53 protein-coding genes are annotated in these 55,099 nt (G+C 73.6%); 32 read left to right on the forward strand and 21 right to left on the reverse strand.

Annotated elements, in window-relative coordinates; genetic code table 11:
- The first annotated feature begins 104 nt into the window (after positions 1–104).
- Entirely contained in the window at positions 105–2,138 is a 2,034-nt protein-coding gene (locus ACZ6ZR_RS29215; RefSeq protein WP_465647332.1) for an acyl carrier protein, read from the forward strand.
- A gap of 98 nt (positions 2,139–2,236) precedes the next feature.
- Here ACZ6ZR_RS29215 and ACZ6ZR_RS29220 read toward each other — a convergent pair whose 3' ends face one another.
- Entirely contained in the window at positions 2,237–2,803 is a 567-nt protein-coding gene (locus ACZ6ZR_RS29220) for a GlcG/HbpS family heme-binding protein (protein WP_465647334.1), read from the reverse strand.
- A 281-nt stretch (positions 2,804–3,084) separates the two neighbouring features.
- Between ACZ6ZR_RS29220 and ACZ6ZR_RS29225 the strand changes: the two genes are divergently transcribed.
- From ACZ6ZR_RS29225 to ACZ6ZR_RS29235, 3 genes are all read left to right on the forward strand, one after another.
- Positions 3,085–3,318, forward strand: a complete 234-nt coding sequence (locus tag ACZ6ZR_RS29225; protein ID WP_465647336.1) for a hypothetical protein — start codon at positions 3,085–3,087, stop codon at positions 3,316–3,318.
- Between the two features lie 131 nt (positions 3,319–3,449).
- Positions 3,450–3,728: a hypothetical protein gene (locus ACZ6ZR_RS29230; RefSeq protein WP_465647337.1), complete on the forward strand. Its 279-nt coding sequence runs from the start codon at positions 3,450–3,452 to the stop codon at positions 3,726–3,728.
- Positions 3,729–3,847: 119 nt separating this feature from the next.
- Positions 3,848–4,336 carry an NUDIX domain-containing protein gene (locus tag ACZ6ZR_RS29235; RefSeq protein ID WP_465647339.1) on the forward strand — a complete coding sequence of 163 codons (489 nt, stop codon included), beginning with the start codon at positions 3,848–3,850 and terminating at the stop codon, positions 4,334–4,336.
- Positions 4,337–4,357: 21 nt separating this feature from the next.
- Here ACZ6ZR_RS29235 and ACZ6ZR_RS29240 read toward each other — a convergent pair whose 3' ends face one another.
- Positions 4,358–5,053 carry a class I SAM-dependent DNA methyltransferase gene (locus ACZ6ZR_RS29240; RefSeq protein ID WP_465647341.1) on the reverse strand — a complete coding sequence of 232 codons (696 nt, stop codon included), beginning with the start codon at positions 5,051–5,053 and terminating at the stop codon, positions 4,358–4,360.
- Between the two features lie 102 nt (positions 5,054–5,155).
- On the reverse strand, positions 5,156–5,848 hold the full coding sequence (locus ACZ6ZR_RS29245; RefSeq protein ID WP_465647343.1) for a hypothetical protein: 693 nt from the start codon (positions 5,846–5,848) through the stop codon (positions 5,156–5,158).
- A 244-nt stretch (positions 5,849–6,092) separates the two neighbouring features.
- On the opposite strand from ACZ6ZR_RS29245, the gene ACZ6ZR_RS29250 reads away from it, so the two are divergent.
- From ACZ6ZR_RS29250 to ACZ6ZR_RS29270, 5 genes are all read left to right on the forward strand, one after another.
- Complete coding sequence (locus tag ACZ6ZR_RS29250; protein WP_465647345.1) at positions 6,093–6,911, forward strand: RNA polymerase sigma factor; 819 nt, start codon at positions 6,093–6,095, stop codon at positions 6,909–6,911.
- Positions 6,908–7,912: a hypothetical protein gene (locus tag ACZ6ZR_RS29255; RefSeq protein WP_465647347.1), complete on the forward strand. Its 1,005-nt coding sequence runs from the start codon at positions 6,908–6,910 to the stop codon at positions 7,910–7,912. The genes ACZ6ZR_RS29250 and ACZ6ZR_RS29255 overlap by 4 nt, the downstream gene beginning before the upstream one ends.
- A gap of 82 nt (positions 7,913–7,994) precedes the next feature.
- Positions 7,995–8,540: a hypothetical protein gene (locus tag ACZ6ZR_RS29260; protein ID WP_465647349.1), complete on the forward strand. Its 546-nt coding sequence runs from the start codon at positions 7,995–7,997 to the stop codon at positions 8,538–8,540.
- Positions 8,537–10,732 carry a bifunctional polysaccharide deacetylase/glycosyltransferase family 2 protein gene (locus tag ACZ6ZR_RS29265; protein WP_465647351.1) on the forward strand — a complete coding sequence of 732 codons (2,196 nt, stop codon included), beginning with the start codon at positions 8,537–8,539 and terminating at the stop codon, positions 10,730–10,732. The genes ACZ6ZR_RS29260 and ACZ6ZR_RS29265 overlap by 4 nt, the downstream gene beginning before the upstream one ends.
- A gap of 84 nt (positions 10,733–10,816) precedes the next feature.
- Positions 10,817–12,349 (forward strand): protein kinase domain-containing protein, encoded by a 1,533-nt coding sequence (locus tag ACZ6ZR_RS29270; RefSeq protein ID WP_465647353.1) that lies wholly within the window; start codon positions 10,817–10,819, stop codon positions 12,347–12,349.
- A 7-nt stretch (positions 12,350–12,356) separates the two neighbouring features.
- Here the strand turns inward: ACZ6ZR_RS29270 and ACZ6ZR_RS29275 are convergent, their stop codons facing one another.
- The 4 genes from ACZ6ZR_RS29275 to ACZ6ZR_RS29290 form a co-directional block, all read right to left on the reverse strand.
- A complete protein-coding gene (locus ACZ6ZR_RS29275) occupies positions 12,357–12,893 on the reverse strand; it encodes a potassium channel family protein (protein WP_465647354.1) in 537 nt (178 codons plus the stop codon).
- Positions 12,890–14,164: a hypothetical protein gene (locus ACZ6ZR_RS29280; RefSeq protein WP_465647356.1), complete on the reverse strand. Its 1,275-nt coding sequence runs from the start codon at positions 14,162–14,164 to the stop codon at positions 12,890–12,892. The genes ACZ6ZR_RS29275 and ACZ6ZR_RS29280 overlap by 4 nt, the downstream gene beginning before the upstream one ends.
- 158 nt (positions 14,165–14,322) lie before the next feature.
- Entirely contained in the window at positions 14,323–14,616 is a 294-nt protein-coding gene (gene tatA / locus ACZ6ZR_RS29285; RefSeq protein ID WP_465647358.1) for a Sec-independent protein translocase subunit TatA, read from the reverse strand.
- Between the two features lie 160 nt (positions 14,617–14,776).
- On the reverse strand, positions 14,777–16,342 hold the full coding sequence (locus ACZ6ZR_RS29290; RefSeq protein ID WP_465647360.1) for an MFS transporter: 1,566 nt from the start codon (positions 16,340–16,342) through the stop codon (positions 14,777–14,779).
- A gap of 85 nt (positions 16,343–16,427) precedes the next feature.
- On the opposite strand from ACZ6ZR_RS29290, the gene ACZ6ZR_RS29295 reads away from it, so the two are divergent.
- Together ACZ6ZR_RS29295 and ACZ6ZR_RS29300 are read left to right on the forward strand one after the other, a co-directional pair.
- Positions 16,428–16,997: a TetR/AcrR family transcriptional regulator gene (locus tag ACZ6ZR_RS29295; protein WP_465647362.1), complete on the forward strand. Its 570-nt coding sequence runs from the start codon at positions 16,428–16,430 to the stop codon at positions 16,995–16,997.
- Positions 16,998–17,229: 232 nt separating this feature from the next.
- The gene (locus tag ACZ6ZR_RS29300; RefSeq protein WP_465647364.1) at positions 17,230–17,505 is read left to right on the forward strand and encodes a hypothetical protein; all 276 of its coding nucleotides are present in this window, start codon (positions 17,230–17,232) and stop codon (positions 17,503–17,505) included.
- 106 nt (positions 17,506–17,611) lie between these two features.
- Here ACZ6ZR_RS29300 and ACZ6ZR_RS29305 read toward each other — a convergent pair whose 3' ends face one another.
- Positions 17,612–18,769 (reverse strand): acyl-CoA dehydrogenase family protein, encoded by a 1,158-nt coding sequence (locus tag ACZ6ZR_RS29305; RefSeq protein WP_465647366.1) that lies wholly within the window; start codon positions 18,767–18,769, stop codon positions 17,612–17,614.
- A 194-nt stretch (positions 18,770–18,963) separates the two neighbouring features.
- Between ACZ6ZR_RS29305 and ACZ6ZR_RS29310 the strand changes: the two genes are divergently transcribed.
- Positions 18,964–20,199, forward strand: a complete 1,236-nt coding sequence (locus ACZ6ZR_RS29310) for a TetR/AcrR family transcriptional regulator (protein WP_465647368.1) — start codon at positions 18,964–18,966, stop codon at positions 20,197–20,199.
- Here ACZ6ZR_RS29310 and ACZ6ZR_RS29315 read toward each other — a convergent pair.
- Entirely contained in the window at positions 20,178–20,495 is a 318-nt protein-coding gene (locus ACZ6ZR_RS29315; protein WP_465647370.1) for a hypothetical protein, read from the reverse strand. The genes ACZ6ZR_RS29310 and ACZ6ZR_RS29315 overlap by 22 nt on opposite strands.
- 317 nt (positions 20,496–20,812) lie before the next feature.
- On the opposite strand from ACZ6ZR_RS29315, the gene ACZ6ZR_RS29320 reads away from it, so the two are divergent.
- Complete coding sequence (locus ACZ6ZR_RS29320; RefSeq protein ID WP_465647372.1) at positions 20,813–22,735, forward strand: ATP-binding protein; 1,923 nt, start codon at positions 20,813–20,815, stop codon at positions 22,733–22,735.
- Positions 22,732–25,068 carry a hypothetical protein gene (locus ACZ6ZR_RS29325; RefSeq protein WP_465647374.1) on the forward strand — a complete coding sequence of 779 codons (2,337 nt, stop codon included), beginning with the start codon at positions 22,732–22,734 and terminating at the stop codon, positions 25,066–25,068. The genes ACZ6ZR_RS29320 and ACZ6ZR_RS29325 overlap by 4 nt, the downstream gene beginning before the upstream one ends.
- A gap of 7 nt (positions 25,069–25,075) precedes the next feature.
- On the opposite strand, the gene ACZ6ZR_RS29330 is transcribed toward ACZ6ZR_RS29325, so the two are convergent.
- On the reverse strand, positions 25,076–26,047 hold the full coding sequence (locus tag ACZ6ZR_RS29330) for a cation diffusion facilitator family transporter (protein WP_465647376.1): 972 nt from the start codon (positions 26,045–26,047) through the stop codon (positions 25,076–25,078).
- 123 nt (positions 26,048–26,170) lie between these two features.
- Here ACZ6ZR_RS29330 and ACZ6ZR_RS29335 point away from each other — a divergent pair, with 123 nt between their 5' ends.
- From ACZ6ZR_RS29335 to ACZ6ZR_RS29355, 5 genes are all read left to right on the forward strand, one after another.
- A complete protein-coding gene (locus tag ACZ6ZR_RS29335; protein ID WP_465647378.1) occupies positions 26,171–26,809 on the forward strand; it encodes a DedA family protein in 639 nt (212 codons plus the stop codon).
- Between the two features lie 170 nt (positions 26,810–26,979).
- Positions 26,980–28,788 carry a threonine/serine exporter family protein gene (locus ACZ6ZR_RS29340; protein WP_465647380.1) on the forward strand — a complete coding sequence of 603 codons (1,809 nt, stop codon included), beginning with the start codon at positions 26,980–26,982 and terminating at the stop codon, positions 28,786–28,788.
- Positions 28,789–28,841: 53 nt separating this feature from the next.
- On the forward strand, positions 28,842–29,819 hold the full coding sequence (locus ACZ6ZR_RS29345; protein WP_465647382.1) for a hypothetical protein: 978 nt from the start codon (positions 28,842–28,844) through the stop codon (positions 29,817–29,819).
- Between the two features lie 238 nt (positions 29,820–30,057).
- Complete coding sequence (locus ACZ6ZR_RS29350) at positions 30,058–31,305, forward strand: C40 family peptidase (RefSeq protein ID WP_465647384.1); 1,248 nt, start codon at positions 30,058–30,060, stop codon at positions 31,303–31,305.
- A 55-nt stretch (positions 31,306–31,360) separates the two neighbouring features.
- The gene (locus ACZ6ZR_RS29355; RefSeq protein ID WP_465647386.1) at positions 31,361–31,765 is read left to right on the forward strand and encodes a hypothetical protein; all 405 of its coding nucleotides are present in this window, start codon (positions 31,361–31,363) and stop codon (positions 31,763–31,765) included.
- 146 nt (positions 31,766–31,911) lie between these two features.
- Here the strand turns inward: ACZ6ZR_RS29355 and ACZ6ZR_RS29360 are convergent, their stop codons facing one another.
- Entirely contained in the window at positions 31,912–33,441 is a 1,530-nt protein-coding gene (locus ACZ6ZR_RS29360) for a helix-turn-helix domain-containing protein (RefSeq protein ID WP_465647388.1), read from the reverse strand.
- Positions 33,442–33,561: 120 nt separating this feature from the next.
- Between ACZ6ZR_RS29360 and ACZ6ZR_RS29365 the strand changes: the two genes are divergently transcribed.
- Entirely contained in the window at positions 33,562–34,830 is a 1,269-nt protein-coding gene (locus ACZ6ZR_RS29365) for a GNAT family N-acetyltransferase (protein ID WP_465647390.1), read from the forward strand.
- A 25-nt stretch (positions 34,831–34,855) separates the two neighbouring features.
- On the opposite strand, the gene ACZ6ZR_RS29370 is transcribed toward ACZ6ZR_RS29365, so the two are convergent.
- From ACZ6ZR_RS29370 to ACZ6ZR_RS29380, 3 genes are read right to left on the reverse strand one after another with little or no spacing between them, the layout of a single operon-like run.
- Positions 34,856–35,626, reverse strand: a complete 771-nt coding sequence (locus tag ACZ6ZR_RS29370; RefSeq protein ID WP_465647392.1) for a TetR/AcrR family transcriptional regulator — start codon at positions 35,624–35,626, stop codon at positions 34,856–34,858.
- A gap of 11 nt (positions 35,627–35,637) precedes the next feature.
- Positions 35,638–35,928 carry a hypothetical protein gene (locus ACZ6ZR_RS29375; protein ID WP_465647394.1) on the reverse strand — a complete coding sequence of 97 codons (291 nt, stop codon included), beginning with the start codon at positions 35,926–35,928 and terminating at the stop codon, positions 35,638–35,640.
- A 24-nt stretch (positions 35,929–35,952) separates the two neighbouring features.
- A complete protein-coding gene (locus tag ACZ6ZR_RS29380; RefSeq protein ID WP_465647396.1) occupies positions 35,953–36,357 on the reverse strand; it encodes a hypothetical protein in 405 nt (134 codons plus the stop codon).
- Between the two features lie 105 nt (positions 36,358–36,462).
- On the opposite strand from ACZ6ZR_RS29380, the gene ACZ6ZR_RS29385 reads away from it, so the two are divergent.
- On the forward strand, positions 36,463–36,969 hold the full coding sequence (locus tag ACZ6ZR_RS29385; RefSeq protein WP_465647398.1) for a GNAT family N-acetyltransferase: 507 nt from the start codon (positions 36,463–36,465) through the stop codon (positions 36,967–36,969).
- Positions 36,970–37,004: 35 nt separating this feature from the next.
- Here the strand turns inward: ACZ6ZR_RS29385 and ACZ6ZR_RS29390 are convergent, their stop codons facing one another.
- Positions 37,005–38,255 (reverse strand): MFS transporter, encoded by a 1,251-nt coding sequence (locus ACZ6ZR_RS29390; RefSeq protein ID WP_465647400.1) that lies wholly within the window; start codon positions 38,253–38,255, stop codon positions 37,005–37,007.
- A gap of 125 nt (positions 38,256–38,380) precedes the next feature.
- Between ACZ6ZR_RS29390 and ACZ6ZR_RS29395 the strand changes: the two genes are divergently transcribed.
- Entirely contained in the window at positions 38,381–39,370 is a 990-nt protein-coding gene (locus tag ACZ6ZR_RS29395; RefSeq protein ID WP_465647402.1) for a LysR family transcriptional regulator, read from the forward strand.
- On the opposite strand, the gene ACZ6ZR_RS29400 is transcribed toward ACZ6ZR_RS29395, so the two are convergent.
- Positions 39,357–39,971, reverse strand: a complete 615-nt coding sequence (locus ACZ6ZR_RS29400) for a YceI family protein (RefSeq protein WP_465647404.1) — start codon at positions 39,969–39,971, stop codon at positions 39,357–39,359. The two genes, ACZ6ZR_RS29395 and ACZ6ZR_RS29400, sit on opposite strands and share 14 nt — an antisense overlap.
- Positions 39,972–40,342: 371 nt before the next feature.
- On the opposite strand from ACZ6ZR_RS29400, the gene ACZ6ZR_RS29405 reads away from it, so the two are divergent.
- From ACZ6ZR_RS29405 to ACZ6ZR_RS29415, 3 genes are all read left to right on the forward strand, one after another.
- Positions 40,343–43,498 (forward strand): DEAD/DEAH box helicase, encoded by a 3,156-nt coding sequence (locus ACZ6ZR_RS29405; protein ID WP_465647406.1) that lies wholly within the window; start codon positions 40,343–40,345, stop codon positions 43,496–43,498.
- Entirely contained in the window at positions 43,495–43,698 is a 204-nt protein-coding gene (locus tag ACZ6ZR_RS29410) for a hypothetical protein (protein WP_465647408.1), read from the forward strand. The genes ACZ6ZR_RS29405 and ACZ6ZR_RS29410 overlap by 4 nt, the downstream gene beginning before the upstream one ends.
- A gap of 153 nt (positions 43,699–43,851) precedes the next feature.
- Entirely contained in the window at positions 43,852–44,616 is a 765-nt protein-coding gene (locus ACZ6ZR_RS29415) for a putative protein N(5)-glutamine methyltransferase (RefSeq protein WP_465647410.1), read from the forward strand.
- A 49-nt stretch (positions 44,617–44,665) separates the two neighbouring features.
- Here the strand turns inward: ACZ6ZR_RS29415 and ACZ6ZR_RS29420 are convergent, their stop codons facing one another.
- Positions 44,666–45,496: an alpha/beta fold hydrolase gene (locus ACZ6ZR_RS29420; protein WP_465647412.1), complete on the reverse strand. Its 831-nt coding sequence runs from the start codon at positions 45,494–45,496 to the stop codon at positions 44,666–44,668.
- Between the two features lie 114 nt (positions 45,497–45,610).
- On the opposite strand from ACZ6ZR_RS29420, the gene ACZ6ZR_RS29425 reads away from it, so the two are divergent.
- The gene (locus ACZ6ZR_RS29425) at positions 45,611–46,078 is read left to right on the forward strand and encodes a MarR family transcriptional regulator (RefSeq protein WP_465647413.1); all 468 of its coding nucleotides are present in this window, start codon (positions 45,611–45,613) and stop codon (positions 46,076–46,078) included.
- Between the two features lie 24 nt (positions 46,079–46,102).
- On the opposite strand, the gene ACZ6ZR_RS29430 is transcribed toward ACZ6ZR_RS29425, so the two are convergent.
- The gene (locus ACZ6ZR_RS29430) at positions 46,103–46,678 is read right to left on the reverse strand and encodes a TetR/AcrR family transcriptional regulator (RefSeq protein WP_465647415.1); all 576 of its coding nucleotides are present in this window, start codon (positions 46,676–46,678) and stop codon (positions 46,103–46,105) included.
- A gap of 80 nt (positions 46,679–46,758) precedes the next feature.
- Here ACZ6ZR_RS29430 and ACZ6ZR_RS29435 point away from each other — a divergent pair, with 80 nt between their 5' ends.
- Both ACZ6ZR_RS29435 and ACZ6ZR_RS29440 read left to right on the forward strand, forming a co-directional pair.
- Positions 46,759–47,244, forward strand: a complete 486-nt coding sequence (locus ACZ6ZR_RS29435; RefSeq protein WP_465647417.1) for an FBP domain-containing protein — start codon at positions 46,759–46,761, stop codon at positions 47,242–47,244.
- Between the two features lie 195 nt (positions 47,245–47,439).
- Complete coding sequence (locus tag ACZ6ZR_RS29440) at positions 47,440–49,221, forward strand: serine/threonine-protein kinase (protein WP_465647419.1); 1,782 nt, start codon at positions 47,440–47,442, stop codon at positions 49,219–49,221.
- A 456-nt stretch (positions 49,222–49,677) separates the two neighbouring features.
- Here the strand turns inward: ACZ6ZR_RS29440 and ACZ6ZR_RS29445 are convergent, their stop codons facing one another.
- A complete protein-coding gene (locus ACZ6ZR_RS29445; protein ID WP_465647421.1) occupies positions 49,678–50,235 on the reverse strand; it encodes a DUF5677 domain-containing protein in 558 nt (185 codons plus the stop codon).
- 124 nt (positions 50,236–50,359) lie between these two features.
- On the opposite strand from ACZ6ZR_RS29445, the gene ACZ6ZR_RS29450 reads away from it, so the two are divergent.
- The 3 genes from ACZ6ZR_RS29450 (at position 50,360) to ACZ6ZR_RS29460 (ending at position 51,835) form a co-directional block, all read left to right on the forward strand.
- On the forward strand, positions 50,360–50,779 hold the full coding sequence (locus ACZ6ZR_RS29450) for a helix-turn-helix domain-containing protein (protein ID WP_465647423.1): 420 nt from the start codon (positions 50,360–50,362) through the stop codon (positions 50,777–50,779).
- 14 nt (positions 50,780–50,793) lie between these two features.
- Positions 50,794–51,345, forward strand: a complete 552-nt coding sequence (locus ACZ6ZR_RS29455) for a hypothetical protein (RefSeq protein WP_465647425.1) — start codon at positions 50,794–50,796, stop codon at positions 51,343–51,345.
- A 160-nt stretch (positions 51,346–51,505) separates the two neighbouring features.
- Positions 51,506–51,835, forward strand: coding sequence for a DUF2516 family protein (locus tag ACZ6ZR_RS29460; RefSeq protein ID WP_465647436.1), 330 nt, complete (start codon positions 51,506–51,508; stop codon positions 51,833–51,835).
- An 88-nt stretch (positions 51,836–51,923) separates the two neighbouring features.
- Here the strand turns inward: ACZ6ZR_RS29460 and ACZ6ZR_RS29465 are convergent, their stop codons facing one another.
- Complete coding sequence (locus tag ACZ6ZR_RS29465) at positions 51,924–53,294, reverse strand: PP2C family protein-serine/threonine phosphatase (RefSeq protein WP_465647426.1); 1,371 nt, start codon at positions 53,292–53,294, stop codon at positions 51,924–51,926.
- A gap of 190 nt (positions 53,295–53,484) precedes the next feature.
- Between ACZ6ZR_RS29465 and ACZ6ZR_RS29470 the strand changes: the two genes are divergently transcribed.
- Positions 53,485–54,063 carry an O-acetyl-ADP-ribose deacetylase gene (locus tag ACZ6ZR_RS29470; RefSeq protein WP_465647428.1) on the forward strand — a complete coding sequence of 193 codons (579 nt, stop codon included), beginning with the start codon at positions 53,485–53,487 and terminating at the stop codon, positions 54,061–54,063.
- A gap of 70 nt (positions 54,064–54,133) precedes the next feature.
- Here ACZ6ZR_RS29470 and ACZ6ZR_RS29475 read toward each other — a convergent pair whose 3' ends face one another.
- Positions 54,134–54,964 carry a class I SAM-dependent methyltransferase gene (locus ACZ6ZR_RS29475; RefSeq protein WP_465647430.1) on the reverse strand — a complete coding sequence of 277 codons (831 nt, stop codon included), beginning with the start codon at positions 54,962–54,964 and terminating at the stop codon, positions 54,134–54,136.
- Positions 54,965–55,099 lie beyond the last annotated feature (135 nt).

Genomic DNA, 55,099 nt, shown 5'->3' on the forward strand with positions numbered 1-55,099 from the left:
GAGGCCGCGGCCGGCCGCGGCCAGGCCCGGCGCGACCGCCTCGCCGCCGCCCGGGCCCGTACCGGCACCCGCACGAACGCAGACCACCCGAAGGGACACCAGGAATGACCACCGACGCATCGACCGTGGCGATCGTGGGGATGGCCGGCCGCTTCCCCGGCGCCCGCGACCTCACCGAGTACTGGGCCAACCTGCTGGGCGGGATCTGCTCCATCACCGACTTCGACCCGGCCCGGCTGCGCGCCGCCGGAGTCCCGGAGGAGGAGCTGGCCCACCCCGACTACGTCCCGGCCAAGGGCTTCCTGGCGGACGCCGACCGCTTCGACGCCGAGCTGTTCGGCTTCAACCGCACCGAGGCCGCCGTCCTGGACCCGCAGCACCGGCTGCTGCTGGAGACGGCCTGGAACGCCCTGGAGGACGCCGGCTACGACCCGCTCCGTCCGCCCGCCCGCACCGGCGTCTACGTCGGCGGCGGCGCGACCGAGCACCACCTGGCCGTCCAGACCGACCGGAAGCTCGCGGCCGAGCTCGGCGGCCTCCAGCTGCGGATCCTGACCGACCGTGAGTTCCTGGCCCCCTGGATCTCCTACCGGCTCGGCCTGGACGGCCCCAGCCTGAACGTGCAGACCGCCTGCTCCACCTCGCTGACCGCCGTCCACCTCGCGGTGCAGGCGCTACTGCTCGGCGAGTGCGACGCGGCCCTGGCCGGCGGGGTCTCGGTGGACACCGTCGAACCGCGCGGCTACCGCCACCGGGAGGGCGACGTCTTCTCGCCCGACGGCCGTTGCCGCCCCTTCGACGAGCGCTCCGCCGGTACGGTCACCGGCAACGGCGTCGGCCTGGTGCTGCTCAGGCGCCTCGAGGACGCGCTCGCCGACGGTGATCCCGTGCACGCCGTGATCCGGGGCAGCGCCGTCACCAACGACGGATCGGCCAAGGTCGGCTTCACCGCCCCGAGCGTGGACCGGCAGAGCGCCGCCATGGTCGAGGCCTGGGCGGCGGCCGGCCTGGAGCCCTCGGACGCCGGCTACCTGGAGATGCACGGCACCGCCACCGAACTCGGTGACCGGATCGAACTCGCCGCCGCCACCGCCGCGTTCGGCAAGGCCGCGGACGACAGCGGCACCGGCGCGGTTTGCGGCATCGGCTCGGTGAAGTCCAACCTGGGCCACCTGGACGCGGCAGCCGGCGTGGCCGGTCTGATCAAGGTCGCGCTGATGCTCCGTCACCGCACCCTGGTCCCCACCGTCAACGTCTCCCGCCCGCACCCCGCCCTGCTCGAAACCCCGTTCTCGCTGGTCATGGCGCCCGGCGCCTGGGACGCCCCGGCCGAGGGCCCCCGGCTGGCCGGTCTGAACGGCACCGGCATCGGCGGCACCAACGTCCACCTGGTGCTCGCCGAGGCCCCCGAGGCCCCGCCGCAGCCCGCGCCCACGGGCGCCGTGGTACTGCCGGTCTCCGCCCGTACCCCCGCCCAACTGGCGGAACTGGCAGGCCGGTTGGCCGTCGTGGTGGGCGGTCTCCCACTGGCCGGGGTGGCGCGGACGCTGCGCACCGGCCGGGCCGCCCTGGACGTCCGGGCCCACGTGGTGGCCGCTGACGGAGCGGAGGCGGCCGAGGCGCTCGCCGCCCTGGCCGAGGGGCGGGCCGTCACCACCGACCCGTCCGGCGAGGAGTGGGCCGGCGGTGGCCGGGCCGACTGGCCGGCCCTGCCGCCGGGCACCCGCCGGGTGCACCTGCCGGCCCTGCCGTTCGCGGGCGAGCCGCGCGGTGCCCGCTCACTGTCGGCCCCGTCCGGGGACGGGAGCACCGGAGGGCCCGGCGTCGTGCCCGTCCCGGAGGCTCCCGCCGCGGCGGGAGAGGAGCAGGTGGCCGCCCTGCTGGTCGGCGCGCTGGGCCTCGACGGCCCTGGGGAGTTGGCGGCACAGACCTACTTCGGCGCGGGCGGGGACTCGCTCACCGCGGTCCAGCTGCTCGCCCGCTTCCGGGAGGAGCTCGGCCTCGACGTCCCGCTGGAGCTCTTCCTGGAGCAGCTGACGCTCCGCGAGCTCGTCACCCGGATCGTGGCCGGCCCCGGCGAGGACGACCAGGACGCCCTGCTCGGCTCCCTCCTCGACGAGTTCGAGGCGGGGAACTGAGCAGGGCGTCCTGAGCGGGAGGTGGTCACCGGCGCGCGGGGGTCTCCGCCGGTGACCACCGGTCCGAAGGGGTGCCAGGTGCCCGGCACCCCGCCGGGTCACTTGCCGAGCGCGGCGACGCCGGCCTGGGCGAACTTCTCGTCCAGGTCGCCGGAGGGCGCGCCGGCCACGCCGATGCCCGCGATCGGGGCGCCCTTGTCGGCGACGGGGGCGCCGCCGCCGAGGAAGAGGGTGCCCGGGATGTCCTTCAGGTTCGGGGCCTGGGCGAGCCGCTTGACCAGCTCGGAGGTCGGGGCGTTCCAGGAGACGGCGGTGAAGGCCTTGCGCTCGGCCGACTCGTAGGACTGCGGGCCGGCGCCGTCGCCGCGCAGGGTGACCACGGTGTTCCCGTTGCGGTCGACCACCGCGACGGAGACCCGCTGGTTCTCCTTCTTCGCGGCGTCCAGCGCGGCCTGGGCGGCCTTGGTGGCGGCCTCGACGGTCAGGTGGGTGCTGGTGAAGGTGTCGTTCTTCTTCACGTCGGCGGCCTGCACGGCCTGGGTGGTCCCGGCGGTGTCGTTCTTCGGCGCGGCGGTCGCGGAGAGCGCGCCGAAGGTGCCGGCCCCGGCCACCGCGAGGACGGCGGCACCGGTCAGGACACGGACCCGAACAGTCTTCTTCTGCATGCCAGTTGCTCCACTCAGGATCTGGGGGGAACCACCGGCTCCCGCTCTCTGTACCGATCCTCGCCCCGAAGTCACCCGCTTCCCGTCGACGCCCCGGCCGACCCGGGGGTCATCCGATCGGCTGACCCCCCACCACCCACCCGGTCGGCCGCGGACGCGCCGCCGGACACGCCGCCGGGCGGGCGAGGGCACGCACCGCACCCGCACGGGGCGGATACTGCGAGAGACAAGCCCCAGGCCCTTGGGCCCGAGCGGCCCTTCGAACCAGCAGGGACGGAGCCATGCGCGAGAACCCCGAGAATCCCGAGTTCCCCGAGGACTACGACGACTTCGAGGCGGAGGCGGCGCCGGCCGTCCAGGAGGCGGTGGACGCCGAGCGCGACGCCGCCGACCACGTGGGGGACGACTACGAGCAGCTGCGGGAGCGCCGGGCGCTCGGCCACGAGGACGTGAACGACGCGGACGCGGCGGAGCAGAGCCGGGTGGTCGACCTGGACGAGGAGGAGTACCGCTGACGGTGGAGGCGGCGCCGGTTCCCGACCGGTCGCCATAACGGGTCAGAAGGTTAGAATCCGGGCATAACTGCCTGGCGTACCGATCGCCGCGCACACCGGCGCGGTGACCGTCCGCCGAACGGAGGTCGACGATGACCAAGCGATCCACGGGCACGATGACCAAGCTCCGGGCCGGCATGCAGGAGATGCTCCAGCGCCGCTCCATGACCGCCGATCCCGGCATGCGGCCGCCGATGACGGGCGGGGGCGGGACGGGCGGCGGCGCCTCCGCCCCGCACTTCGGGGACACCGCCTTCAGCCACGGCGGCCGCCGCTCCTTCGCCGCCCCGGCGATGGCCTCCGGCCCGGCCCACCACGCCGAGCTGCCCGGCCACCGGCACCGGGGAGCGGAGAAGCACTCGGCCCACTGAACCGGCCCCGAGGGGCGGCGCCCGGCATCCGCCGGGTGCCGCCCCTCGTGACGTCCCTCCGCACCGCCCTCTCCGGGGGGCGGTAGGGTCCGAGCGGACCCAACGACTGAAGGAGCGTCATGCCGGAGGAGCTCAAGCCCCGCGAGGAGTGGCTGGCCTCGCTGCCCAGGGCCTACACGGGGGCGGGCTGCCTGCTCACCGACCCGGACGGGCGGGTGCTGATCGTCAAGGCCGGCTACCGGGAGCACTGGCAGTTCCCCGGCGGCACCATCGACCTCGGCGAGGACGGCGCCCGGTGCGCCGCACGTGAGTTGGAGGAGGAGACCGGCATCGTCCGGGAGGCCGGCGCGCTGCTGGCGGTGGCCTGGACCCACCCCTCCGAGGAGCTCGACCACCCGGCCGTGCACTTCCTCTTCGACCTGGGCACCATCGCGGCCGACACCCCGGTCGTGCTGCCCGAGGGCGAGCTGGACGACTGGAAGTGGGCCCCGGCCGAGGAGGCCCTCGAACTGCTCGGCCCCAGCCGCTCGGTGCGGCTGGCCGGCGCCCTGGCGGCCCGTGCGGACGGCCGCACGCGCATCCTGACCAGCCCCAACTCCGGCTTCTGACCGGCGGGTTGGTATAGCCGGCTACTTGCGGAACACGTACGCCGCCGAGACCGGGACGCCGAGGTGCTTGGCCCACTTGGGCTTGAGGGCGGTCCACCGCCCGTCCACCACGGCCTCCCGCATCTCGGCCAGCTGCCAGCCCTCGCCCAGTGCGGCGGTCAGGTGGTCGCTGACCAGGTGCAGGTGGGTGTCGATGGCCAGGTCGGTGCCCTCGGCGGTGGTGAAGTGGGTGGGCATCCCGGCACTCATGATGAACTGCGGGTGCAGGCCGACCAGGACGCAGAGCCCGCCCGGCGCGGCCAGCCGGTACGCCTCCCGGTAGAGCGGGGCCAGCTCCGGCAGGTGCTCGTCCACCAGCGAGGAGATCACCAGTCCGTACTGGCCCCCGGGCAGTCCGGTCCTCGCCAAGTCGCCTTCCAGCAGCGCCCGGTGGGCACCCCGGGCCCGCGCCCTGGCCAGCATCTCGGGGGTCAGGTCCACCCCGTCGACGGCGCCCACCCCGTGGGCCCGCAGCCACGCCCCGGTCCGCCCCGTCCCGCAGCCGAGGTCGGCGGCCTGCTCCAGCGCCGCCCACCGGGGGACGGAGAGCGCCTCCAGCACCGCGAGGTCCATCAGGTCCTTGACGGTGTCCTCGTAGCTCGTGACCCACTGGCCGTAGCCGGTCCGGACGTCCACGGTCGGGTAGTGACGGGTGTCAAAGTCCGCGAATTGCACCATACTTCGCAGTGTTCACGAACCGGTGGCCGAGCTGCCAGCCATTTTCCCGGAGGCCGACGGTGCCGCCGCGAGCCGCCCGGCGCACCGCCGGCTGACCCGCCGTCAGAACAGCCACAGCTCCCGGCCGAGCGTGTCGGTGCAGCGGACCTGGCCGAAGCGCTCGTCCCCGGCGGCCAGGAAGCCCCCGGCCACCCCGGCCAGCACCTCGCGGGCCACCGGGTCGGAGCGGCTCCAGGCGCCGGTCAGGACCAGGGTCTTGCCGTCCAGCTCGGCGCGCTGGATGCGGGCCACGGCGGCGGTCAGCAGTGCCGCGTTGACCTCGTCCAGCTCGGCGGCGGAGAGGTAGGTCTCGCCCGTCCCGGGCCCGCCCTCGGCGGCGGCCAGCCGGCGGCGCAGCTCGGGCAGCCCGTAGCGGCGGACGGCCGCGATCGAGTCCTCCACCGCGACCAGCCAGCGCGGCCCGGGGCTGATCTCCCAGCAGATCTCGTCGTCCACCGGCATCAGCTCGCCGATCCGGGCGTGCCAGAGCTCCGAGCCGTCCGGCGCCCACGGGTCCGGCGGCGCGACCGGCAGCGGGCGGTCCCGTCCGGCCTCCGGCTTGGCGCTCAGGGCCAGGTGGACGGTGTAGCGCAGCGCGTACTCGTCGGCGTCGACCACCCGGACGCCCAGGACGGCCCAGTGCAGCGGGGCCGGGAGGACGAACACCTGCCGCTGGTCCGTCAGGCCCATCGCCCGCAGGGCCGGCGCGAGGTGGTAGCGCATCCCTTCGGCGAAGAGGTCACGGGCAGGCGTCATCGCAGGTCCTTGCAGGTGGGGGAGTGTGGTTCGTGCACCGTCAACGCTAGGTCGGCACCCCGCCCCGCAGCTGCGGGCGAACGGCGCCGGCCGCCGGGCCCTAAGTCCCGCGACCACGGGCCTTTGCGCCCGGTGGGCACCACGCCGCCGTCACGCCGCCCGCGCACCCGCCGTCCGGGGCCGGGCAGGACCGGAGCACCCGAACCGGTCCGGCGCGGGCCCCGGATGGCGGATGATGTGGCGGGTGCACAGCTCCCACCCCCGATCCGGCGGCCCGCCGCCCGACCTCGCCGAGGCCGTCCTGGCAGCGCAGAACGGTGACGAGGAGGCGTTCCGGCTGCTCTTCCGCACGGTCCAGCCCGGCCTGCTGCGCTACCTGCGGGTGCTGGTCGGCGGCGGTCCGGAGGACGCGGAGGACATCGCCTCCGAGACCTGGCTCCAGATAGCCCGCGACCTGGGAGGCTTCCGCGGCGACTCGGACGGCTTCCGGGGCTGGGCGGCGACCATCGCCCGGCACCGGGCCATGGACCACCTGCGCCGGGTCCGCAGGCGGCCGATCGCCGACCTCCCGGAGGAGTACCTCACCGAACTGGCCGCCGCCGAGGACACCGCCGGCAGCGCCGTCTCGGCGGTCTCCACCGCCGACGCGCTGGCCATGATCGCCGAGCTGCCGCCGGACCAGGCCGAGGCGGTGCTGCTCCGGGTGGTGCTCGGCCTGGACGCGCCCGGGGCCGCCGCCGTGCTCGGCAAGCGGGCCGGCACCGTCCGGATGGCCGCCCACCGCGGGCTGCGCCGGCTGGCCAAGCGCCTGGAGGGCGACACCCCGGCCGACGGTCCCGCCGAGGGCTTCCCCGCGCAGCGCCGCACGCTCGCCGAGGCGCCCCGGAGGCCGTCCGCGGCCGGGCAGTCCGCCGCCGAGCAGCCCCCGCCCGGGAAGGGCCGTCCGCTGCGACGGCTCGGCCGGGCGGGCCGCCGCGCGCCGGAGTCCGGACCGGAATCCGGGAAAACCTTTCCGCCGGGTGTGACACCCGAGCAGGCCGTGACGCTGAAGGACATGAGATGAGCACCAACCGATCCCGACGGATCGACCGTGACACCGCCGAGCAGCTGCTCGCCGGTGCCCCGGGCGCCCGCGCGACCGGTCCGGAGCGCCTCGCCGACCGCACGGCCCCGCCGGGCCACGCGGAGCTGGCCGGGCTGCTCGCCTCCGCGGCTGCCCCCGAAGCCGACGGTGGTGAGCAGCCCGGTGAGCGGGCGGCGCTGGCAGCCTTCCGGGCGGTGCGCTCCGACCCGTCCACCGCAACCGCCGGCCGGAGAACGACCGTGAGCACCACCGTCCGGGTACGGGCCTTCAGCGCGAAGGCCCTGCTGACCGCCTGCGCGGCCACCGCCATCGGCGGCGTCGCGGTGGCGGCCGGCACCGGTGGCCTGCCGCACATCCCGGGCCTGCCCGGCGGTGGCGGCAACCAGGCGGTGCACGCCCCCGCGACCCCCGCGGCGTCCTCGGCCACCGTCCCGGGCGGCTCCACCGCGCGGGCCGGCGGCTCCCCGTCGCACCCCGAGCCGCAGGGCTTCGGCGGTTCGCACACCGCGGGTACAGCGCCGTCGCCGTCCACCGTGGGACCGTCCGCCACCGCGACCGCGCCGGCCACTCCCGCCGCTGACCAGCGGGCCGAGCTCTGCCACCAGCTGGCCGAGGCCCTGGCCGCCGGCGGGAAGCGCGGGCTGCTGCTGGCCGACCCCCGGTTCGCTCCGCTGCTGGCCGCGGCCGGCGGCGCCGAGGCGGTGACGGAGTACTGCGCCGCGCCCGGTGCGGCCCGGCCGTCCGCCCCGTCCGCCTCCGAGGACCAGGGCAAGGGCGGCTCCCGGCCCTCCGCCGGCCCGACGCCGTCCGCGACCGCCTCCTCCGGCGTCCACAAGCCGGCCGAGAAGCCCACCGACAAGGCGACCGAGAAGCCCACCGACCGACCCACCGACAAGGCGACCGAGAAGCCCACCGCCAAGCAGGACGCCAAGCCGGCGGAGCAGCTGACCGGAGGACAGCCGGAGCAGGACCGCCGGTGACCCGAAGACGCCGTGCCGACGGTGTGCGGGTCGGTCCTCCCGGAGCCGGACCCCAGCCCCCTCACCAGGATCGGAACCGCAAGTGACCACCAGCCCCCCGGCCAGGGACGCCGCCCCGCAGGCCGCCCCGGCCGCCCCGTCCGCCGGCGCGCGGCCCGACGGACCGGTCTTCGTGGACGCCTCCGGCCGCAGGCAGCGGCTGGTCCGCCGCGCCGGCCGACTGCTCGTCATACCCGCGGCCGGGTACCTGGCCCTGCTGCTCAGCAGTCTGCTCGGCGGGCCGTCCGTGGACGCGCCGTTCCTGCCGCAGCAGCACGCCGAGCGCCCGCCCACCCCGGCCGTCCCCGCCGCCCCGACCCTCGGGGCCACCCCCGGCGCCACCTCCGGGGCCCCGTCCGCACCTGGTTCGGTCAGGCCGCCCGGCTCCACCGGACAGCCGGCCGTGCCGGTCCGCTCCACCCGGACCACCACGGCACCGTCCGCCGCCCCCACCGTCCCCGCGACGGTCCCGCCCGAGCCGTCCACGCCGGTCACCAGCCCGACCGCGGGCCCGCCCGACCCCACCAACACCCCGGGCCACGGCCGCCCCAGTACCGCCCCGAGCCGGAAGCCGAGCAAGAACCCGTGACCACCACCCGTCCCGCCGCAGGCCACCGCTCCCGACGACGCGCCAACGGCAACGGCAACGGCAACGGCCGCGGCCGGGGCCGCCGCGCAGCGGTCCGTCAGGTACCGCTGCGCACCCACTGGCTGTTGCTCACCACCCTGGTGCTCACCCTGGCGGCCGCGCTGCTGATCCAGGGCTGGACCCACGAGCTGTACGGCAGCACCCCCGACGGAGCGGCCACCGCCGGGGGCGACGCCCGCTCGGTGCCCGCCGCGGTCCGGGACGGCGGCCCGGTGATCGACGGCGGTGCGGCGCAGCCCCGGTCGGCCCGCCCGGCCGACCGGACGGTGGCGCTCACCTTCGACGACGGGCCGGACCCGGTCTGGACCCCGAAGATCCTGGACGTGCTCCGCCGGCACCAGGTGGACGCCACCTTCTTCGTGGTCGGCTCCCAGGTGGCCGCCCACCCCGAGCTGGCGCGGCGGATCGTCGCGGAGGGCCACGAGATCGGCGTGCACACCTTCACCCACACCGACCTGGCGGCCGTCCCCGAGTGGCGGCGCTCGCTGGAACTGAGCCAGAGTCAGCTGGCCCTGGCCGGCGCGGTCAGCCGGACCAGCTCGCTGCTGCGGCCCCCGTACTCCTCCTCGGCCGCCGCGCTCACCGACGCCGACTGGGACGCGGTCCGCGGCGTGGGGCGGGCCGGCTACCTGACCGTGCTCACCACCTTGGACAGCGGCGACTGGCGCCGCCCGGGCGTGGACCGGATCGTGGCCGACGCCACCCCGCGCGGCACGGCGGGTGAGATCGTGCTGATGCACGACGCGGGCGGCGACCGCAGCCAGACGGTGGCCGCACTGGACCGGCTGATCCCCGAACTCCAGGCCCGCGGCTACCGGTTCGCCCCGGTCGGTGACGCGCTCGGCCTGCCCCGTCCGATGGCCCCGGCCCCGGCCGGGGACCACTGGCGCGGCCTGGCCCTGCTCGGCGCCCTGACGGCCAGTGAGTGGGTGCTCCGGGTGCTGGGCTGGCTGCTGTACGCGGCCGGCGCGGTCAGCATGCTGCGCGCGGTCGCGGTGCTGGTGGCGGCCCGGCGGCACAAGCGGCTGCGCGACCGCCCGTGGGGGCCGCCGGTGACGGAGCCGGTCAGCGTGATCGTCCCGGCCTACAACGAGCGGGCGGGCATCGAGGCGGCGGTCCGCTCGCTGCTGGCCTCCGACCACCCGGTGGAGGTGATCGTGGTGGACGACGGCTCCACCGACGGCACCGCCGACCTGGTGGAGTCGCTGCGGCTGCCGTACGTCCGGGTGCTCCGGCAGGCCAACGCGGGGAAGCCCGCCGCCCTCAACGCCGGTATCGCCGCCGCGAGTTGTGAGCTGCTGGTGATGGTGGACGGGGACACCGTGTTCGAGCCGGAGGCGGTCCGGATGCTGGTGCAGCCCTTCGCGGACCGCCGGGTGGGCGCTGTCTCCGGCAATGCCAAGGTCGTCAACCGCGGTGGCCTGCTGGGCCGTTGGCAGCACATCGAGTACGTGGTGGGCTTCAACCTGGACCGCCGGCTGTTCGACCTGGCCGAGTGCATGCCGACGGTGCCGGGCGCGGTCGGCGCCTTCCGCCGCTCGGCGCTGCTGCGGCTCGGCGGCGTCGGCGAGTCCACCCTGGCCGAGGACACCGACCTCACCATGGGCCTGTGCCGGGCGGGTTGGCGGGTGGTCTACGAGGAGCGGGCCAGGGCCTGGACGGAGGCCCCGGCCTCGCTCGGCGCGCTCTGGCGCCAGCGCTACCGCTGGTGCTACGGCACCCTCCAGGCGATGTGGAAGCACCGGGGCGCGCTGGCCCAGCGGGGCCAGGCCGGCAAGCTCGGCCGCCGCGGCCTCGGCTACCTGCTGCTGTTCCAGGTGCTGTTGCCGCTGCTGGCCCCGGTGGTGGACGTGTTCGCGCTGTACGGCCTGGTCTTCCTCGACCCGGGCCGCATCATCGGCCTCTGGGCGGCCTTCCTGGCGCTCCAGTTCGCCATGGGCGCCTACGCGTTCCGGCTGGACGGCGAGAAGCTCGGCCCGCTCTGGACGCTCCCGCTCCAGCAGTTCGTCTACCGGCAGCTGATGTACCTGGTGGTGATCCAGTCCGTCTGCACCGCACTGGCCGGCTCCCGGCTGCGCTGGCAGCGGATGCAGCGGTACGGCAGCCTCCAGGTCCCCACCGCTGGCGGCTGACCGTACTCGGGCAACCGCTATGGTGCACGGGTGCGCGGCCACCGGGCCGACTGGTCCGGGTGACGCGGAAGGGGAGTGGTCGGGGTGATCGGCCGGATACTGAACGGGCGTTACGAGCTGGGCGAGGTCCTCGGCGTCGGCGGCATGGCCACCGTGCACCGCGGGTACGACCACCAGCTCGGCCGGCCGGTCGCGGTGAAGCTGCTCAACGGCGGCCTGGCCGACGACCCCCGGTTCGCCGAACGCTTCGCCCAGGAGGCCCAGCACGCCGCCCGCCTGGTGCACCCGAGGATCGTCACGGTCTTCGACTCCGGGGTGGACCAGGGCTCGCCGTACATCGTGATGGAGCTGGTCGACGGCCAGACCCTGGGCCGGCTGATCGCCGACACCACCTGGCTCCCGATCGAGCGGGCGGTCGGGATCGCGGCCGCGGTCTGCGAGGCGCTGGAGGTCGCGCACGCGGCCGGGCTGGTGCACCGGGACATCAAGCCCGGCAACATCATGATCACCCAGGACGGCGGGGTGAAGGTGGTGGACTTCGGGATCGCCCGGGCCGGCTCCTCCGGCGCCCAGCTCACCCAGGCCGCCCAGGTGCTCGGCACCGCCTCCTACCTCTCCCCGGAGCAGGCCACCGCGAGCCCCCTGGACGGCCGCTCCGACCTCTACTCGCTGGGCTGCGTGCTCACCGAGATGCTCACCGGCGCGCCCCCGTTCGGCGGCGACAACTCGGTGGCCATCGCTTACCAGCACGTCGGCGCCCAGCCCGCCCCGCCCTCCTACCGCCGCCCCGGGCTGACCCCCGCGCTGGACACGGTGGTGCTCCGGCTGCTCGCCAAGAACCCGGCCGACCGCCCGGCCGACGCCGCCACCGCCCGGGCCGAACTGCTCGCCGCCGTCCCGCTCCACGGCCCGGCCGACCGCACCAGCGAACTGCTCGCCGCCACCCAGGTGATCCCCCCGGTCGGGCTGACGCCCGGTCAGGTCCCGTACCCCGGCGCGCAGCAGGCGACCTCGGTGCTGCCCCCCGTACCGCACCAGCCCTACGGGGCCCAGCCGTACGGAGCGCAGCCCCACCAGTCCCACCAGCCGTACGAGCCGTACGAGGAGCAGCCCTCCCGGCGCCGGAACCCGCTGCTCTACGCGGGCGCCGGGGTGGCCGCGCTGGCCGGGGCGGCGGTGGTCGTGGTGCTCACCATGGGCGGCCCGGGCAAGAACGCCCCGAAGGCGGCCCCCGGCCCGAGCACGGCCGCCTCCGTTCCGGCGGCCCCCTCGCCGACTCCGACGCCCACCCCGAGCCCCACGCCCTCGGCCAAGGCGAGCCCGAGCGCCAAGCCCTCGCCGACCGCGAAGCCCGGCCCGGGCACCGCACTGTCCGCCCTGCGCGCCGCGGTGGCCCAGGGCGACTTCCAACGGGACCGGGACCGCCAGCAGGACCTGCTGGAGCGCCTGGACGAGGCCTCGGAGGCCCTGAACGACCACCAGCTCGACGACGCCGCGCGCTCCCTGAGGGAGGCTCAGAAGCTGGTCCGCGACCTGGGCAAGCGGCACGCCATCGACGGCGACACCAGCCTCCTCTGGCAGGCCAAGATCGGCGCGGTGCTGGCCCTGGTCGGCTGACCCGCCGTCACCCCCGGTGCCGACGGGCCTCCCGGGCGGAGGACCGGACGGCCAGCCGCTCGTGCAGGCGGCGGCTGACCGTGGTGGCCCCGGCGGTCAGGAAGACCAGGGTGTAGAGGATCTGGAGCATCACCACCACCCGGGCCGACTGCCCGGCCGGGGTGACGTCCCCGAAGCCGACCGTGGCGAGCGTGACGACGGTGAAGTACAGCGCGTCGATCCTGGTCGCCAGCCCGGTGAACTCGCGCGCCAGCGCGTAGTAGGTGGAGGCGAAGACCACCAGGGTGAGCGCGCTGAGCAGCATGATCGCCATCGCCGGCCGCCCGGGCAGCCCGAGGTACTCCCGGCGGATCTCCCGGAGCAGGAGGAGCGCGAGCAGCGTCAGCGCCCCGGTGAAGGTCAGCCAGCTGGACGTCGGGTGGTGCGGGCCGAAGACGCCGAGCGGCAGGGTGAAGTACAGCGTCAGCAGCCCGGCGGCCCCGCCCGCGCCGTACAGCCAGCCCACCCGGTCGAAGCCGGGATCGGGGTCCGTCCCGTCACTCACCGCGGGGCCGCCTCGTCGGGCCGTTCGTCCAGCAGCTCCAGCACCGCCAGCCCGCCCAGGAGGGCGAAGCCGGTCCAGAACACCACCATCGCGGTCGGGTAGCTCCAGAACACCAGCACCAGCGCGGCCGCCGCCACCCCCGTCCACCCCAGCCAGGCCTTGTACCGGTGGACGAGGCGCCCGGCCGGCCCGAGCCGCAGCCCGGCCCGGGCGGCGGTGGTCCGCACGGCGCCGAAGCCCGCCGCCCAGAGCCGCCGCACCGTCCCGGCCCACCGCCCGGCCCCGGTCAGCCAGGCACCGAGCGCGACCAGCACGCCGAGCGCCGCCGCCGCCCGCACGGTGGTCCGCAGGTAGTGCACCAGGGCGTCGAAGACGGCCGCGGCGGCGTCCTGGTTCACCCCGGCCGGGAGCCGGTCCAGGTAGAACGCCCGGCCGGCGGTGAGGGCGAGGCCGAGCACCGCCGCCCCGGCGGCCACCAGCAGCGCGGCGGTGACCAGGGCCCGGCGCCGCCGCCCGGCCAGCAGCACGCCGCCCGCCGCGACCAGTACGGTGAGCACCGGCAGCCAGAAGCCGGCCAGGTCGAGCAGCCGGAACGCGGTGCGGGCCTTCGGGATCGCGTCGGACTGCACCAGGACGTACTCGGTGTGCACCTCGGGGATCCTCGACGCCACGCCGAGCCCCTGGGCGACCAGCCGGTCCTTCACCTGGTCGATCAGCGGCGCCAGGTCCAGCGTCACGGCGTCACCCTGCACCTCGACGGCGCCGCCGCCCTCTCCGGTGAGCAGCCGGTCCACGGCGGCGTGCGCGTTCCGGTTGACGGCCACCCAGACGGTGGCGAAGGCGTCGCTGTCCACCACCTTCTCGACCTGGCCGTGGACGAAGCCGGTCAGGCCGTTGGTCAGGGTGGAGCCGAGGGCGCCGAGGGCCTTGTCCAGCAGCGGCCGGTCGGCGGGGGCGACCTGCTCCAGCAGGGTGTCGACCGGCAGGTACTTCATCACTTCGGCGGTCACCCGGTCGGTCACGGCCGCCCGGACCGCCGGGTCCTCGGCCAGCGGCGCCATGGTGGCCACGTAGCGGTCGGTGTCACCGACCTCGGCCCTGGTCCAGGCGGCCACCACGCTCAGCGGGGTCAGCACGCCGGCCAGCAGCACCAACAGGACGGCGAAGGCGGACCTGACGCGGTGCCGACGGGGCGCCGCCCGCCGTTCCTCCAGCGCGGCGAGCCGCCGTCGCAGCTCCTCGACCTCGGTGGAGCCGGGCGGGTCGGACATCCGTTCCTCCCGGTGTGTGAAGCGGTGCACACCAGGAGATACCAGAACGAATCCGACGGCCAGTCAGACTTCGCCCGGGTACGCCAAAGCACCGGGCCGCCGACCCGTCCCCGGAGGGTCAGGTCGGCGGCCCGGTGTGGACCGGCCGTGATGGCGGGTCAGGCCTTGTTCTGCTGGCCGTTCGGCTCGGTGGCCTTGGTGATGACGATCGGCTCGACCGCCGGGCGGGGCTGCTCGGCGGCGGTGTTCTGCGCCGTGCCGTCCGCCGGAGTGGCCGGGGTACCGGCGGCCTGCGGGTCGTCCTCGCGCAGGGCCTTGGTCTCGGCCTTCAGGATGCGCATCGACTTGCCGAGGCCGCGCGCCATCTCGGGCAGCTTCTTCGAACCGAAAAGCAGGATGACGACAGCCAGCACCACGAGAAGGTGCCAGGGCTCCAGACCGTTGCGCAGCATGCCTGACCACCGGTCCCTTCGGATAACTCGCTGTTTCATGGGTCGGGCGAACTTGCCCCACCTCGGCCAGTATGCATGGCCCGCCCGGCCGACGTATACAGCGGTCCTGAAACATCGGGCGAAAACCAGGTGTTCACGTGAGGTTTGCGCACCATGAGGTCTAGACCAATTCCGACTGGTGGGTGACCTGCTCGGCGGGCTCCGCCGCGGCGGTGGGAACGGGCAGGTCACCGAGCAGGCGGTGGGCCAGGACAGCCCCGAGCAGCATGGTGACCAGGCCGGCCACGGCGGCCAGGTGCATCCCCTCGGCGAAGGCGTCCCGGGCGGCGGTGAGCAGCTGCCCGCCGAGCTCGCCGGGGAGCTGGGCCGCCACCGTGACCGCCCCGCCCAGGGTGTCCTGCGCCACCACCGCGAGGTCGGCGGGCAGTCCGGCCGGCAGTCCGCCGTCCAGCCGGGCGGAGTAGACCGCGGCGCCGGCCGCGCCGAGCAGGGCGATGCCGAGCGAGGCGCCCAGCTCGGTGGCGGTCTCGGAGACCGCCGAGGCGGCTCCGGCCTGCTCCGGCGGCGCGGCCGAGACCACCAGCTCGGCGGTGAGCATCATCGCGGCCACCGTCCCGGCGGCCAGCACTCCGGCCGCCACCAGGATGAGCGCCAGCGGCGAGTCGGGACGGACCTGCGTCATCAGGGCGAACCCGGCCGAGGCGATCACCAGACCACCCGTCAGACGCACGCCCGGCCGGACCTTGCCGGCCAGCGCCCCGGAGGCCCCGGCGGTGACGAAGACCCCGACGCTGGGCAGCAGCGCCCACAGCGAGGCGGTCAACGGGGCCATCCCGCGCACCAGTTGGAGGTACTGCGAGGTGTAGAGGGTGAAGCCCATCATGGCCAGCATGGTCAGGGTGTTGACCACCACCGCCCCGGTGAAGGTGCGGTTGCGGAACAGCGCCGGGTCGACCAGCGGCGCGGCCGCGGTCCGCAGCCGCCACACCAGCGCCGCGCCGAGCAGCACGCCGGCGGCCAGCGCCAGCCCGGCCGTGGTGCTCCAGCCGTCCACCGCGAGGTGCTTGATCCCGTAGACGGCGGGCAGCACGGCGGCCACCGCGAGCAGGGCGCCGGGCAGGTCGAAGCGGCCGGACTGCGGGCTGCGGTACTCCGGCAGCAGGAACGGGGCGGTCAGCAGCACCAGTGCCATCACCGGGACGGCGGGCAGGAAGACGGCGCTCCAGGTGAAGTGGTCCAGCAGCAGCCCGCCGATCACCGGGCCCAGGGTGGCCCCGGCCATGGTCGCGGCGCCCCAGGCGCCCATCGCGGCCGTGCGCTGCTTGGGGTCGTGGAACATGTTCCGGATCAGCGCCAGGGTCGAGGGCATCAGCGTCGCCCCGGTCACCCCGAGCAGGGCGCGGGCCGCGATCAGCTGCCCGGCGCCGTCGGAGGTCGCGGCCAGCACGGAGGCGGCGGCGAAGCCGAGCGCCCCGGCCATCAGCAGGCGGCGGCGGCCGATCCGGTCGCCCAGCGCGCCCATCGGGATGAGCAGCCCGGCCAGCAGGAACGAGTAGATGTCCATGATCCAGAGCTGCTCGGTGCCGCTCGGGCGCAGCTCGGTGCTGATGAAGGGGACGGCGAAGAACAGGATCCCCATGTCGGTGGCGATCACGAGGGTCGGCAGGAGCAGGACGGCGAGGCCAGTCCATTCGCGGCGGCCGGCGAGGCCGTGGGTTGTGGTCACGAGAAGAACGGTACGGGCGTTTGAGACGGATGTCTAGTACGGATGTGCAAGACATTCGTCTTGGTCTCGGCGTACGCTTCCGGGCATGGGAAATCGTGAGGATCTGCTCGACGGCGCCAAGCGCTGCCTGTTCGAGAAGGGCTACAGCCGCACCACCGCCCGGGACATCGCCACGGCGGCGGGCGTCAGCCTGGCCGCGATCGGCTACCACTTCGGGTCGAAGGAGGCGCTGCTCAACCAGGCGATGATGGAGGCGATCGGAGGCTGGGGCGACGCCGTCGAGGCGGCCACCGCCGGGGTCGGGGGCACGCCGAGGGAGCGGTTCGTCGCCGCCTGGGACGGGATCAGGGCGACGATGATCGAGTACCAGGGGCTCTGGGCCGCGCAGTTCGAGGTGATCGCCCGGACGGACGACCTGCCCGACGTCCGGGAGCAGTTCGCCAAGGTCCAGCGGATGGCCCGGCTGGAGATCGCGCACATGGTGAGCGGCGGCGAACGGGCGCCGGAGAGCGAGGACGAGGTCCTCCTCGGCGCCTTCTACCAGGCCCTGCTGGCCGGGGTGGTCACCCAGTGGCTGGTCGACCCGGCCCAGTCCCTGACGGGGGACCAGATGCTCCGCGCCCTCGAACTCGCCGCCGGCCGGGTCCTGAGCTGACGCCTTCGGGGAAATCGGTGATCCCGGGGGCGCGAGGCTCTGCTGATGTGCGGCTCCGCCGCGTGGGCGCGAAGCGGAAGGCGGGCCACCGTTGGATCGGGGCAAGTGAGCCAGTTGCACGTACTGCCGTTCCCCCGCGGGCAGTTCCCCGCGCCCCCGGGGCGACCACCCGCGGCCCCCTGATGGCCCCACCGGCGTGCGCCCGGCCGGGGGCTGGCCGAAGGTGGGGGCCATGGCGACGTATCAGAAGTTCATCGGCGGGTTCGAGGTCAACCGGGGCCTGCTGGCCACCGGGGTGGTGCTGACCGGCGTGGGTGCGCTGGTCGGCCTCGCGGGTACCGCGATGGTCGGGGCGGCGCTGCTCTCGGCCGGGCGCGGCTGGGTCCGGCAGATGGAGACCCCGCCGGGCGAGCTGGCCCAGCGCACCCTCCAGCACGCCCGGGCCGCCTCGATGGCGGGCTGGGACGCCTGGCGGGCCGAGCACCCGCAGCCGGGGCAGCACAACTGACGGGACCGGCAAGAGGGTTGGGCAGCGGGCCGATGGGGGAGCGGCCCGCTGCCGTACGTCCGGCGGCGGATCGTGGGGGATGCCGCCGGGCGTAGTCGTGGGCCGGCTACAGGCCGAGCGACTTGGCGACGATGGACCGCATGACCTCGCTGGTGCCGCCGTAGATCCGGAAGACCCGGTTGTCGGTGTAGAGCCGGGCGATCGGGTACTCCAGGATGTAGCCGTAACCGCCGTGCAGCTGGAGGCACTTGTCGATCACCTGGGAGGCGGACTCGGTGCAGAACAGCTTGGTCGCGGCGGCGTCCGCCACCGTCAGCTGTCCGTTCTGGTAGAGCTCCAGCGCCCGGTCCACCATGGACTCCTGCGCCAGTACCTGGGCCTGACAGTCCGCCAGGCTGAACTTGGTGTTCTGGAACTCGGCCACCGCCTGGCCGAAGACCTTGCGCTCCTTCACGTACTGCACCGCGAAGCGGACCGCGGCCGCCGAGGAGGCGTACGCGCCGACCGCGATCGCCAGCCGCTCCTGCACCAGGTTGTGGGTCAGGTAGCCGAAGGCCTTCCCCTCCTCGCCCAGCAGGTCGCCGACCGGCACCTTGACGTCGGTGAAGGAGAGTTCGGCGGTGTCCGAGGTGCGCAGGCCGATCTTCTTGAGCTTGCGGCCGACGGCGTAGCCCTCCGAGGTGGTGTCCACGCAGAGGATGGAGAGCCCGGCCCGGCGGTCGGCCGGGTCGTACGGGCTGGTGCGGCAGATCACCAGCACCAGGTCGGCCAGCACGCCGCCGGTGATGAAGGTCTTGGCGCCGTTCAGGACGTAGTGGGTGCCGTCCTCGGAGAGCCTGGCCGTGGTGGAGATGCCCGCGAGGTCGGAGCCGGCGCCCGGCTCGGTCATCGCGATGGCGGTCATGACGTCACCGGAGACGAAGCCCGGCAGCCAGCGCCGCTTCTGCTCCTCGGAGGCGTACTCCAGCAGGTAGGGCAGCACCAGGCCGGTGTGCACGCCGGCGGAGCCGAAGGTGACGCCGGCCCGGGCGCACTCCTCGCTGACCACGGCCTGGTACTTGAAGCCGGTCTGGTCGGCGCCGCCGTACTCCTCCGGGACCTCGATGCCGAAGACGCCGAGCGCGCCGAGCTTGCGGTAGAAGTCGCGGGGCGGGTGGCCCTCGGTCTCCCAGCTCTCGTAGACCGGCACGACCTCCTTGGCGATGAAGTCCCGGATGGTCTCCCGGAAGGCCTCGTGGTCCTCGTCGAACACGGTGCGGCGCACGGCGGCGCTCCCTTCGTGGCGGCCCGGAGGCGGCTCTGATCGCGGCTCAAGTTAATCGGCGGTAGCTTCCGCTGTCCAGCACTTCCGTGCACCGCCCCTTCCGTGTTCGGGCTTCGGACGGGCCGTCAAGTGAATCGTTGCTACCCTGGCCGGGCGGTTTCGCGGAGTGCTCGGGAGCGGTTCGGCAGGGGGCGATGGTGGCGACGAGGCGGCCGCCGGGGCGGAAGGCGCAGATCCTGGCCGTCGCGGGGGAGCGGTTCCACCGGGACGGGTACCACCGGGTCTCGATGGCGGAGCTGGCCGGGGAGCTGGGCATCACCGCCCCCGCGCTCTACCGGCACGTGCCGGGCAAGCCCGAACTGCTCCGCCAGGTGCTGGACACCCAGCTGGCCGGGCTGCGGCAGGCCGTCCGGGCCGGGGCCGCCGGGCCCGGTGAGCTGGCCGCCGCGCTGGCCCCGGCCGCGATCGACCACCGGGCGCTGGGCACGCTCTGGCAGCGGGACGCCCGGCTGCTGCCCCCGCCCCAACGGGCCCGGCTGCGCCGGGAGTTGCGCTCCGAGGTGGCCGCCATGGCCGCGACGGTGCGGCTGGCCAGGCCCGAACTCTCCCACCCGGACGCGGAGTTGCTCTGCTGGTCGGTGCTCTCCGCGCTCGGCGGGCTGTCCAACCACACCTTCGCGCTGCCCCGGCGCCGGTTCGAGCAGCTGCTCGCCGAGCTGGCCGCGGTGGTCCTGGCCGCGCCGCTGCCTCCGTTGCCGGTCGGCCCCGCTCCCACCCCCGCTCCCGCCGAAGCGCCCGGGTCCCGCCGGGAGGAGCTGCTGACCGCCGCCGTCGTCCTGTTCCACCGCCACGGCTTCGACAACGCGACCACCGACCGGCTCGGTGCCGCGGTCGGCATCGCCGGGCCGAGCGTCTACAAGCACTTCGGCACCAAGGCCGAGCTGCTGGCCGCCGCCCTGGAGCGCTGCCGGGAGCGGCTGCGGCAGGAGGTGTGCGGTCCGCTGGCCGAGGCGGCGGACCCGGCCGCCGCGCTGGCTGCCGGGCTCGCCGCCTACGTGGACTTCGCGCACCGGTACGGCGACCACCTGGGCGTGATGGTCAGCGAGACCGAGCGGCTGGCCGCGCCGGACCGGCGGGCGGCGGTCGCGTTCCGCCGGGAGTTCCTGCGCACCTGGGTGGAGCTGCTGCGGCGGGTCCGGCCGCAGTACGGCCCGGCGGAGGCCCGGATCCGGGTGCACGCGATGTTCGCCCTGGTCAACGACGGGGTGCGCGGCGGCTGGAGCAGGCCGGACCTGACGCAGTGTCTGGCCGATCTCGCCGGTGCGGTGTCGGGCCTGCCCGGTCTGGACATGACGCAGGGGCGGGCCCGGTCGGGCCCGCCCCTGCGGGGTCATGACGACGAGGTGGGTCAGTACAGCACGAACGGGTAGTAGACCGAGTGCGTGAACGCGCCGTTGCCCTGGATCACGCCGATGCCGCCGGAGTTCCCGGCCACCCCGGCGCTGTTGTTCTGGTTCGCCGCGCCGGAGCCGGTCGCGGCCTGCTGGGTCGCGTTGCCGTTGCCGTTGACGCTGCCGACGATGTTGCCCGACCCGGTGTTGCTCACCACGCTGCTGTTGGAGCCGTACGCGGCGCCGGCGCCGTTGTCCGCGTGGGCGGTGCCGGCTCCGAGGAGCAGAATGGCGCCGAGGACGGTCACGGTGGCGGCTGCGCGAATTCGGGACACGGTGGTCTCCCTGCTAACTGGTGCGAATGTGGCGCGTCCGGGGTGGCCGCCCCGTAACGTGCCGGTGTCTGACGTCGCGTGACCAGCATTCCCCAGTCGGCCGATTGACTTCAATGGCCTCCGCCCCGGTTCGCCCGAACGAGTCACGGCCACGTCACGGACGCAGGGGGCGGCAAATGCCGAAGGGGGTCGTTCCGCTTCATTTCCCCCCTCCTGACCTGGGGTTCCCTCCGGCACTCGACGACCAACTCGGGGCCAGGTAACGGTAAAGCGAAAAACCTGGTAGGTGGATTGTCCGACTGGCAGACTTGGGCCTCATGTCGGAAGACCTTGAGCCCGGTCGGCAGCCGGAACGGAATCTGCGCACGACCGAGGTGGACCTGGGGGGACTGGTGGGGGTCCTGGCCACCCACCTCTACTCCACCCCCTTGGTGGCCCTTCGCGAACTCGTCCAGAACGCCCATGATTCGCATACCCGCAGAAGTTTGGAGGCACCGGGCAGTACCGATGGCGCGGTGATCCGGGTGGGGGCCGATCCGGCCCGCCGGACGATCTCGGTGGAGGACGCCGGGGCGGGTCTCACCGAACCGGAGATCCACGCCTACCTGGCCACGGTCGGCAGCGGATACACCAGGATGCTAAGGGAATTGACTGGCAGTCAGGAACTCATCGGCGCATTCGGGCTGGGCTTCCTCTCCGCCTTCTCGATCGCCGACGAGGTCACCGTCACCACCACCTCGCACCGCGAGCCCGGCGTCGGCCACCGCTACTCCAGCCGGGGCGGCGAGCAGTACACCGTCGAACCGGTGGCGCCGCGGGCCGCCCCCGGCACCGTGGTCGAGCTGCTGCTCAAGCCCGAACACGCCCGGCTGGCCGACGAGTACACCCTGCGCGAGGTGCTCACCCGGTACTGCGTGCTGCTGCCCGTCCCGGTCCTGGTCGGCGAGGACCAGTGGCCGGTGAACGGCCTCCCGGTCCCCTGGCGTCAGGAACCGCCCCTCTCCGAACGGGAGTCGGAGACCGCCCGGCTGCACTTCGCGGCCGGTTTCGGCCGCCGCTTCCCGCCGCTGGCCACCCTGCCGGTCGCCCCGGTGGACGGCGCCAGCGACGCCGTCGGCCTGCTCTGGGTGCAGGACGGCGGCAGCTACGGCTCCACCGACAACCGCGAACTCGCGGTCTACCTGCGCGGCATGCTGCTGGCCGAGGACGCCCGCGACCTGCTGCCCACCTGGGCCGGCTTCATCGGCGGAGTGATCGAGTCCGACCGGCTCACCCCGACCGCCAGCCGCGAGGACCTCCAGCGGGACGGGCACTACCGCGCGCTCCAGCAGGTGCTCGCCGACGCCATCGTCGACGGCCTGTACGAGACCGCCCGGCTCCACCCCGCCACCTGGCGGCGGATCCTGGCCCGGCACGGCCAGGAGCTGCTCGGCGCCGCGCTCTGCGACGACCGCCTCTTCACCCTGCTCGCCGACGACGTCCCGGTGCCCACCTCGCAGGGCGAGCTGACCGCCGGGGCGATGCGGGCCGCCGGCGACGGCGCGGTGCACGTGGCGCTCGGCTCCGAGGGCGGCTTCGAGGAGATGCTCTACCGGGCCATGCAGGTGCCGATCGCCCGGGGCGACCGGTACGCGGTGCTGCCCTTCCTGCGCCGCTACGCCCGCCAGCGCGAGTGCCGGCTGGTCGAGCTGGGCGGCGAGAGCGGCAACCGCGAGCTCTTCCGCGACCCCGAACAGCCCTTGGCCGCCGAGGAGTTCGGCTGGCTGGCGGCGGCCCTCACCGACCTCGGCGAGCAGCTGGTGCCGGCCCGCTTCGACCCGCCGGGGCTGCCCCTGGTGCTGGTGCCGGACCGCGAGGCCGAGCTGAAGGCCCGGCTGGAGGGGGAGCAGGCCGAGAGCCGCATCCCCTCCGCCGCGCTCCGGCTGGCCCGGGCCTTCACCGGCCGCACCGACGGCAGCGTCCGGGCCCGGCTCTACCTCAACCTCTCCGCCCCGGCCGTCCGGCAGCTGCTGACCGCCTACCGGGCGGGGCACACCGGCAGCGCCACGGCCGCCGGGCTGCTCCGTTCGCTCAAGGTCATCATGGCGGCGGCCTCCGGCTCCGCCACCGGCGACCTCACCGCCGCGCTCGGCGGCATCGGCACGGCGGTGGCGGCGCTCACGGCCCCGGTGGCACCTCCTGACGCCCCGTCCGCCGCCGCCCCGTCCGCCGCCGGCCCGGCGGAAGGGGAGGACGCGTGACCACCGACATCTGGGCCTGGGTGCACGACAGCCACGCCCGCCTGGTGGAGGCCGGCCACCACCGGCTGGCCACCGCGCTGGCGGAGATCGCCGGCCACGCCGTCGAGGGCCGCAACGAGCAGCTGGACGCGGTCTTCCCGGAGGCACTGGCCTCGGCCCGGGCACTCGGCCTGCCCTGGGTGGAGGTCTTCCTGCGGCACTGGCGGCTGCAGAACCTGCTGAACAAGCGTCACCAGGGCGAGGCCGCCCTGGCCGAGGCGGTCTCCCTGCTGGAGTACGCCCACCGCCCGGAGACCGAGGGCTGCCCGCAGGCGGTCTGCGCCGTCCAGGACTTCACCATCTGCCACGCCAACATCGACGGCCCCGGCTACGTCCCCGAACGGCTGGCGGTGCTGGAGGAGGCACTGCGGCGGGTGGAGCCGGCCCGGGCCTGCTTCGACTGCCTCTCCCGCGAGTACGCCGACACCCTGGAGGACGGCGGCCGCCCGGAGGAGGCGCTGACCCACCTGGACCGCGCCCAGGCCCGCATCCTGGCGGCGGGCGAGCAGGTCTCGCTCGCCTTCGGCCACGGCCGGGCCTCCGCGCTGCACCGCCTCGGCCGCCACCAGGAGGCCCTGGAGGCCTACCGGCTGGCCGAGTTGGCGCAGGTGGCGGCCCGCCGCAGGCTGGACGAGGACGACCGCCGCAAGCTCGCGGTGGGCCGGGCCCTGGAGTACGCCGCGCTCGGCCGCCGGGAGGAGGCGCTGACCCGGCTCCCGGACGTGGAGGAGGCGGAGGCCTACGCCGACATCCGGCTGCGCTGGGCGGCGGCGGTCGAGCTGCTGGCGGGTGCCGAGGCCTACCCGAACGACACCGAGCTGGGCGTCCGGCTGGCGCGCTGGGTCGGCTACCTGGACGCGGCCGGTTCGCACCGCCCCTGCCTGGACCTGCTGTTGACCGCCGGGCGGCTGGCCGTGGCGCGCGGCGCCCGGGAGGTGGCCCGCACCCTGGCCGGCACCGGCGAGCGCAAGCTCACCCAACTGCGCAGCCCAGCCGGGGTGTCCCGGCAGGTGGCCGCCCTGCGGTCCGCCGCCGACGCCCTCCCCGAGGCCGAACTCCCGGTGCCGGTGAGCGAGTTGAAGCGGTGGACGGCCGACCACCCGGGCGAGGTGGACGCCGAGCGGGCCGCCGACCTGCTGGCGGCCGCCCACGCCGCCGACCCGCGCGGCGGCCACCTGCCCGCCCTGGCCGGGGCGCTCGGCGCGCTCGGCCACGCCCGGGCGGCCGCCGCGCTGCTCTGGGAGCAGCTCGAACTCGCCCCGCAGGACGCCCTGTCGGCCCGTCAGCTGGCGGCCACCCTGATCGAGGCCGAGGACGACGAGGGGGTGCGGCGGCTGGCCGACCGGCTGGCCGCGGAGAGCCCGGCCGAGGCCCAGTGGGTCCGGGCCCGCTGGGCCGCCGCCGAGGGCCGCTGGGCCGAGGCGGCCGAACGCTGCGCCGCCGTCCTGGCCGAGGACCCGTCCCGCCCGGCCCCGCGCCGGCTCGGCGCGGCCGCCGCCACCCGGCTGGGCGACTATCCCACCGCGCAGCGGCTCTACCTGGAGCTGCTGGCCCTGCCGGACGCCGCGGACGCGGCGGACGCGGCGGACGACCCGCACCCGGAGGTCTGGCCGGCCGACCTCTGGCACCTGGTCACCGTCGCCACCGTCAACCGGGACTGGGCGGTGGTGCGGGCCGCCGGCGCGCAGCTCGGCCTGGAGTTTGAGCGGGACGAGGGCCCGGTGGACGAGGACTGGCAGCTGGTCACCGTCCGGGCGCCGCGCAGCGACGGCATCCTGGCCGACCTGCCCGCGGTGCGCACCGGCCCGGCCACCGCGCGCATCCTGCCGGTGCTCGGCGAGGACCTGACGCTCAACCACAACGACGTGGTGGTCTTCGGCCCGGCCGTGCAGAACCCGGGGCCGGACGGGGGCGGCACCGCCTGGCGGCCCGCCTTCGACCTGCTCACCCTGCTCGACCCGGCCGGCTACACCACCTGGTGGGTGGACGGCGCCTGGCCCGGCGCCGCCGCCTGGGCCGAGCTGCGGGAGGCGCTGGCGGCGGCCGGCTACGGGCTCTGGGTGCACAGCGGGGAGGCCTACCTGCTCATCGACCCGGACACCCCGGGCGGCAGCCTGCCCGGGGTCTACGCGGCGGTCGGCATCCCGCCGCTGGCCACCGCCGCCGAGGCGGACGCGGTGCTCACCACCCTCACCGAGGGCTGGCGGCACCCGCTCAGCTGGCCCGAACTGGCCGTCGCGGCCGGGGCCGACCCGGGGCCGCACCTGGACACCGTCCGCCGGTACGGCCTCTGACCCACCGTCACTCCGGGGTCCGTCGCTCCGCAGCGGCGGGCCCGGGGGTGGGGTCGAGGAACACCCGTGCCACGGCCGGGAGTTCGGCCCGGACGGCCCGCTCGGCGGCGTCGCAGGCCAGCTCCACCTGGGCGGCGGTGGCCAGGTCGGAGAAGTCCACCTTGGCCGCCACCAGCACCTCCTGCGGGCCGTGCACGATGGTGACCAGCTCCAGCACCGCCTCCACGTGCGGCTGGCGCCGCAGCGTCTCCTCGATCCGGTCCTCCAGCGGCTGCGGCAGCGCCCGGCCGATCAGCAGCGAGGAGTTGTCCCGGGCCAGCACGTACGCGACCCAGGCCAGCAGCACCCCGATCAGCAGCGAGGCGGTGCCGTCCCAGACCGGCGAGCCGGTCAGCTGGGCACCGAGCAGCCCGCCGAACGCGAGCAGCAGCCCGGCCAGCGCGGCCGAGTCCTCCAGGAAGACCGCCTTCACCGCCGTGTCCGGGGTGTGCCGCAGGTAGGTGACCGGCCCCGTCCCGAACCGCCGCCCCTCGCCGCGCACCTGACGGTACGCCCGGCGCAGCGAGATCCCCTCCAGCACGAAGGCCACCGCGAGCACCACGTACGAGAGCGTCGGGCTGCCGAGCTCCTCGCCGTACCGCAGGGTGTGGACGCCGTCGTGCACGGAGAAGACCGCGCCGCCGACGAAGGTGGCGAAGGAGGCGAGCAGCGCCCAGAGGTAGCGCTCGCGCCCGTAGCCGAAGGGGTGGGTGTCGTCGGCCGGGCGGGAGCCGCGCTTGATCGAGGCGAACAGCAGCAGCTCGGTGACGGTGTCGGCGAAGGAGTGCGCGGCCTCGGAGAGCATCGCGCTCGATCCGCTCAGCACCCCGGCCGCCGCCTTGGCGACGGCGATCCCGAGGTTGCACAGCCCCGCGACGACCACCGTGCCCAGACTCTCCTGCTCCTCCTGCTCCTCCGGCTCCTCCGGTTCGGTGCTCATGGGCGGCCATTTTGCCCGCTATGCCCCTTGTAGGCGGCTGTTCAAGGGCCGCACTTGGCGAATGCTTTACCATTTCATTGCCAAGGTCCTACTCTCCCGAACCTGCCCGAGGAGTCCCTGACCGTGACCAGCCTTGCCCTGGGCCCCGCCTGGCTCGACCCCGACCACCTGATCTCGGCCTTCGGTCTGATCGGCATCCTGGTGATCGTCTTCGCCGAGTCGGGCCTGCTGATCGGCTTCTTCCTCCCCGGGGACTCCCTGCTCTTCACCGCCGGCCTGCTGGTGGCCGACGGCACCTACCTCCAGCAGCCGCTCTGGCTGGTCTGCACCCTGATCGTGCTCGCGGCGGTGGTCGGCGACCAGGTCGGCTACCTCTTCGGGCGCAAGGTCGGACCGAGCCTGTTCCGGCGGCCGGACTCCAGGCTGTTCAAGCAGGAGAACGTGGAGAAGGCCGCCGCCTTCTTCGACCGGCACGGCCCCAAGGCGATCGTGCTGGCCCGCTTCGTGCCCATCGTCCGGACCTTCACCCCGATCGTGGCCGGGGTGTCCCGGATGAACTACCGCACCTTCGTGATCTACAACGTGGTCGGCGGCGTCCTCTGGGGCGCGGGCGTCACCGTCCTCGGCTACTTCCTCGGCCAGATCCCGTTCGTCCGCGAGAACATCGAGGCCATGCTGATCGGCATCGTCCTGCTCTCCGTCCTCCCCATCGTGGTCGAACTCCTCCGCGCCCGCCGCAAGCCCCGCCCCGTCACCGACTGACGCTCCCTCACCCCACCACCCCACGGACCCGTGTTCATCCGGACCCCTCCCCTCCGCCCCGCCGATCAGACACGATGGCCGTCCCACCAGCCGGAGGCGTTGTGCATCCGTGCACCTCATCAGGCAAGGTGGGAGCGACTATCACCATGCGGGGCGGCGGAGGAGCGGCAGTGCCGAAGCGGGGCCGGGGACGAGCGGGCGGGGCCAAGAAGGTCAGGGGCGGCCGCCCGCCGCGGCCTGCGCCCAGCCGGCCGGTCCCGCCGAGGGACGCCCCGCCCACCGAGGGCCTGCTCGGCCCCGCCGCCCCGCCCGTCGAGCAGCCGCACGTCATCCCGCTGGCCCCCAAGCCGCAGCAGACCGAGGGCCTGCTCTCGCCGGCCGAGTCCACCGGCGAGCAGGCCATGCCCGGGTACGGCTCCGAGGACACCCTCACGCCCGAGGTCTGGCGCGCCGCCGCGATGGAACAGACCGTCGAGATCAACGTCCAGACGCTCCGTCAGGGCGCCCCCGGCCAGGCCCCCTGGCCGGACCGGATGCGCACCCTGCTCAAGACCCCGATGGCGGAGCGCCCCAAGTACGAGCGCACCCAGCCCGAGCAGAAGCCCGAGGCCGCCGCCGTCCGCAAGAACGTCCCCCGCGTCCTCGACCTCACCCTCCGCATCGGCGAGCTGCTGCTCGCCAGCGGCGAGGCCGCCGAGGATGTCGAGGCGGCCATGCTCGGCATCGCGCACGCCTTCGGCCTGGACCACTGCGAGCCGCAGGTCACCTTCACCCTGATCGGCATCTCCCACCAGCCCTCGCTGGTCGAACCGCCGGTCACCGCCGACCGGGTGGTGCGCCGCCGCACCTCCGACTACACCCGGCTGGCCGCCGTCTACCGCCTGGTCTCGGACATCACCGCCGAGCGCCTCACCGTCAACGACGCCTACCGCCGCCTCGCCGAGATCCGCCGCAACCGCCACCCGTACCCGGCCTGGCTGCTCTCGCTGGCCACCGGTCTGCTGGCCGGCGCGGCCACCTTCCTGGTCGGCGGCAAGCTGGACGCCAAGGGCTGGCTGGTCTTCGCCAACGGCTTCGTGGCCGCCGTCCTGGGCGACAAGCTGGCCGGGGCGATCGCCCGGCGCGGGCTGCCGGAGTTCTACCAGTTCGTCATCGCGGCGATGCCGGCCGCGGTCTCCGGGATCATCCTGTCGCTCAACCACCTGGGCCTGCGCGGTTCGGTGGTGATCACCGGTGGCCTGTTCGCGCTGCTCCCCGGCCGGGCCCTGGTGGCCGCCGTGCAGGACGGCCTGACCGGCTTCTACATCACCGCCGCGGCCCGGCTGCTGGAAGTGCTCTACCTGGTCGCGGGCATCGTGATCGGCGTGATGCTGGTGCTCTACACCGGCTCCAAGTTCGACCCCAACCTCAACCCCAGCGAGAGCCTGATCGGGATCAGCGACCCGCCGATACAGCTGGGCGCCGCGATGGTCCTCACCCTGGCCTTCGCGATGCTGCTCCAGACCAGCCGCAGAAACCTTCTGCCCGTCGTGCTCAACAGCGGCATCGGCTGGTCCACCTACGGCGTGCTGGCATACAACGCCGGAGCCTCCCCGATCGTCGCCACCGGCGTGGCGGCCGGGGTGGTCGGCCTCTTCGGCCAGCTGATGGCCCGTTACAACGCGACCTCCTCACTGCCGTTCGTCACCGCCGCGATCGGCCCGCTGATGCCCGGCTCGGCGATCTACCTCGGCATGCTCGCCTTCACCCAGAACAACCCGGTCGGCGGTGTGGTCCAGGTCGGCCGTGCCGCCACCCTGGCGCTGGCCCTGGCGGTCGGGGTGAACCTCGGGGCCGAGGTCGCGCGTCTGACCATGAAGACGCCCAGCACCCTGGGCGGACCGGGCGGCCCGTTCCGCGGCCCCGGCACGGCGGGCGACCGGCTGGCCCCCTACCTGCTGGTGCCCCGCAGGGCGGCCAAACGCACCCGGGGATTCTGACCTACCGTCAGGTGACCGGGGTGCGGTGAGCAGAGGACGAAGAGGGACGGCCCGTGATCGAGGACCTGTTGGACGGCTACCGGACGCACATCGTCGCCGCCCACAAACAGCCGCTGTTCCTGCTGCTGGTGGGCTTCATCTCCTCCTTCGTCTTCATCCGCTTCAGCGTCCGGATGATCCGGGCCAAGGTGCGCTGGTGGCCGGGCAACATCACGCCCGGCGGCCTGCACATCCACCACATGGTCTTCGGCCTGGGCTTCCTGCTGCTGGGCGGGATCGGGGTGTTCGCCACCAACGGCGGGCACCCGTGGATCGACTGGTTCGGCCTCTGCTTCGGGATCGGCTGCGGGCTGGTGCTGGACGAGTTCGCGCTGATCCTGCACCTGGACGACGTCTACTGGGGCGAGCAGGGGCGCAAGTCGGTGGACGCGGTGATCATCGGCATCCTGGTCACCGGGCTGCTGCTGATCGGCTACGTCCCGCTCGGCGTCGTCCCCGGCGAGACTGCGAACTCCCTTCCTGGCCGGTGGGGCCTGGTCGCGGTCATCTCCCTCAACTCACTGGCCTCGATCGTCACCCTCTTCAAGGGCAAGATGTGGACCGGCCTGCTCGGCATCATGGTGCCCGGCATCTCCTGGGTGGGCGCCGTCCGGCTGGCCAGGCCCAGCAGCCCCTGGGCGCGCTGGCGGTACGAGCGCCGCCCGCGCCGCAGGGCACGAGCCCTCCGGCGTGAACGGCGGCTGCACGCCCGGGCGGACCGCGCACGCACCTGGCTGTTCGACCTGATCGCGGGCGCCCCCGACAAGGTCCCCGCCAACCACCCCGCCGCCCACCGCGTCGCCGAACGCATGGTTGCCTCCGCCACCGCCCACCTCGACGCCCACGCCGCCCGCTCCCTGGCCCGCCGTCACGCCCGCCTCGCCGACCGCAGCCCCACCCCCCGCACCACCACCCCCGACCGCCGCACCCCGGCCGCCCGCCGCCGCCGCACCGTCCACGCCGGCCGCCCCCGCTCCTACGCCCGCCGCTGACCCCCACCACCACACCCGCCGGGCGCAAAGACCTGAGTCCGCGTCAATCGCCGCTGACGCGTGACCGTCCCGGAAGGCACCGCACGGTGGTCCGGTCGACAATCCGACATCTCACCCGGACGGCCGCGTGGGTATGGCCCTGAGTTGTCGTCAGGTCTGAGACTATGACCGACAGTGACCTATTTGTCACCTGATGGGATAGTTGGCTGATCGTCAGACGGCGTAGGAGGGCACCCCCGTGACCCGAAGATTCCTCCCCACCCTCCTCCTCACCCTGGCCGGCCTGCTCGGCCTCCTCCCCGCAGCGGTGGCCGCGCCCGACCCCTACCCGTCCACCGAGGACATCGCCGCCGCCCACGCCGACGAGGCCGCCGCCCAGGCCGACACCACCGCCATCGAGGCCAGCCTCACCGCTGCCCAGAAGGACCTGGACCGGACCGGCCGCGAGGCGGAACAGGCCGTCGAGGCCTACAACGGCGCCCAGGCCCACCTCAAGCGCGCCCGGGCCGAGGCCGCCACCCGCGCCACCCAGGCCGCCACCGCCGAGGCGGCCCGCGCGGAGGCTGCCGACACCGCCGCCGCGCTCGCCGCCGAGACCTACCGCCAGGGCGGGGCCGGCCCCCAACTCTCGGCCATCGACGCCCTGCTGGGCGCTCACGGCCCGGCCGCCGCGGGCCGTCAGGCCGTTGCCGTCGGGGTGATCGGCTCCACCACCAAGGCCATCCTGGACGCCGCCACCTCCACCGCCGCCGAGGCGTCCCGCACCGCCGAGGCCGCCCGCGCCGCCGAGGAGGACGCGACCCGCGCCGCCGAGGCCGTCCGCCTCGCCAAGGAGGCGGCCCAGGCCCGCCTGGTCACCCAGCAGACCCAGGTCACCGAGATCACCGCCCGCCGCGAACAGCTCCTCACCGCCCTGGCCGCCGCCCGCAACACCACCCTCGAACTCGAACGCCAGCGCCGCGAGGCCCTCGAAGCCATCGCCGCCCAGCAGGCCGCCGAGGCCGCCCGCGCCGCCGAGGAGGCCGCCGCCCGCGAGGCCGCTGCCGCCGCGGCCGCGTCCGCCCCCTCCTGGTCCTCCTCCGACTCCGCCGCCCACCCGTCGGCCGACACCCCGTGGTCCGCCGACGGCGCCGCCGCCGCCATCGCCTTCGCCCGCTCCAAGATCGGCCTGCCCTACATCTGGGGCGGCGAAGGCCCGGCCGGCTACGACTGCTCGGGGTTGACCATGATGGCCTGGCGCCGCGCCGGCAAGTCCCTCACCCACTTCGCCGCCGACCAGTACGCCGAGTCCACCCCCGTCTCCTACGCCCAACTCCGCCCCGGCGACCTGGTCTTCTGGACCGACACCGGCCGCGCCCGCGACATCCACCACGTCGCCCTCTACATCGGCGACGACCAGATGATCGAGGCCCCCCGCCCCGGCACCGCCATCAAACAGGCCAGCCTCTGGATCATGGGACGCCCCGACTTCTACGGCCGCCCCTGACCTCCGCCTGAGGTGATCCCGTCCTGCTCAACGGAGTTCAGGACGGGGAGGGCGCATGACCACCAGGTGGACGCGGGCGACGGGACGGCTCACGCTGCTGACGGCACTGGCCGCGGCCGTGCACGGCCTGCTCCTCGGTTTCCTGCCGGCCGGCTTCGGGGCGACCACCACCGAACGGGTGCTACCGGCCGCCGTCGCCGCATCCCTCGGAGCCACCTGGCTGCTCGCCTCCGCCTCCGCCCGGAGCAAGGGGACGGAGCACCAACGACTCGCCGAGACCGGTTCCCGGCTGCTCCACGTCCTGCTCTGCCTCACCGTGGCACTCGGCTCCGCCGCCGCACTGGTGCAGGCCGCCGTCCTGGCTCTCCACTCACAGCCCGTCAGGGTTGGAGACAGCACAGTGATGACCAGCGGGACCAACCCCCGCAGGCGCGGGGAGCAGCTTGCCGAGCTGCGGTGATGTCAGCGCTGGTGGGCGCTGTGTGCAACTTCCTTCGAATCGGACATTGTGCGCATTCTGGCGAGGCGGAGGAACTTCCGCCAGGGTAGCGAAGAGGCCGGCACCAGCGACGGGCACTGATGCCGACCATGCAAGCCGACTGGCCGTCAGATGTCGCGGAAGGTCTCGATGTTGGCACCGATCGAGTTCAGCCGGGCGGCGAGGTCCTCGTAGCCGCGGTTGATGACGTAGACGTTGCGCAGGACCGAGGTCCCCTCCGCCGCGAGCATCGCGAGCAGCAGCACCACCGCCGGCCGCAGGGCCGGGGGGCAGACGGTCTCGGCGGCGCGCCACCGGGTCGGGCCCTGGACCAGGACCCGGTGCGGGTCGAGCAGCGTCACGTCGGCGTTCAGGCGGGTCAGGTCGGTGAGGTAGATCGCCCGGTTGTCGTAGACCCAGTCGTTGATGTGGGTGGTGCCGTGGGCGGCCGCGGCGATGACCGCGAAGAAGGGGACGTTGTCGATGTTGATGCCGGGGAAGGGCATCGGGTGGATCTTGTCGACGGGGGCGGTGAGCTTGGACGGACGGACCGTCAGGTCGACCAGCCGGGTGCGGCCGTTCTGGGCCGGGTACTCGGGGGTGCGGTCGTAGTCGAGGCCCATCTGCTCCAGGACCGCGAGCTCGATCTCCAGGAACTCGATCGGCACCCGGCGGATGGTCAGCTCGGAGGAGGTGACCACGGCGGCGGCGAGCAGGCTCATCGCCTCGACCGGGTCCTCGGCCGGGGCGTAGTCGACGTCACAAGTGATGTCGGGCTGCCCGTGCACCACCAGCGTGGTGGTCCCGATGCCCTCGATCTTCACGCCCAGCTGCTCCAGGAAGAAGCAGAGGTCCTGAACCATGTAGTTCGGGCTGGCGTTGCGGATCACCGTCACGCCGTCGTGCCGGGCGGCGGCCATCAGCGCGTTCTCGGTCACGGTGTCCCCGCGCTCGGTCAGCACGATCGCCCGCCCGGGCGAGACCCCGCGCTCGACGTGCGCGTGGTAGCTGCCGTCCGTCGCGGCGACCTCCAGGCCGAACTGCCGCAGCGCGCCCAGGTGCGGCTGCACCGTCCGGGTCCCGAGGTCGCACCCGCCCGCGTAGGGGATGCGGAACTGCTCGGCGCGGTGCATCAGCGGGCCGAGCAGCATCAGCACGCTGCGGGTGCGGACCGCCGCGGCCTCGTCCATGGAGTCCAGGGCGAGTTCGGTGGGCGGGGTGAGCTCCAGGTCGCGGCCGTCGTTGACCCAGCGGGCCTTGACGCCGATCGAGGAGAGCACCTCCAGGATGCGGTAGACCTCCTCGATCCGGGCGACCTGGCGGAGCGTGGTGCGGCCGGTGGTGAGCAGCGAGGCGCAGAGCAGGGCGACGCTGGCGTTCTTGCTGCTGCGGACCTCGATGGCGCCGCTCAACTGCCGTCCGCCGTCGACCCGCAGGTGCATCGGGCCGGCGTAGCCGAGCGAGACGATCTCGCTGTCCAGTGCCTCGCCGATCCGCGCGACCATCTCCAGCGTCAGGTTCTGCTGGCCCTTCTCCATCCGGTTGACCGCGCTCTGGCTGGTGCCGAGAGCCTCCGCGAGCTGGCCCTGGGTCTTGCCCTTGTGCTCGCGGGCGGTGCGGATGAGGCCGCCGATGCGCTTGAGGTAGTCGTCGCTCATTCGCCAGACGATATCTCATATGTGAGATGAGGGAAGCCAAGGAGTCGCTCCGGGTTCCCTGGGAGCCGGCTGGGTGAAATACGGATGCCGACGCCTGACGGTGCGTCGTACGGTGACGGGATGGGCAACGACGGACCTGAGCGGCAGGTCGAGATCCGCTACATCACCGAGGACGAACTCCCCGCATGGGGGCGCGCACTGGCCCGGGGTTTCATGCGGCCCCACATCGGGGACGGCGGGGAGTTGCGCCGCCTCCAGTTCGAGCCGAACCGCGTCCAGGGCGCGTTCGACCCCTTCGACCCGGCCCGCTGCGTGGCCACCTTCCGCAGCTTCGACACCGAGCTGACCGTCCCGGGCGGCGGCACCGTCTTGGCCGACGCGGTCTCCGCCGTGACGGTCAACTCCACCCACACCAGGCGCGGTCTGCTCAGCCGGATGATGGCCACCGACCTGGCGGACGCCCGGGCCCGGGGCTGTGCGGTCGCCATCCTGCTGGCGGCGGAGTACACCATCTACGGCCGCTTCGGCTTCGGTCCGGCCTCCCGGATCGAAGGGCTGAAGATCGACGCCCGAGGCAGCGGCGGCCTGCGGGACGACCTGCCGCCGGCGCCCGGCCGGGTGGACTTCGTCTCGATGGAGGAACTCCGCAAGATCGGCCCGGAGTTCTACGACCGCTGGCGGCTGACCCAGCCCGGGGCGATCGAGCGCAAGCCGTACCGGTGGAAGACGTCCACCGGTGAGATCACCGCGCCCGGCTACGACTGGAAGGAGCCGTTCGCCGCCGTCTACCGGGACGAGAACGGCGCCGTCGCGGGCATCGCCACCTACCGGGTGGACGACAGCTGGGACGGCGGGCTGCCCAACTGCACCCTCACCGTCCACGACTTCATCGCCCTGGACACCACGGCCGCCCTCGCGCTCTGGCGGCTGGTCTTCTCGGTGGACTGGGTCCGCACCGTCGTGGTCGAGAACCTCGGCGCCGACGACCCGCTGCCGTTCTGGCTCAAGGACCCGCGGTACGCCCTGCCCGGCGAGGAGTACGGGGACGCCATCTGGCTCCGGCTGCTGGACGTCCCGGCCGCCTTCGGTGCCCGCACCTACGCCGCCCCCGGCCGCCTGGTGCTGGAGGTCACCGACCGGCACGGGTACGCCGACGGCCGCTGGGCGCTGACCGTGGCCGAGGACGGCACCGGCCGGGCCGAGCGGACCGACGACCCGGCCGAACTCGCCCTGAACGCATCCGAGTTGGGCGCGCTCTACCTGGGCTCCGAGTCCGCCTCCCGGCGGGCGCTGGCCGGTCTGGTCACCGAGCTGCGCCCCGGCGCGGCGGCCACCGCCGACCTGCTGCTCCGCACCCCGCTCCGGGCGTGGAACCCGGAGCCGTTCTGACGGTCCGTCGCCACGTGGGCGTGGTTCAGGACTTCTGGGTCCGGCCGATGGTCGGCAGGATGAAGTCCTGGATCAGCCCCTTGGCGTCCCGGACGATCGGGCGGAACACCCGGTACCGGGAGAGCGTCAGCAGCTTGGCCGCGAACGGGGTCGAGCGGCGGACGAACTCCCGGGTCCGCTCGGTGTCCTCGGTGCGGTCGAAGACCCAGTACAGCACCACGACCATCAGGTGCAGCCAGAGCAGGTCCGGCAGCAGCTCGGCCAGTTCGGCGTCCAGCTTGCTGTTCAGCTCCGAGCCGTCGAGCACCTCCCGGAACAGCTGGACCGCGGTGGCCCGGGCCGGGTGCGACTCGTTGGAGAACGGGCTCAGCGAGCTGTTCGGATCGGCGGCGGTCCGGAAGAACTGCGAGGCGAACTCGTGGTACGGGGCCGCGGTGTCCAGCCAGGACTCCAGGGCGATCTGGAGCCGGTCGGCGAACTCCTTGTGCCCCTCCATGCGGGCCTTGGCGTCGGCCGCGTGGTCGTACGTCATCAGGTCGTAGAAGCCCTGGATCAGGAACTCCTTCGACTCGAAGTAGTAGTACGCGTTCCCGACCGAGACCCCGGCCTCCGAAGCGATCGCCCGCATCGTGGTCTTGTCGTAGCCGCGCTCCTTGAACAGCCGCATCGCGGTGTCCAGGATCAGCGCCCGGGTCTGTTCGCTCTTCCCGGTCTTGGGGAGGGCGCGACCGCCCGGAAGCTCAGAGGCCTGCTCGGCGGTGCGGTTGTCGCTCTCGTGCTGGTTCGGCTGCTCCACGCTGGTTGAGCCTACCCGGACGGCGTGGCCGGCAGCGGACATGAGCCGTCGTCACAGACCGGCCCGCCCGACGTGCCTCCGGGTGGCCACTCCCCGGTGTCCGGCTCGGGCTCGGGCGGGAGGCCGGCGCCGGTCGCCCGGCGGTACGCGCTGACGGCGAACACGGCGGCCCGCGCCGGCGGCACCAGCGTCGGCTGGCCGCGCAGCCAGGCCGCGAGGTGGCGGCAGAGCGAGCAGTCCGGATCGTGCGGCACGGTGAGCCGGCGGATCGGCGCCGGGACGCTCGGCGCCGCAGTGGTCATGGTGGTCATCTCCCCGGCCGTCCGTCAGGCCGGGTTCGGGGCGACGAAGCCCTGCGGGGCGACCGGCGGGCGCTGCTGCTGCTCCAGCGAACCCCGGCGGCGGATCCGGTTGAGCACGTAGACGTTGCCCAGGTGCATCACGCCCAGCAGCAGGAGTACGGTGCCGAGCTTGTAGGAGAGCGCCTCGAAGACCCCGGCGGCGTTCTCCACCTGGTGGTCGCTGCGCATCCAGAGGGCGACGAAGCCGAGGTTGATCAGGTAGAAGCCGACCACCAGCAGGTGGTTGACGGCGTCCGCCAGCCGCTCGTCGCCGGCGAAGACGTCGGAGAGGAAGAGGCGCCCGTTGCGGCTCAGGGTGCGGGCGACCCAGTAGGTCACGCCGGTGGCGACGGGCAGGTAGACGGCATAGCCGATGACCGTGAGGTCCATGGGACCGCTCCTTTTCGAACGCGTTCAAAAGTTCTGGTGTGACTGTAGAGCCATTCTTGAACATGTTCAAGATGAGGATGGGGCGTGCTGTGACAGGCTCTCGGCATGGATCAGTCGCTCATCCGCCCCGGCACCCCCGCCGACGCCCACGCGGTCGCCGCCCTGCACAGCGCCAGCTGGCGCACCGCCTACGCGGGCATCGTCCCGGCCGAGGCGCTCGGGGACGGTCTGGTGGAGGAACGGCGGGAGCTCTGGGACCTGCGGCTCACCGCCGACTACGGCGAGCCGGCCAACACCCCGCAGCTGCTGGTCGCGGAACGCGGGGGAGAGGTGGTCGGCTTCGCCTACCTGGTGCCGCAGCCGGACGGTCGCGTCCTGCTCGACAACCTCCACGTCCGCCCCGGGCTGACCGGCGGCGGGATCGGAGCGCGCCTGCTCGACGCCTGCCGCGACCACTGCCGCGACGTCACCCTCTACCTGGAGGTCCTCCAGGGCAACACCCGCGCCGTCGCCTTCTACGAACGCGAGGGCGCCACCCGCACCGACACCCGCACCGGCTGGTTCCCGGGCGGGTACCCGCTCCCCGAGTACGAGTACACCTTCCTCGGGTGACGTCTCCGGGCCGGGTGCCCGGGGGCGGGGCGGTGTCAGGCCGCGGCAGGTGTCGCCGTCTCCCCGCGTGCGCTTCCCCGCACCCCCGCAGGCGTGGCCAGCACCCGGTGCCCGGCGGCCGTCAGCGCGAGGGCCAGCAGCGCCGCGCCGGCCGTGATCAGGTAGCCCGTCCCGGGGGCGGCGTGTTCCGCGACCGCGCCGCCGCCCGCCGCCCCGGCGGAGATGCCGACCAGGATCCCGGCCACCGCGATGCCCATGCCCTCGTTCAACTGGCCCGCCGGCAGGACCTCCTGAACCAGCGTCATGCCTGTCACCATCGTCGGTGCCACCGCCACCCCGACCACGAAGAGCGCCGGCCCGAGCAGCGCGAGCCCACCCCCGATCCATCCGACCACCAGCGGCAGCAGCACCAGCACGGCCAGCACCCCCAGCCCCGCGAGCAGCCGCGCGGCCGCGTCGATCCGGCTCCGCAGCATCCCGAACGCCAGCCCCGAGATCCCGGAACCGGCCGCCACCAGCCCCAGCAGCCACCCGGCCGACCCCCGCTGCCCGGCGGCGTCGGCATACGCGACCGTGGTGACCTCCATCGACCCGAACAGCACCCCGGTCGCGGCGAACACCGCCACCAGCAGCCACAGCCGCCCCACCCGCAGGGCCCCGGCCCGACCCTCCGTCAGCACCCGCTCCCGCCGCACGGGCGGCTCGGTCCGCCGCTGCGCCGCGAACAGCAGCACCCCGCACCCACCCAGCGCGAACCCCACCAGCAGCCCGGCCTCCGGGAACAACCCGGTGCACAGCGCCGTCCCGAGCACCGGCCCGGCCATGAAGCAGACCTCGTCGAGCGCCTGCTCCAGCGCGTTCGCGGTGTGCCGCGCCTCGGGGTCGTCCGCGTAGAGGTGGGCCCAGCGGGCGCGCGCCATCCCGCCGAGGTTGGGCATCACCGAGGCCAGGGGGTAGCAGACGAAGAGCGTCCAGGCCGGAGCGTCGTAGTGGGCGCAGAGCAGCAGCCCGGCCATCGGCCCGGCCCCGGCCAGCACGCACGGCACCGAGACCCGCGCCTGCCCGTACCGGTCGACCAGCCGCCCGAGCAGCGGCATCCCGACCGCCACCGCCACCACCCCGGCGGCCGACACCGCCCCGGCCAGCGCGTACGAGTCCCGCCGGGCGGCCACCAACAGCACCACCGAGACTCCGGTCATCGTGTAGGAGAGCCGCGCCAGCAGCGCGCTCAGCGTGAAGGCGAGCGCGCCGGGAGCGGCGAACAGACGGCGGTACGAGGCGAACACGGAACTCCTGAGCAGGCGTCAGCGGAGGGGGTGTCACCCACCCTGACGGCCCGCCCCACGCCCGGTCCAACACCTGTTCGGCGCGATTGACAACAGCCGTGTTGTCAATCGGCTAGGGTGCCCGGATGTCCCGTGATCTCCACCCCAGGCTGCTGCGCGGCTTCGTGGCCACCGCCGAGACCCTGCACTTCGGCCGGGCCGCCGAGCGGCTGCACGTGGCGCAGCAGGCGCTCAGCCGGGACGTCCGGACCTTGGAGGAGGCGATCGGGCGGCAGCTCTTCGACCGGACCACGCGGAGCGTGCGGCTCACCCCGGACGGGGAGCGGCTGCTGCCGAAGGTGCGTGAACTCCTGGTGCTGCACGACGAGTTGCTGGACGGTCCGGACGTCCTCCGGCCGCTGCTGGTGGACCTGAACAACGACGTCGACGGGGAGGACCTGACCACCGTCCGGGTGCTGGCGGCGGCCCGGGAGGCCTGCCCGGGGCAGGAGCTGCTGGCCCGCTTCCACGGTGGACTGGCCGCCGCTGCGGGGGAGTTGCTGGCCTACCGGCTGGACGCCTCGTTCGGGCGGTACGCCGGTCTGGCGCCGGGGGTGCGGGCCGGGCTGGCCCAACTGCCGGTGCGGTTCGAGGAGATGGCGGTGATGCTGCCGCTCTCGCACCCGCTGGCCGGGCTCGAACGGGTGCCGCTGGCGGCGCTGGCCGGGTATCCGGTGGACGTCTGCGCGGGCAATCCCACCACCACCGAGTGGACCGAGCTGGGGCGCCGGCTGCTGGACGCCTTCGGCCTGGTGGCCGCGGCGCCGCACACGCCACCGGTCGGGGCGGACGAGGTGGGCCACTATCTGGCGCGGCACGGCGAGGCCATGCTCACCACGACGGGCGGCCCCGGGATACCCGGGGCCGTGACCCTGCCACTGATCGATCCGGTACCGCTCGCCCTGGTCAGCCTGGTGCACCGGCCGGGGGAGCGTCATCCGGGTCTGCGGGCCCTGCGCGAGGCGGCCGAGCGGCTCGGTGCCCGCGAGGGCTGGCTGCGCCGTCCGGCGGGCAGTTGGCTGCCCGCCGAGGACGCCGCACTGCTGGGGGAGCGGGCGGGGGTCAGGCCTGCTTGACGGCGGAGATGTCGAAGCTGAGCTTGACCTTCTCGCCGATCAGCACGCCACCGGCCTCCAGCGCGGCGTTGTAGCTGAGGCCCCAGACGGTGCGGTCCACGGTGGTCGAGCCCTCGAAGCCGACCCGCTGGGCGCCGTACACGTCGGTGGCGCTGCCGGTGTACTCGAGGTCGAGCACGACCGGGCGGGTGGTGTCCTTGATGGTCAGCTCGCCGGTCATCCGGTACGAGTCGCCGTCGATGCGCTCGGCGGAGGTGGAGCGGAAGGTGATCTCCGGGAAGGTCTCGGCGGCGAAGAAGTCACCGGTGCGCAGGTGCTCGTCGCGCTGGCCGTTGCCGGTGTCGATGCTGGCGACCTTGATGGTGAGGACGGCCGTGGAGTTCTCGGGGGTGGTGCCGTCGAGCTTGAGCAGGCCCTCGTGCTCGGTGAACTGACCGCGGACGTTGGTCACCATGGCGTGGCGGACGGCGAAGCCGATCTGGCTGTGCGAGGCGTCGATCGCGTAGTCGCCGGTGAGGTGGGCGAGGTCCGGACCGGCCGGGCGCTCGGCGACGGCGGTGGTGGTGGTCGCGGCGGTCTTGTTGCGGTTGAAGATGCCCATGGCTGCTGCTCCTCGGGGTGCGAAGCCAGTTGTTTAGGCTTCAACTTTGTTGATGGCTCCACCGTAGACCCGTTTCGTTCAAAGTTCAACCACAAGCCGGTGGGTCGGCTTGAAATGCATCCGAAGGGGTCGCCACGGCCGCCCGAAGCCCCGCGCCGCTCCGTCTCGCCCGGTCTCGCGTTGACCCGCCTGCCCTGCCCTGCCCTGCCCTGCCCTGCCGTCCCTCGCCCGCTCCGCCTCACTCCTCGCCCCGCCTTCCCTTCCTGTCCCCAATCGCGGTGCCCTCCCGTTTCGCTCGAACGCGCAGTGTCCGACCGCCCCTCTAGGGTGGGAATCCGAGGATTGCCCGTGGTCAGGAGGTGTGTGCGCCGGTGTATGCGCTGCACGCGTTCTGGCGGGCCGACGGGCAGCTCGCGCTCTGGGCCGAGGACGCCCGCGCCTTCGCCGCCCCCCGTGCGCCGTCCGCCCGCCAGGGCGCGGCCGCTGCCGCGCACCCCTACGCTTGCCCCGCCGCCGAGGTCGCCCGGTTGCTGGCCGCGCTCGGCCCCGGCGTCGGATGGCTGGCCGGGCAGGCGCCCGAGCGGTGGGGGACGCTCCGGCTGCCCGGCCTCGGCGGGGCGCCCTCGCCCTCCCCGCAGCTGCCCGTCGGCGCCACCGGCCAGGGGGTCTCGCTCGCCGACTGGCGGGTGCCCGTCCTGCTCTTCGCGCCGCCCGCCGCCGCCCAGCTGCTCGGCGAGCTCTTCGATCCGCACGGGGGCGCCGCCACCCTCGAACTCCCCGACGCCGAAGGCCCGGTGGAGCTCGCCTACGGCGCCTCGCTCCGCTGGCTCACCGCCGTCCACGACCTCGCCTGGCGGCTGGCCGGCCGGGGCCGGGTCCTCCCCGTCCTGCGCGAACGGGGCGGCCGCCCGTACGCCCACTGGCAGCCCGCCCCCGACCGGGCCGCCCGCGCGGAGGCCGGGGCGCTGGCCCGGGGCTGCCCGCCGATCGCCCTCGCGGAGGTCCCGTCCGCCGCACCGCAGGCCCAGTCCTTCGGTCCGGGGGCGGCGGACGCGCTGGTCGCCGCGCTGCTCGACGTGCTGACCGACCGTGAGGTGCGGGTGGCCCTGGAGGGTACGCCCGCCCCCACGGGCGAGGGCGCGACCGCCGCCTGGCTGGCCGCCCTCCATGCCCCCGACGGCACCGTCCCCGCGCCTGAGTCCTCCACCGGCGATCCGAGCTTCGAACTCGCCGACCTGCAAGAGAAGTTGACGCGCTGGTACGCCGGCGACCCCGCCCCCGACCGCACGCTCCGGCTCTGCTTCCGACTCTCCGAACCGCTCGGCCCCGGCGACGTCGACCCCGAGGGCCGCCCCGACGAGGACGACTGGCGGATCGACTTCCTGCTCCAGGCGGTGGACCGGCCCTCCCTCCTGGTCTCCGCCGCCGAGCTCTGGGCGGACGGTCCGGCCGCCGCCGCGCTCGTCCGTCAAGTCAACGACGCGGCCGAGCAGTTCGCCGTCGAGCTGCACCGCGCCGCACTCCGCCGCCCGGAGCTGCTCCCCGCCCTGTCCGGCTCCCGGCCGACCGCCCTGCGGATCGGCCGGGAGGAGGCGCTCGGCTTCCTCCGGGACGCGGCCCCGGCCCTGGCCGAGGCCGGTTTCGGTGTCCTGCTCCCCAGCTGGTGGCAGCGCCGTCCGCGCCTCGGGCTCGCCCTCACCGCCGCCCGGGTCACCCCGCCCGGCTCGGTGAAGCGCGAGGCCCAGGTGGACCGGGACTCCGTGGTGGACTTCCGCTGGCAGCTGGCGCTCGGTGAAGTTGCCCTCACCGAAAAGGAGTTGGCCGACCTCGGGGCGGCCCAGCAGGGGCTGGTGCGACTGCGCGGCCGCTGGGTGGAGGTGGACGCCGGGCAGATCGCCACCGCGCTGCGCTTCCTGGAGCACCACGGCAGCGGCACCATCACCACCCCTGACCTGCTCCGTCTCGCCCTGGACCCGTCCGCCTCCGCCGGAGGGCTGCCGGTCACCGCCGTCACGGCCACCGGCCCGCTCGGCGAGCTGCTCGCCGGCCGCGCCGTGGACACCGCCGCCCCGCCGCTGCCGCCGGGCTTCGGCGCGACCCTCCGCCCTTACCAGGAGCGGGGGTTGGCCTGGCTGCACACCCTGGCCCGGCTCGGCCTGGGGGGCGTGCTGGCCGACGACATGGGCCTCGGCAAGACCGTGCAGACCCTCGCCCTGCTGGCGGCCGAGCACCACGCGGGCGCCACCGGGCCGACCCTGCTGGTCTGCCCGATGTCCCTGGTCGGGAACTGGCAGCGGGAGGCGGCCCGGTTTGCCCCGATGCTCCGGGTGCACGTCCACCACGGCACCGAGCGCGAGCGCGCCACCGCACTCCCCGGGGCCGACCTGGTGATCACCACCTACGGCGTGCTCCAGCGCGACATCGGTCTGCTCCGGGCAGTGCGGTGGCGGCGGGTGGTCGCCGACGAGGCGCAGCACGTCAAGAACGCGGCCACCGCTCAGTCCAGGGCGCTCCGTTCGGTCCCCGCCACCGTGCACCGGATCGCCCTCACCGGCACCCCGGTGGAGAACCGGCTGGCCGAGCTGCACACCGTGCTGGACTTCGCCAACCCCGGCCTCTTCGGCAGCGCCGAGGCCTTCCGCGAACGCTTCGGCCTGCCGGTCGAGCAGCACGGCAGCACGGCGGCCGGGGCCCGGCTGCGGCGGCTGACCGGGCCGTTCGTGCTGCGCCGCCGCAAGTCCGACCCGGCGGTGGCCGTCGAGCTGCCGGCCAAGCAGGAGATCACCGTCCGCTGCCACCTGACGGCCGAACAGGCCGGGCTCTACCAGGCGGTGGTGGCCGAACTGCTCCACCGCCTCCAGGGCGTCCGGGGCGTCGAGCGGAAGGGCGCGGTGCTGGCCGCGATCGGACGGCTCAAACAGGTCTGCAACCACCCGGCCCAACTCCTGCACGACCGCTCGCCGTTGGGCGACCGTTCGGGCAAGGTCGCCAGGCTGGAGGAGCTGCTCGCCGAGGCGCTGGCGGAGGGCGACCGGGCGCTGGTCTTCACCCAGTACGCCGAGTTCGGGCGGCGGCTCCAGCCGCACCTGGCCCAGCGGCTCGGCACCGAGGTGCTCTACCTGCACGGCGGCGTGCCCCGCCACCGCCGGGAGGAGATGGTGGCCCGCTTCCAGGCCGAGGAGGCGGACGGCCCCCGGGTCTTCCTGCTCTCGCTCCGCGCGGGCGGCACCGGTCTCAACCTCACCGCCGCCAACCAGGTGATCCACCTGGACCGTTGGTGGAATCCGGCGGTCGAGGACCAGGCCACCGACCGGGTCCACCGGATCGGCCAGCACCGCGCCGTCCAGGTCCGCCGCCTGGTCTGCGTCGGCACCGTCGAGGAGCGGATCGGCGAACTCATCGAGGCCAAGCGCTCCTTGGCCGAACAGGCGGTGGCCGCCGAGGAGCGCTGGCTCACCGACCTCGACCCGGCCGCCCTGCGCGAACTGGTCACCCTCGCCACCGAGGCCCTGGAGGAGGAGACATGACGGACCACCAGCCGGTGCCCGAGCACTTCTGGGACGGCGCCTTCACCCTCGGGCCGGCGTCCGCTCCCACGCCCGAGGCGGACGGGACGGCGCTCGACGCCCTCGGCCCGTCCGGCATCCGCCTCGGTGGCCGCGACCTCGCGGCGGTGCTGGCCGCCGCCTACCGCCGGATGACCGATGCGGAGCCCGGCGTCCGATAGAGTGCAACCTTCCCGTGGTCATGGTCCACGGAGCCTGTCGAGGAGGTGAGACCCATTACCGCTGTGAAGGTCCGGGTGCTCTCCTCCGTCTCCCGTCCGGTCTGACCGACCGGACCCGAGAGCGCCCTTCGAAGCTTCGAAAGGCATCTCACCGTGTCGTACGCCACCACCGTCTCCACCCTCCGCGCCGCCGGCTGCGTCTTCGCCGAGGACGAGGCCGAACTGCTGCTCGCCACCGCCCAAGACCCGGTCCGGCTGGCCGACATGACGGCCCGTCGGGCGGCCGGGTACCCCCTGGAGCACGTGCTCGGCTGGGCCGCGTTCTGCGGGCTGCGGATCGCGGTCGGCCCCGGCGTGTTCGTACCGCGCCGCCGCACCGAGTACCTGGCCGAGCGGGCCGCCGCCCTGCTCACCCCCGAGTCCGTCGTGCTCGACCTCTGCTGCGGCGCGGGCGCCGTGGCCGCCGTCCTGGCCCGCGGCCCGCACGCCGAACTGCACGCCGCCGACCTCGACCCGGCCGCCCTCGCCTGCGCCCGCCGCAACCTGCCCGCCTCCGCCCACCTCCACCAGGGCGACCTGTACGCCCCGCTGCCGCCCGGCCTGCGCGGCCGGATCACCGTCCTGGTCGCCAACGCCCCCTATGTCCCCACCGACGAGATCCGCTTCCTCCCGCCCGAGGCACGCGACCACGAACCCCTCACCACCCTCGACGGCGGCCCCGACGGCCTCGCCGTCCAACGCCGCGTCATCTCCGACGCTCCCCGCTGGCTGGCCCCCGGCGGCCACCTCCTCATCGAGACCAGCGCCCGCCAGGCCCCCGCCACCGCCGCCGCCATGACCACCGCCGGCCTCCACCCCCGCACCACCACCTCCGACGACCACGACGCCACGGTGGTCATCGGCGTCCGCCCCACCTGACCCCGGCGGCGGGCGGGCGTGGCCACGTGCCCAGGGGTGCGCCGCCCTGCTACCCCAAGTAGCCCTCGCTGCCGAGGAGTTCGACCACCCGGGCAGCGTAGGCCCGGGGGTGGCTGGTGTTGCCGTTGTGGCCGCCGGGGAACTCGGCCACCTCCGTCCCCACCAGCGAGGCCAGTGCATCGGCACAGCGCCGGTCGAAGACCTCCGCCGGAGTCGTGAGCCCGGCGGCGGGAACGATCCGGACCGGTGAGGCGGCCAGGGCGGCCGGCTCCAGGTCGTCCTGGAGCACTGCCGTGAAGTCGTGCCGGAGGAAGTGGTCGAAGTTCGCCCGCCGTCGGGCGTTCATCGGCTGCGGGGTGAGGCCGGGCTCGGCGTCCCGTCCGGTGGTGTCGATGCCCAGCACCCGGGCGATCTCCGGCAGTACCGTTGCCAGCCCGTCCCGCAGGTAGAGCTCTTGAAGGTCCGCCAACTCCTGCTCGTGGTAGGTCCGTTCGGCCGCCCCGAGCAGCCAGGGCGCCACCGGCTCGTGGGCGATCAGGGTGGAGAGCTGCCCGGGGTGCCGGACGGCGAGGTGCAGTCCGATGACCGCCCCGAGACTGCACCCGAGCATCGCCGCCGGACGGTCCGTCAGGGCGGCGAGCAGCCGGTGCACGTCGTCGACGTGGTCCGCCAGGGTGGCCGCCTCGCGCCCCTCCTCCGTGCGGCTCCGGGAGAGACCGCGCCGGTCGTACGTGACCACGGTGAAGGCGCCGGCCAGGGCGTCGACCAGGTCGGTGCTGCGGTCGGCGTCGCCCTCGCCGCTCTGCGAGACGAGCAACAGCGGCCCAGTGCCCCGGAGTTGGTAGTGCAGCACGGCGCCGTCCACGGCGAGCTCAGGCATGGTGGTCCCCCTCGATCCGGCCCGGTGGTCACTCCGCCGGGCGCTGGTCCCACCGTAGCGCATCCAATTAGATGTATCCATATAGATGAATCAAATCCGATGTACCTTCTCCCCATGAACGGAGTCGAGCTCTTCCTGCTGGGCCGCGCCCTGATGAAGATCGGCGAGGAGGCCCTCCCCGAACCGCCGGGCGGGGCCGACCGCCAGTCGGGCGGGACCAGGCTGACCCTGATCGTCGCGGGCGACGTGGCCGCCCATCCCGGCACGACCGTCAGCGAGATCGTCGGCCGCACCGGTCTGCCGCAGAGTCAGGTCTCCACGGCCGTCGCCCGCCTCCGCGAGGCCGGCTCCGTCGAGGCGGCCCCGGATCCGGCCGACCGCCGCCGCACCCTCCTCCGCCCGGCCGCCGAACCCACCCCCCGGGTCGCCGAGGTCCGCGCCACCTCGATCGCGCCCGCCCTCGCCGCGGCCCTCCCCGACGCCACCCCCGCCGAACTCCGCGAACTGACCACCGCCCTGGACCTGTTGGCCCACCACCTCCGGCCCGCCGCGCAGGTCCGCTCCGACGCCTCGCCCTCCTGAACGCGGATCGCCCCTGACGGCCCCTCAGCCCCGGCCCTCCGGCCAGTTCCGCAGCAGTGCGTCCAGTGCGTCCAGCACCCGCTCCCAGGTCTCCTGCGTGTCCGGCGCGCTGTGGCTGAAGCCGCCGCCCAGCTCCAGCGTCACGTAGCCGTGGAACAGGCTGCCCATCAGCCGCACCGCGTGAGTCTGGTCCGGCCCCTCCAGCTGGTAGCCACGCAGGACCGCCCGGGTCAGCTCGGCGTGCCGAGCGCCCGCGCTCGCGGCGGCGGCCTCCGGGGTCAGCCGGAGCTGGGCGGCGGCGTACCGGCCGGGGTGCTCGCGGGCGTAGTCCCGGTAGACGTTGGCCAGTGCGGTCAGTGCGTCCTTCCCGGCGCGGCCGGCCAGGGCGGCCGAGGCCCGGTCGGCCAGTTCGGCGAGGGCCAGCAGGGCGATCCGCTCGTGCAGGTCCTGAGAGTTGCGCACGTGTGAGTAGAGGCTGGCCACCTTCACGTCGAAGCGCCGGGCCAGGGCCGAGACGGTCACCTGGTCGAAGCCCACCTCGTCGGCCAGTTCGGCCCCGGCCAGGGTGAGGCGTTCGGCGGACAGTCCTACGCGTGCCATCGGCTCCCTCTCGTCGTCTCCGTGCTCCTGAGGCCATTATGCATTTGCCTAAAACCTTTAGGCAAAATAGCCTCACCTTTATGAAGCAGCTGACCGAACCCCAGATCCGCGCCTCCTTCGTGAACTGCACCAAGGGCGAGGCCACCCGTCTGGCCGTCCCCCGCGACCTCGCGGACCGCGCCTGGGCCGACCTCGACTACCTCGGCTGGCGCGACCCCCAGGCCCCCGACCGCGCCTACCTGGTCGCCGAACTCGACGGCGCCCCCACCGGTCTGGTCCTCCGCAGTCCGGCGGCCGCCTCCTGGCAGGCCCGCCGCAGCATGTGCTCGGTCTGCGTCACCACCCACGTCGGCGGCGTCTCCCTGATGGTCGCCCCCAAGGCCGGCAAGGCGGGCCGCGAGGGCAACTCCGTCGGCGTCTACCTCTGCACCGACCTCTCCTGCTCCCACCACCTCCGCAACCCCCAGCAGTCCGGCACCCGCCTCCAGGAGACCCTCACCCTCGAAGAACGCATCACCCGCACCGCCGCCAACCTCGCCGCCTTCATCGCCAAGGTGACCGCCTGACCGTTGAGCCTGAGCCCTGCGGCGGGAGCAGCGACACCGGTCCCACGTCTGGGCGGTGGTCGACCCCGACTCGGTCCGACCACGTCAGTGGTCACCAGGTCTACGTCTATCGCCGAACTCGCCCCGCCCGAGGGCGCTCTGGTCCTGGCAGCAATTGGTCGGCGTCACCGCCCCGATGGTCAGTAGGGTGGGTTCATGCCGAAGAAGGAACCGTTCATCATCGACGGAGTCACTTACGAGCGCGATTCGGCTCTGGGAGGGGGAGGATCTGCCCGGGTGTGGAAGGTCCGCCGTAAGCCCGACGGTCAGGTGCTCGCAGTCAAGCAGATCGAGAAGGACAGTGGCGCGGACTCCGCTCGCAACAAGCGTTTCAAGCGGGAGATCGAGTACGGGCAGGCCTCGAGCCACCCGAATGTCGTGAGTATCCACGCGTATTCAGAGGACGAGAAACACTTCTACTGCGTCATGGACTTCTACCCCATGACGCTGCGAAACGTGATCAACGACGAAATCGACGCTGACGTGCTTCTCGACTACGTGCGTCAGCTCTGCGATGCGCTCGCGTACGTGCACGGTGACGGCATAGTGCACCGCGACATCAAGCCTGAGAATGTCCTCGTCGACCCTGAGGTGCGCCGGCTCGTCCTGGCCGACTTCGGCATCGCGCATTTCAAGGACTCCTCGCTCACGAAGCGCGGGGACCTCCTGGTGAACCGAAACTACCTCGCTCCCGAGCAGATGGTGAGGAACAACGCCCTCGACATCGGCAAGCCGGCAGACATTTTTGCGCTCGGCCTCGTCATGACCGAGATGTTCACGAAGCAGAACGCCCGGGGGCGACGACACGCGCTTGTGCGCGACCGCTACCCCTACCTGGCGGACCTCGACCTGATCATCGAACAGATGCTGCTCCAAGACGAGGCGCAGCGGCTCCGCATCGACACCGTACGCGGGCTGCTTCAGGTAGCCGTTCAGCGGCTCGACTCGGCAATCGAGGAGATCTCCGACGACCTGTGCCCCGACGAAGCGTCAGCTAGCGGCTCGTCCGACGAGGTCGAGCGGATTCTTGGCCGTGCCGCCAGAGACGTGTTGTCGGCGAAGCACGTCTTCGAGCGGGTCGCCGACGGAGAGCTCGACCGATTCAACCTCAACTACCACTGCGAGGTTGCTTACCGCGTGAGCACGGAGCTGTTCAACACATGCGCTCAAGCCGTCATATATTCCTCGTGTAAGGCGAAGTTCGACTACGAGGGCGCTGGGCGGTGGGGCGAGGATGACGATGCTCTCGTGTTGTCTGCCTCAAAGCCGAGACTCCAACGCGAGCTGGAGACGATTCTGGCCGAGTTCCCCCTTCCTCGGTCTTCGCGCTGGGCCGGTCTGCCGAGGCAGTCGGCTCACCTGTTTCGGTTCTGCAAGGACTATCACTGTGAAGAGCTGCTGACGAGCATCCGCGAATCTGTTTACGGTGAAGGCAGTGGATCGTTGCGGTCGAATCTGATCGGTGCCCCGATCCTCTGGATTACTCGTTGGATGCGTACGACTCTGGGCACCGACTACCTGGGGCTCGACAAGGCAGTTCGCGAGGGCATCGGTTTCGAGAACCATCTCTCGGTGATCTGGGACGAGACGCTTCCGTTGGACTCGGCCCGAGAGGCGCTGGGAGTGGATCTGCTGACCGAGCGGCTCAACGCGGACGGCGTCGCCCGCACACTTGAGGCGCTTGAAGCGAAGTGGGACGTTTCCGTGGGAGAGCTCGTAGACGGTGAGTACTCGGTGATGTTCCGGTCACCCGACACGTACCGCTGCTTCCGTGACGAGGCGCTCAAGCTCGCAGAACCGGGCTCGGTATTCGAAGCCGACGTCCTCGATCTGCTCCGCCCCGAGGTGGAGTTCGACGACCTTGTGGCACTCACATGGGACAGGGACTTCGACGTGGCCGTCACGCTCGGGAAGATCCTTGGCACCCACACGCGATAGTGACCTGAGCCCAAAGTTCAAGGGTGGTCGTAGCAGGTGCTGCGTGGCTGGATCCAGCGGGACGGGGCGATGCGGCTACTGCACCGGGTCGCGACTGCGCCGGCCCAGAGGATCTGCTGGTGAGGTGGCGTCGACGGGCGTGTCCGATGTGGCGCTGTCCCGCTGCGGCGACGGGATCGGCATTCTGCTCGCCGAAGCCGGGCGTTGCCCAAGTCAGTTGGCGGCGCCTCGGCGATGGCGACGCCGCGGGACGATGTCCCCGGAGACGCCAAGGTTCGCGGTCGCTTGGTCGAGCTCCTCGGCCAGCAGGTGCTCGCTGAGGATGGAGTCGAGTATCCGGCCGGCCTGGATCAGGCACACGGCCGTCCAAATGACGTCGTTCAGGCCGCTCTCCCTGGGCTTGTCGCGCAGTTCCCAGCCGCCGGCCCGGGTCGGACGGAGATACAGCTGCGCCGTCTATCGTGTGGTGTGGGAGTAGGAGCTGAGGTGCCTGTAGGGCAGGTAGCCGTCCTGCTCCCCGAACGCCGCCATCAAGTCGGCGGTGTTGCGGATCTCGTTCGCCAGCCGGGTGACTTCAGGGGCCGGGTGGGCGGTGCGTTCGTCGACAGCGGCACGGACCCTTGCCTCGACCTCGTCTCCGTCGACATCCCACCCGGCTTGCTTCGCGTTGGTGATCAGCTTGAGGAGTTGGTCGTCGCTGTAGGCATCGACGGCCTGCACCGCAGTACTGCCGCCGTCGACGAGCCAGGCCATCGCCACCGTGTGGGTCATCAGGTTCCGCGTCACCGGTGCGACGACGTACCCGTTGCCGTTCTCGGCCGCCGCCGCCACCACGCGGGCGGAGTCCGAAATGAGCATCCACCAGCTCCATGCGGTTGGTGCCACTGCCTCGTGTTCGCGGAGGAAGTCGATGTCGCCCGCTCTGGAGGTCATCCTGTCGCGGGCGGCCAGCAACTGGTCGATGACTTCGAGCGCGTGGCGGGCTGTGGCCTCGTCATGCGCAAAGTCGGGCATGGCGTCAAGCTACGGCGCCGGATCCGGGGCCGCCACGATTTCCTCAACCGTTCACCCACCTGCTCCGCGTGCTGGCGCTAGCACTCTGCTTGCAATTGCAAGCACGGGTGTGCAGACTGCTGGCATGGCTTCACTGAACGTGGGCTCGCTCGGGGAGTACATCCGCGAGCAGCGGCGGAACGCGCAGTACTCGCTGCGCCAACTCGCCGACGCCGCAGGGGTGTCCAACCCGTACCTGAGTCAGATCGAGCGCGGGCTGCGGAAGCCGAGCGCGGAGATCCTGCAGCAGATCGCCAAGGCGCTGCGGATCTCGGCGGAGACCCTGTACGTGCAGGCCGGGATCCTCGAGGAGCGGCCGCAGGCCGAGCCGGGGGAGGGGCCCGGGCTGCGGGCGGCGGTCCAGGCGGATCCGCTGCTCAACGAGCGGCAGAAGCAGGCGCTGCTGGCGGTCTACGAGGCGTTCCTGAAGGAGAACCAGGAGCAGCCCGCCGCCGCAGCGGCAGGAGCAGAGGGACAGGCCGGCCGCCGGACTGTCGACGGATGAGAGGACGACCGGCCATGCCGATCAGCGACGAGATCAAGAAGACCCTCAGCGACCCGACCCCGCTGTACGCCCTCGCGGGCGCCGGCGACCTGGCGTACGAGAAGCTGCGCGAGGTGCCGGGCAAGGTCGAGGCGCTGGCCGCCGACCGCAAGGGCACGCAGGAGAAGGCCGCCGCCGCGCTCCAGGAGGCCGGGGCGAAGCTGGTCGGGGCGCAGGCGAAGGTGACCGAGACCGTCACCGGGCTGCCCTCCGACCTGAAGGGCATTCAGGAGAAGGTGCAGGGGCTGGCGCTCCAGCAGGTGGGCCTGGCACTGGAGTTGGCCGTCAAGGCCAAGGAGGCCTACGACGAGCTGGCCGTCCGCGGCCGGACCGTGGTGGAGAAGAACCAGCCGTCCCCCGGCACCGCGCCCGAGGAGACCGTAGAGGCCGAGCTCGTGGAGACCGAGGCCGAGCCCGTGGTGCTCGACCTGGAGCCGGAGCCGGAGTCGGCTGCTCCCGCCGAGGAGGCCCCCAAGCGCGCCCCCCGCGCCCGCAAGCCGAAGGCCGCGCCGACCGACGCCGAGTGAGGTGGACCGGTGCCGAGCACCGAGAGGTGCGAAGCGGGCCCGAACCGGGCACATCCGGGCAGTGCGGCTCGTTGTCCCGGCGACGGCCGCCGGGCCGTGCCACCATGGGCGGCGGTAGTGCCCGGATCACACTGAGGAGGAGGCGGCAGCGGTGGCGTACATCCTGAGCTTGCAGTTCCTGAGCCCGGAGTGGTGGTTGTCGTTCGCGATCATCGGGTTCAAGCTGTTCGCCTTCGTGGACGCGGTGACCAGACGCGAGGACGCCTACCGGGCGGCGGACAAGAAGACCAAGCCGTTCTGGCTGGCCCTGACCGGTGCGGCGCTCGGGCTCGACCTGCTGCTCGGCGCCTCGGTGTTCAGCCCGTTGACGCTGATCGGCCTGGTGGCCTCGATCGTCTACGTGGTGGACGTCCGCTCCGCGATCAAGCAGCTGACGGACGGCCGCGGCAACAGCAGCCGGAGCAACAACGGCCCGTACGGGCCCTGGTGACGACCGGTCACACGTGCACGGAAGGAAGGGCGGGCCGCGATGCCCGCCCTTTCGCGCGTCCGGAGGAGCCCGGAGGAGCGGCGTGGCCTCAGCCCATGATGAGCGGCACCGGCTGACGCTCCAGCAGCAGCACCGCGACGTCGTCCGCGAGCGCCCCGCCGTTCAGCTCCTCCACCTCGGCGATGGCACTGTCCACCAGCCGCCCCCGGGTCAGCCCGCCCGACTGGTGGTCCGCTATCAGGCCGATCAGCCCGTCCTGGCCGAGCCGCCGCGACCCGGCGCCGATCCGGCCCTCGATCAGCCCGTCGGTGTACAGCAGCAGGCTCCAGCCCGGACGGAGCGTCAGCTCCTGGGTGGGCCAGGCGGCCCCGGGGTCGTCGCAGTGCAGCAGCCCGAGGGCCGGCCCGGCCTGGTCGGCGGGGAGCAGGGAGGGTTCGCCGTCCCGGCTCATCAGCAGCGGGGCGGGGTGCCCGGCGAGGTACATCCGGGCCTGTTCGTCGGCGGCCGTCGGGCCCTCGGCGGAGGGCGGGGAGAGCACCAGCAGGCAGAGCGTCGCGAAGATCTCGTCGCTGCGGCGCTCGTGCTCCAGCACGTGCTGGAGGGTGGAGAGCAGGGTCTGGCCGGTCAGCCCGGCGAAGACCAGCGAGCGCCAGGCGATCCGCAGCGCGACGCCGAGCGCCGCCTCGTCGGGGCCGTGCCCGCAGACGTCGCCGATCACCACGTGCACGGTGCCGTCGTCGGTGCGCACGGCGTCGTAGAAGTCGCCGCCGAGCAGCGCCCGGCTGCGGCCGGGGCGGTAGCGGCGGGTGAAGGAGAGCCCGGCGCCGTCCAGCAGCGGGGTGGGCAGCAGGTGCCGCTGGAGACGGGCGTTCTCCTGGCCGCGCAGCTCGGCCTCGACCAGGCGCCGCTGCGACTCGTCCGCCCGGCGGCGCTCGACCGCGTACCGCAGCGCCCGGGCCAGCAGCGGCCCGTCGGTCTGATGGCGGATCAGGAAGTCCTGCGCCCCGGCGGCCACGGCCGCCGCGCCCAGCTCGGCCCCGGCGGCGTCGGTGAGCACCACCACGGCCGTCTGCGGGGCCCGGCGGAGGAGTTCGTGCAGACCGTCCAGACCCTGGAGCGGGCCGGTCTGGTCGGCCGGGTCGGGGAGGTCCAGCAGCACGCAGCTGAACTCCACCTCGCGGGGACGTCCGACCGGCCGGCGCCCCTGGCCCCTCGTCCGGGAGAGCCGGTCGGCGGCGGAGAGCACGCCCTGCGCCCAGTGCAGTTCGATCGCGGCGCCGGACTCGGCGACCAGCTGCTCCAGGAAGGCCACGTCGGTGTAGTCGTTCTCGATCACCAGCAGCCGGAACGGCGCGTCGGTGCCGTTGGCCCGAGGGTGCGGTATCGGCACCGCGGCCTCGGCTACGGCGCCCGGCCGGTACGGGGCGGCTGGCCCCCGCCCGTCTCCCGTTGCGGGCATTGGTCGGTCCTCCCTTTCCCCGACAGCGCAACGGCTGGGCCAGCCGTGGGGTGCCCGGATGGCACCGGGTGTCGGAGAGCTTTGGTGACCATAACGCGGCCGGAGCCCTTTCCTCCGGCTGACGGGCGGCTCTGTGGCTATCACCACGCGACCGGGAGAACGGGCTGGCCTCGGGCGGAACGATTCTGGTATGGACCGGTGTGGAGACAACGGAAGGGTGGGAACGGTGACGCGCATCACGTCGGTCGAGGGTGACATCACGGCGCAGGAGGTGGACGCGGTGGTCAACGCCGCCAACAGCTCGCTGCTCGGCGGGGGCGGCGTGGACGGGGCGATCCACCGCCGCGGCGGGCCGGAGATCCTGGCCGAGTGCCGGGCCCTGCGCGCCTCCAGGTACGGCCGCGGACTGCCCACCGGACAGGCCGTGGCCACCACCGCGGGGCGCCTCCCGGCCCGCTGGGTGGTGCACACCGTCGGGCCCGTCCACCTGCCCGAGGAGTACGCGGCGCGGGCCGAGCTGCTCGCCTCCTGCCACCGCGAGTCGCTGCGCGTGGCGGCCGGGCTCGGCGCCCGGACGGTGGCCTTCCCGGCCATCTCCACCGGGGTCTACGGCTGGCCGATGGCGGACGCCGCGCGGATCGCTGTCCGGGCCGTGCGCGAGGCGGTCGTGGAGTACCCGGAGCTGACCGAGGTGCGCTTCGTGCTGTTCGGACCCGAGGCCCACGGGGTCTTCCGGGACGCCTTGGACGCTCCGGGCCCGACCGGCTGAGACTTCGTCAGTTTGGAGGGCGCCGTCCGCGTGGTCCGGGCCGTCCGGGCTGTCCGTGCGGTCCGCGCCGTCACGGGGCGAGCGCGGACCACTCCACCGTGAGCTCGCCCTGCCGCCACCGGCCCCGGGCGTCCACCAGCGGCCAACTGCCGGACATCGAGCGGCAGGTGGCGATCCACCGTTGCCGGGCGCCGAACGCGCCGTACGGGGCGGCGGCCGACCAGGCCCGGTCGAGGTCGGTGAGGAAGGCGTGCACCGGGCGGCCCGGCACGTTGTGGTGGATCAGCGCCTTCGGCAGCCGCTCGGCCAGCTCGGAGGGCTGGGTCAGCCCGGCCAGCCGGGCCGCGAAGGTGACCGTCCGGGGCCCCTCCGGGCCGAGCGCCACCCAGACGTGCCGCCGGCCGATCTCGTCGCAGGTGCCCTCCACCAGCAGCCCGCCGGGCACCAGCCGTCCGCACAGCCGCTCCCAGACCGGGCCGACGGCGGCCTCCTCGTACTGCCGCAGCACGTTGGCCGCCCGGATCAGCAGCGCCCCGTCCCTGCCGTCCAACGGCACCTCGAAGCCGCCCCGCCGGAAGGTCAGCAGCGGCGGTTCGGCGTACGGCAGCGCGGCCGCCACCCGCTCCGGCTCGATCTCGACGCCCACCGTCCGGACGTCCGGCCGCACCGTGCGCAGCCGGGTCGACAGCTCCACCGCCGTCCACGGCGCCGCCCCGTACCCGAGGTCCACGGCGGTCGGCGGCCGCTCGGCGGAGCGCAGCGCCGGGCCCAGCGCGTGGGCGATCCACCGGTCCATCCGCCGCAGCCGGTTGGTCCCCGTCGTCCCCCGCGTCACCGTGCCCTCGGGCCGGGCTCCCCGGCCACGGGCGGGAGAACTGTGCGGAACGGACGGCGCGACCATGCACGCAGCCTAACCGGCAGGGCCCCGCGCCCCCGGGGTGACCACGGTCGCCCCCGCTCCGGCGGATTTCCGCAAGCGGGAATGCGACGTGACATAGACGTGGTTGTCTCCTTGGACGATTGCCCACGGGCCGGA

Source organism: Kitasatospora sp. NPDC088742 (assembly GCF_055584905.1).

Coding starts and splice junctions, on each gene's coding strand:
- ACZ6ZR_RS29215 (WP_465647332.1), top strand. CDS start 105: ATGACCACCGACGCATCGACCGTGGCGATCGTGGGGATGGCCGGCCGC.
- ACZ6ZR_RS29220 (WP_465647334.1), bottom strand. CDS start 2,803: ATGCAGAAGAAGACTGTTCGGGTCCGTGTCCTGACCGGTGCCGCCGTC.
- ACZ6ZR_RS29225 (WP_465647336.1), top strand. CDS start 3,085: ATGCGCGAGAACCCCGAGAATCCCGAGTTCCCCGAGGACTACGACGAC.
- ACZ6ZR_RS29230 (WP_465647337.1), top strand. CDS start 3,450: ATGACCAAGCGATCCACGGGCACGATGACCAAGCTCCGGGCCGGCATG.
- ACZ6ZR_RS29235 (WP_465647339.1), top strand. CDS start 3,848: ATGCCGGAGGAGCTCAAGCCCCGCGAGGAGTGGCTGGCCTCGCTGCCC.
- ACZ6ZR_RS29240 (WP_465647341.1), bottom strand. CDS start 5,053: ATGGTGCAATTCGCGGACTTTGACACCCGTCACTACCCGACCGTGGAC.
- ACZ6ZR_RS29245 (WP_465647343.1), bottom strand. CDS start 5,848: ATGACGCCTGCCCGTGACCTCTTCGCCGAAGGGATGCGCTACCACCTC.
- ACZ6ZR_RS29255 (WP_465647347.1), top strand. CDS start 6,908: ATGAGCACCAACCGATCCCGACGGATCGACCGTGACACCGCCGAGCAG.
- ACZ6ZR_RS29280 (WP_465647356.1), bottom strand. CDS start 14,164: ATGTCCGACCCGCCCGGCTCCACCGAGGTCGAGGAGCTGCGACGGCGG.
- tatA (WP_465647358.1), bottom strand. CDS start 14,616: ATGCTGCGCAACGGTCTGGAGCCCTGGCACCTTCTCGTGGTGCTGGCT.
- ACZ6ZR_RS29295 (WP_465647362.1), top strand. CDS start 16,428: ATGGGAAATCGTGAGGATCTGCTCGACGGCGCCAAGCGCTGCCTGTTC.
- ACZ6ZR_RS29300 (WP_465647364.1), top strand. CDS start 17,230: ATGGCGACGTATCAGAAGTTCATCGGCGGGTTCGAGGTCAACCGGGGC.
- ACZ6ZR_RS29310 (WP_465647368.1), top strand. CDS start 18,964: ATGGTGGCGACGAGGCGGCCGCCGGGGCGGAAGGCGCAGATCCTGGCC.
- ACZ6ZR_RS29320 (WP_465647372.1), top strand. CDS start 20,813: ATGTCGGAAGACCTTGAGCCCGGTCGGCAGCCGGAACGGAATCTGCGC.
- ACZ6ZR_RS29330 (WP_465647376.1), bottom strand. CDS start 26,047: ATGAGCACCGAACCGGAGGAGCCGGAGGAGCAGGAGGAGCAGGAGAGT.
- ACZ6ZR_RS29355 (WP_465647386.1), top strand. CDS start 31,361: ATGACCACCAGGTGGACGCGGGCGACGGGACGGCTCACGCTGCTGACG.
- ACZ6ZR_RS29360 (WP_465647388.1), bottom strand. CDS start 33,441: ATGAGCGACGACTACCTCAAGCGCATCGGCGGCCTCATCCGCACCGCC.
- ACZ6ZR_RS29365 (WP_465647390.1), top strand. CDS start 33,562: ATGGGCAACGACGGACCTGAGCGGCAGGTCGAGATCCGCTACATCACC.
- ACZ6ZR_RS29375 (WP_465647394.1), bottom strand. CDS start 35,928: ATGACCACTGCGGCGCCGAGCGTCCCGGCGCCGATCCGCCGGCTCACC.
- ACZ6ZR_RS29380 (WP_465647396.1), bottom strand. CDS start 36,357: ATGGACCTCACGGTCATCGGCTATGCCGTCTACCTGCCCGTCGCCACC.
- ACZ6ZR_RS29385 (WP_465647398.1), top strand. CDS start 36,463: ATGGATCAGTCGCTCATCCGCCCCGGCACCCCCGCCGACGCCCACGCG.
- ACZ6ZR_RS29395 (WP_465647402.1), top strand. CDS start 38,381: ATGTCCCGTGATCTCCACCCCAGGCTGCTGCGCGGCTTCGTGGCCACC.
- ACZ6ZR_RS29400 (WP_465647404.1), bottom strand. CDS start 39,971: ATGGGCATCTTCAACCGCAACAAGACCGCCGCGACCACCACCACCGCC.
- ACZ6ZR_RS29410 (WP_465647408.1), top strand. CDS start 43,495: ATGACGGACCACCAGCCGGTGCCCGAGCACTTCTGGGACGGCGCCTTC.
- ACZ6ZR_RS29420 (WP_465647412.1), bottom strand. CDS start 45,496: ATGCCTGAGCTCGCCGTGGACGGCGCCGTGCTGCACTACCAACTCCGG.
- ACZ6ZR_RS29425 (WP_465647413.1), top strand. CDS start 45,611: ATGAACGGAGTCGAGCTCTTCCTGCTGGGCCGCGCCCTGATGAAGATC.
- ACZ6ZR_RS29430 (WP_465647415.1), bottom strand. CDS start 46,678: ATGGCACGCGTAGGACTGTCCGCCGAACGCCTCACCCTGGCCGGGGCC.
- ACZ6ZR_RS29435 (WP_465647417.1), top strand. CDS start 46,759: ATGAAGCAGCTGACCGAACCCCAGATCCGCGCCTCCTTCGTGAACTGC.
- ACZ6ZR_RS29440 (WP_465647419.1), top strand. CDS start 47,440: ATGCCGAAGAAGGAACCGTTCATCATCGACGGAGTCACTTACGAGCGC.
- ACZ6ZR_RS29445 (WP_465647421.1), bottom strand. CDS start 50,235: ATGCCCGACTTTGCGCATGACGAGGCCACAGCCCGCCACGCGCTCGAA.
- ACZ6ZR_RS29450 (WP_465647423.1), top strand. CDS start 50,360: ATGGCTTCACTGAACGTGGGCTCGCTCGGGGAGTACATCCGCGAGCAG.
- ACZ6ZR_RS29455 (WP_465647425.1), top strand. CDS start 50,794: ATGCCGATCAGCGACGAGATCAAGAAGACCCTCAGCGACCCGACCCCG.
- ACZ6ZR_RS29465 (WP_465647426.1), bottom strand. CDS start 53,294: ATGCCCGCAACGGGAGACGGGCGGGGGCCAGCCGCCCCGTACCGGCCG.
- ACZ6ZR_RS29470 (WP_465647428.1), top strand. CDS start 53,485: ATGGACCGGTGTGGAGACAACGGAAGGGTGGGAACGGTGACGCGCATC.
- ACZ6ZR_RS29475 (WP_465647430.1), bottom strand. CDS start 54,964: ATGGTCGCGCCGTCCGTTCCGCACAGTTCTCCCGCCCGTGGCCGGGGA.